Below are 57,671 nucleotides of genomic sequence, written 5' to 3'. Positions count from 1 at the left end.
AGCAACTAATTCATCGGTGTACTCACGAGTGTTTAAGCTTTGAAGTGATTTCCAAGAATCCCGCCTAATTCCAGTACCTATTTTCTCCTTATTGCCCGAAGTTCTGATGTAGATGCTGTTCGGAATCGGAAATTTGGATTTGACTTGGCTAAGCTCACTCTGTTGAAGAAGGCTCCGCATTACGAAACTAATGCGTTTTAATGCGCTAGCCTGACGTAATTCAATCTCTTCTCTATTTTGCAAACCTTCTACTACATAAAAGGATTTAGGAGGCAGTAAATACCAACTTGCCGGCACAACCTCTAGTATCCACCAGTCTAGCAGCTCACGTCTACCGCAAGAGCCAGGAAAAATCGCGTAACCTTCCAAGCAATCATCTAAAATCTCTAGAATTGCCTGTATCGAGTTCTTGTAATCGAGAACCAGAAGCGCATTATAAAAGACATCTAGAGCTTCATTTATTATCTGGAAGCTCGCTGGGGAGCGCTCGCAATTCAAATTATTCTCACTAAATATTTCATTTATAAACTTACTAGAATTAGGTACATTTTCACTTGTATCATAATTACTTAAATTTCGACTTGCTTTGAACAACCATAGCACTATCGAATTTATGAGCTTTTTGGGCAAGGAATTGAGTGGCTGATAGTATTCCACTGTCGGCTCTACCACTAAAACTAAAATTAGCGTCATCCAGGTATAACGAAGATGACATAGCGTAGGATCGCTGATACGAAATTCTTCTAGAATTTCATTTAAAGCATCTTGAAGAGAAGCTGATCCCTCTGCCTCAGGCTCATAGAGTTCTTCATAATGTTGCTGCCTGATTTTATTCAGCAATTCTTTGAGAGGATCGGGTATCGAAGGTAAAAAAGAAGAGTTTAAATCAAAAGAATAGCTCGATGCTAATACCATCAGGAATCTCTCCTTTACTATAATTAGGGCCAGGGGTAGTCCCAGAATACTTCTACCCTTATATTCGGAAATTTGTCTCTAAACTGTCTTAGGACATTATTACAGCTTTCACAGGGTTGTAGTTCAGTGTAAAGATAGAGGCTGCCCTTGACCTGTATCCCATAACACGTCTCTAGAGTGTCTGCAATGCTAGATAATACTTTATATTCAGCATCCGTATCCATAAGGCGCCCAGGACAAAAACGAGAGTCAATTGTAGGCTCAAATTGTCCTCCATTTGATTTTGGCTTGGGTAGAGGGGTTGGACTCCTTGCTCTAGATGTTCCTCCCGCACAAAAAACTACATTTTCCTGGAGATGTACTTCAGCAATTGCAACATTCCCTTTACCGACAGTTTTCTTAACGTATAGCTCTCGAATTTGGGCAGCATCTTCTCGCAAACGCTCCTTGCTCAGAGTTTCAGCTCCTTATAGAACCCATCTTGTATTATCCGGTGAGCCAGCACTCATCAGAGTCGTGTTAGATCCACAATAGCAATATAACAACGCTAAGCAGGCAGAGTGCAATGGTGCGATTAAAGCTGTGGCAATGGATTGTATTGGCAACGCCAATCGCAATGATCGTTGGTTTCTTGCTGGTAGCAGCCGGCAGACAAATCCACGAGTGGGGAATTAACTGGATCTGGGCTGTAGTTACCGTTCTATTAGTTGGCTGGCGGTGGCTACTGGTTAAATGGACGAAACCGGCTTTCGATCAGATGGAAGCCGTCATGGCGGAAGTTAACAAAGAATTGGCTTCTCCGATTGGAGATTCAACCGCGCAGTTAGCCGATAACGACACAATAAATCGAGCAGAAACTGCACTTCAAGAAATCGTAACAACAGCACAAAACGATCCGCCAATTTGGGAAGATTGGGCGATATTTTGGCAGCGATGTCAGGAACTTGTTGCCGCTGTCGCCCATGTTTATCATCCTGAAGTTAAGTATCCCCTACTTTCTATTTACGTTCCCCAGGCTTATGCCCTAATTCGGGGAACCGTGGATGACTTGGATCGGTGGATGCAAAAATTATCTCCTGCCCTCAATCAAGTTACGGTTGGGCAGGCTTACGAAGCTTACGAAGTCTATCGCAAACTAGAGCCATCCGCTCGCAAATTGATGCAAGTGTGGAACTGGGCACAATGGTTTTTAAACCCGGCAGTAGCGGTGGCAAAAGTGGCGAGTCAACGTTCCGGGAACCAGGCAACTCAGCAATTATTGGTAAATTTGGGTCAGTCGCTTCGGGAAGCTGCCTTGCGGAACCTCTGCCGGCAAGCAATCACCCTCTACGGCGGCAGTACGGTGCTTCCTGGGGAATTTGCCGTTGCCACACCGGCACTGCCGAAAGCCCAAACCCAAACTCTGCGAGAAATCCTCTCACAAGCTGAACCTGTGGAGGAAGTTGAGCAAAAACCCATCAGTATTTTGCTGGCAGGGCGCACCGGCGCTGGGAAAAGCAGTTTAATTAACACGCTGTTTCGGGCAGATAAAGCAGCGGTTGATGTATTACCAAGTACAGACAAAATACAGAATTATCGCTGGCAAAGTGAGGCCGGTGAAACGCTCATCCTTTGGGATACACCCGGTTACGAACAAGTCAACCGTGGGGATCTGCGGGATGAAGTGCTGGAGTTTGCCACCGGCGCGGATCTGCTGCTACTCGTCACACCGGCTTTAGATCCCGCCCTGCAAATGGATGTGGACTTTCTCAAAGACCTAAAAACGGCAGTTAAAGATTTGCCGGCAATTGTACTCGTTACCCAAGTGGATCGTCTGCGCCCGGTACGCGAATGGGAACCGCCCTATGATTGGCAATGGGGTGATCGCCCAAAAGAAAAAGCAATTCGGGAAGCGACGGAATACCGCGCTCAACTTCTGAGTGATTTCTGTAATTTAATTCTGCCCATTGTCGCCGGCGATCTCAAAACAGGTCGAACTGCTTGGAATGCAGAGGCGATATCGCAAGCATTGGTACAAGAAATCTCGCCGGCTAAACAACTTCGCCTTGCCCGCTTTTTGCGTAATTTGGAAGCCCGCACGGTTGCTGCCAGCAAAATTATCGACCGCTACACATTCCAAATGGCAACAACACAGGGACTCACCGCACTGTTGAAAAGTCCGGTTCTTCAGTTCATTTCCACCATGTCAACCGGCTCTCCAAATTTAGCGTATCTGCTAGCAGAGCAAATTCCTGTGGAGCAGTTGCCGGTTGTAATTGGGAAGCTGCAAATGGCTTATGATTTGTTCTCGCTGTTGAATGCCGGTGAGAGTAATTTGCTTAATTTTGACTTGCGATCGCTTTGGCCGGTGTTGCTAGAAAACACGGCTGCACCAGAGCGCAACGCTTGGGCTTTCGGTCATGCTTTGGTGGAATATTGGACTCAAAATCTGCCGGTGGAACAATTGCAGCAGCGGTTTGAATCTTATCTGCAACAAGTTTAAGCAGGCGGTACATCTGTCGTTAGTTTCTTTTAACAACTTGAGCAATTTGTCAATAGACTTGTTGCAAAAGTTGTTTTTTTTCGCGAATAAGGTTTACAGGGGTTTTCACCCATTTGTTCGTCGTGATTTAAACTCAAGGAAGTAGAATTTTAAAAGTATTTACTAAATTCATTAATTGTCTTGACTTCAGCGACGTTTTGCAGTTACAGGCAAATATTCAACTATAAAAAAATCTTAACCCGACCAATAATTGACGAGCGAATGCTGTACCATGTGTCAGAAAATTTTCGAGTGAAGACAAAATCAAGTATTTACGGATATTTGGTAACTTACGATACTTTTTTTAAATAAACTCATTGCTAATTTATGTACTAGAAAGTACAGGAGAGACTCTTAAAAGCACTCAGAAGTTATCCAAGGCGGTAGTTAATACAGTCAAAACTTCAACGACTTTGAGAGAACTCATAGATAGGAAGTAAAAATTTAATGGCCTCTAGGGTTCCGGTTTGAGCCGCGCAATACAAATCAAATTTCAAATTGCAGCTGCTTAAATGCTGGTCCGAGAGAGGTAAACTGGCTTCTCCAAAACTTATAGTTTTTTGTGAGGGATTAGCTAGTCACACGGCGGGATAAAAGCCCGGGAGGAACGTACCAGTCGCTGAGACTGAGCTTGTTCTCCTGGGCTTTCGGCGTTGACGAGCGCAAATTCCTCATTTTGTTGTTTTGAAAATTTCTAGGGCATCTAAATGACTGAAAATCCTTCAGAAAACCCCATGTTTCAAAGCCCATCACCAAATAACGGGCACACTGCATCGGAAGCGCAACGGGCTTTAGAATTGGAAGCGAGATTGCCCCTAACCGGCTGGCAGCAAGAGGTATCAAAAGGGCTGGAATACGGCTTGGAAGCAGCGTCAAGTATTCAAGATCGCAGTATTCCCACATTTTCTCGCGGTGAACTGCCTCATTATGCCGGTATCAACACCTTCCTCAAAGCACCTTATGTAGAAGATGTGCGGAAGGTTGGAGAATATGATGTTGCAATTGTCGGTGTTCCTCATGATTCGGGAACGACCTATCGTCCCGGTACAAGATTTGGCCCTCAAGGAATTCGGCGGATTTCTGCACTTTATACCCCCTACAACTTCGAGTTAGGCGTTGACCTGCGCGAACAAATTACGCTTTGCGATGTTGGGGATATTTTCACGATTCCCGCTAATAATGAAAAGTCATTTGATCAGATTTCTAAAGGTATCGCTCACATCTTTAGTTCCGGTGCATTTCCGATTATTTTAGGCGGCGATCATTCGATTGGTTTCCCAACAGTACGCGGGATTTGCCGGCATTTAGGGGATAAAAAAGTTGGCATTATTCATTTTGATCGCCACGCCGACACCCAAGAAACTGACCTCGACGAACGGATGCACACTTGCCCTTGGTTTCATGCCACCAACATGAAAAATGCCCCAGCGAAAAACTTGGTACAACTGGGAATTGGCGGCTGGCAGGTTCCTCGTCAGGGTGTAAAAGTTTGTCGGGAACGCGCTACCAACATTCTTACCGTTACCGACATCGTAGAAAAAGGAATTGATGCCGCAGTCGATTTCGCCTTAGAACGGGCATTAGACGGCACTGACTGCGTCTACATCAGCTTTGATATTGATTGCATTGATGCGGGATTTGTCCCTGGTACAGGTTGGCCAGAACCGGGTGGATTACTACCTCGTGAAGCCTTAGCTTTGTTAGCAAAAATTGTGCAACGTGCGCCGGTTTGCGGTTTGGAAGTTGTGGAAGTTTCTCCACCTTATGACATCAGCGATATTACTGCCCTCATGGCAACGCGCGTAATTTGTGACACAATGGCTCATTTAGTGCTGTCGGGACAACTGCCACGGAAGCAGAAACCGGCCTATATTTTTCCAGAGTCGCAACCAGAACTTGTTGAATGGGCGTAAAAGTTTAGAGGCGCGAGCAATTGCGTCTCTATAACTACAATATTTGCATTAGATTTGGGTATATCCATGCACGAAACTGATATGACCAAAGCGCTCATTGTAACGGTGCGGAAATGGTGGAAGGAACAACCAGAACGCCCCAAAATTTCCCAGGTTCATCTTACAGTTGGTCAATTTACTTGTGTTGAACCTGTGAGTTTGCAATTTGCCTTTGAAGTTCAAACCCGCAATACTTTTCTAGATGGCGCAGAGTTAGTCATTGAAGAAACGCCGTTGATTGCTTTCTGCCATCAATGCCGGCAGGAATATCGTCCTGAAATTGGCATTCAATATGCTTGCCCAACCTGTCAGTCTCCAATGGATGATATTCGTTCAGGACGAGAATTGAAAATCGAACGCATTGAATATTCGCAACCTGATGTGGTTATTTCCGCGAAATGCGAAGAGTAAGAGCGTTGCCATTTATCGCTATTCATTTAAACTCCAAATGCTGAATTATGCACCAAACTTTTGACGCTGCTTTAGGAATTAATTTGCTCCATGCTAACCAGGAAGGGGCTGATCATAATCGCGCCCATTTCGATGAGTGGGGAATTACTTGTTTGAATATTATGAGCAGTCCCGGTGCCGGCAAAACTGCACTGCTGGAAAAAACACTTGCGGTTTTAACTGAGGAGTGCAAAATAGCAGTCATTGAAGGCGATATGACGACAGAATTAGATGCGGATCGCCTGCGAAAATATAACGTGCCGGTGATTGCGATTAACACGGGCCGATCTTGCCATTTGGATTCTAAAATGGTTGCCGGCGGAATTCACCGGCTCTCCCATGAATATAATCCCTCAGAATTTGATTTAGTATTGGTAGAAAATGTGGGAAATCTCGTTTGTCCTGCTGAATTTGAAGTAGGCGAACACCTGAAAGTTGCCCTGTTAAGTGTGACAGAAGGTGAAGATAAACCGCTAAAATACCCGGTGATGTTTCAAGAAGCGGATTGTCTATTAATTACCAAGATGGATATAGCGCCCCATCTAGATGTTGATGTGGATCTGATTGTGGCAAATGTGCGACAAATGAATCCTCATGTCACCATTATTCCCGTTTCTGCAAAAACTGGAGAAGGGTTAGACGCCTGGTTTGATTGGGTGCGCTCTCAGCTTGCTCAATCATCAACCGCTCAACAGCAGCAACTTTCAGGCGTTTGCTGAAGAAAATACCAACCCCAGTGTTGTTGGGGTGGGCAAAATGCTCACCCAGTCCCTCACTAACAGCATTTATCACAAAACTTAAAGAGCAGAAAAGGTAAAAGCTTGAACGATATTGAGTTTCAACTTTTTCTAACTATCTGGAGGTTTTGTATCACAAGAAACAAAGCGGTGACGGCTTTACCTGCTACACATAGTTAACCGCTCTGTTAAAAATTATCTTTGCTAACAGCGAATAACAAACTGCTGAAAACTCCCAACCAATCTCTGCACTAGGAGATGCTATGAGAGTGCGATCACCTCTATCTTTCTGTATCCTTTTTCTTGTCACACTAACGTTCGTTGTCGGTTGCGTTAACCCGGCAATCTACATCAAAACAACCACCGAAACCGAGACGGCGGCCTCAGTAAGTGCCGGCAGCGTCCGTCTGGGATTCAGCGCATGGCCCGGTTGGTTTCCTTGGCAAGTTGCTCAAGAACAAGGAATTTTTCAGGCAAACAGTGTTCCAGTTGATTTGAAATGGTTTGATGGGTATTTGGAATCTATCAGCACACTGACAGCCGGCCAAATTGATGCCAACAGCCAAACGCTTGGAGATACGGTTAACTCTGTATCCGGTGGCGCGGATCAAGTAATTGTCCTGGTTAACGATAACTCCACCGGCAATGATAAGGTGATTGTCCGCGAGGGTATTAACTCAATCGCTGACTTAAAAGGAAAAAAAGTTGCCGCAGAAGAAGGCACAGTCGATCACTTCCTGCTGTTGTTGGGGCTAAAGAAAGCCGGTTTATCACCCCAAGACATTCAGTTTATTCCCCTAGAAACAGGTAAAGCAGCCGCAGCATTTGTGGCAAAACAAGTTGATGCAACAGCAGTGTTTGCTCCTTTTACCACGCAAGCATTGAAGCGTTCGGGAAGCAAAGAACTATTTAGTTCCAAAGATTTTACCGGCGCAATTTCCGATCATCTGGTATTCACCCGCAAATTTGTCGATGAACATCCTGATCGCGTTCAAGCATTAGTTGATTCTTGGTTTGCTACCTTGGAATATATGGAGGCAAATCTAGAGAAATCTTATGAAATTATGGCGCAACGAGCAGGGGTTTCTGTTGACGAATACCGGCAGTATGCAGACGGCACTCGGATCTTCACAATAGAGGAAAATTTGACCGCTTTTCAACCGGGTAACGATTTGACTTCCTTACAATTTGCTGCTCAAGAAATGAGCAAATTCCTCAGAGAAGTAGGGCTAGCCAATAATCAACCAGACACCAGCCGACTGTTTGATGATCGCTTTGTTAAAGCCTACGCTGAAAAATTTAGAAAATCCTAAAAGCATCCAATCCCATCCTTAACCTCCCACACATATATTATCTGCGTTTACCTGCGTGCATCTGCGGTTGAAAAAATCAACCTTTGCAAAAAATCGATATATTCCTTTCCTTGCCCTCGTAAAAATTAGTCATGAATCAAAATTCTGAATCGATTCGAGACTTTCTCCAATCAAAAAAACTAAATTCCACTGTTTTCTGGCAACTTGCTGAAGACATTCCCAAACCGCTCCATACAGCATTACTTTTTACCTCGATTGGGGTGCCCCTGCTGCTGTGGTGGTTGGTTACTACATTTGGGAATATAGATCCTAAATTTTTACCCTCGCCGGCTCAAGTTCTTGAAGCATTTGGCCGGCTGTGGAGGACTCGCGAACTCCTTAAGGATACTGTTGCAAGTCTGTGGCGCGTTGGTGTCGGGTTCATTTTAGCGGCAGTTTTTTCCATCCCCATAGGGGTATTGATGGGCAGTTTTGCCAGCATTCGTGCCTTACTAGAACCGCTGTTCGGGTTGATGCGCTATATGCCGGCCCCTGCCTTTATTCCGCTGTTAATTTTGTATCAAGGTATCGGAGAAGAACCAAAAATTACTCTTATTTTTATCGGTGCCTTTTTCTTTAACACCCTGATGGTCATGGATACTGTAAAATTCGTATCCAAAGATTTGATTGAAGCGACTTACATGTTAGGAGGAAACCGCTTACAAGCCTTACTTCAGGTCATTTTCCCCCATGTTTTGCCGGGAATTCTTGATGCGTGTCGCATTAACTTAGCAGCCGCTTGGCAGTTAGTCATTGTCTCTGAACTCATTGCGGCATCAGAAGGTCTAGGCCGGCGGATCAGCGTAGCCGGTCGATTTCTTAAAACCGATGAAATTTTTGTGGGATTGATTGTAATTGGAGTAATTGGGTTGACATTTGATTTGCTGTTTCAATACTTTTTGAAAGTTTCTTGTCGGTGGACAAGTCAACAACGATAGTTTCTGTTGCCGTCCTAATTTTATTAACAACTGCTCAAGTTTATCAATTGCAAAGTTTGTTCTAATTAAGGAGATTTCACTCATGTATTTGCAAGTTAAAAATCTGCACAAGCACTTTGATACCAAAAATGGCTCGTTAGTTGTCCTGAAGGACATTAATATGACGATTAAGCGGGGTGAATTTATCTGTGCGGTGGGCGCGTCGGGATCGGGTAAGTCTACTCTGCTGCGACAAATTGCCGGCCTTGATATGCCCACATCTGGAGAAGTTACAATTGATGGAGAAGCAGTTACTGGGCCTGGGCCTGATCGGGGTATGATATTTCAGCATTACACACTTTATCCGTGGATGACTGTGCAGGAAAATGCTGAGTTTGGACTCAAGCTGCAAGGTGTGCCGAAAAAGATGCGGCGTGAGCAGGCAAGCTATTACTTAAATGTCGTAGGATTGACTAATTTTGCGAAGACATTACCGAAAGAATTATCAGGTGGGATGAAGCAACGCGTGGCAATTGCGCGGGCGTTGGTTGCGGAACCCAAAGTGCTGTTAATGGATGAACCTTTTGGCGCGCTGGATATCCATACTAAGGAGTCGATGCACGAATTTATGTTAGACCTTTGGCAGCGCACAAATATCACAATCTTTATGATTACCCACGATGTGGAAGAAGCGGTTTTCCTTGCGAATCGCATCTATGCTTTGGGGACGCGTCCTGGGACAGTCAGAAAAGAAATGACGATCAAACTACCTGAACGCAGCTATAACGTTAAACGCCATTCTATATTCCACGACTACCGGGATGAACTCATGGATGTGTTACGCCGGCATGGACAAGAAGCTTTAGTTGCAGCTTAAGATTGCTATAATTGCATTTTTAACAAGGCTGTACCTCTTGATATGAATTCAGCAAGGTGTGAGGCACAGCCTAATCGATTGCATTGCAAATTTATAGCCTAATTGCAAGAAGTTTAAGCTTCAACCGGCTTTAGAGTTATTAGATTTAACAGTCGCTTCAACTGCTTTTAAATCAATCTCAAACTTGGAAGCAATGGTTTCCAGTAACTGCGCTTCTTCGGGGTTTATTGTGCCATCGTGTTGCGAAAGCGTGTAACATTTCACCAGCAAAGGCAAGGCAAAGTCTCGGTTGAGCTTTTCAACCAGCCGGTCTAACGGTTGGGGCGATTTCAGTTCAGCCGTCATCACTTCTAACGAAGTTGGGCTTACATTTAATGCCTTTAACTCAGGCAACATATTTTCCCAAGATTTGTTTGGGTTACTTGCCAAAATTGTCTGTGCCAAAATTTGATCCATAATGCTTTGCTGCGCCAGCGCCACGGTTAGATATTCTTCGCTTTGTTTCTGGATAGCTTGCGCGACTGCCGGCGAACTCATGGGATCGACTTTAGCTTCATAGAACCGGCACGCTGCAAACCCCAAGGTGTAAAGCATCACCGTATTGGTGCCGGCACCAATCGCCATACCGGCTAGGGGCACATTTCTCAGCACACCCAAGCCAAGTTTAATCGCTTGACTGCCACCGAGGGACAGCCCAAAAATCGCCATCACTTCGCCGCGACGCGCCGGTGCTTGTAGATCCATGCCATAGGCGGCGGCGATCTGATAAATCATTTCCGCTTGTAGTTGGGTTGTCGCTGCCAAATCGATTGCCAACAGCGCCAGTGCGACTCCAGGGACAAGACTGCTGACTAACCCAACACCGCCGGCTTGAATCGCTTTCTCTGACATAATCCGATGAGCGATTTCATTAGGAGTTTCGTTGGGATGCTCTTGTTGTAGCTTTCTGACTGCTTCCTGAGCTTTCACTGTATCAACTTGACCCACCATTCCCAGCAGCCATTCTGCCCGAAACACTTTCAAAACTTGTCGCAACACCGGGTTATCCCCAATGAAGCTAGCAGCGCGACCGGCTTCATGTGTCGCTTTCTCAAATATCTCTTGGCTTTGTTTCGCTGCGGTTTGTGCCGTCTCTGCCGCTGTTGTCAAAGCAGCTTGACCGGCTTGAGTTGCAACTGTGCCAATCGCCCCACCCACACCGGCTGCTGTCTGCATCACCGTTTGGCCGGTTTGCGCTGCGGCGTTAATTGCCTCCCCTACGCCGGCGGTTACTTGAGCGATTGAATCAAAAAGCGAGTGATTCTCAGAGTGACTGGTTGGGTTGTGGCTGCCGGTGTCGGGTGCGTGTGCCTTCTCAGATGCCGGTGCCGATGAATTTACAGGTTCGTTTTGCTCAAAGTTTTTATCTTGTTCGTTTGCCATAATTTTATTCCTCCTACCTGCCGGTATTTATCCTCAGCATAGCGCTCACAGTTGGGGGAGTGTTGAGTGCTGACTGCTGAGTGCTGAGGGCGAGAGTGGGAGAGAAATTAGAGTTTTAAGTTTTGAGTCCCCCATGCCCAATCCCCCATGCCCAATCCCCATGCCCAATACTAGGTAGCTTGAAGGCACAAAACTTCAGCAGTATTGTTAGGGTTGGAACACAGAAAGATGGAGAATTTGATGACGGGAGGTGTAGCCCTGACATGACCAATCGAAGTTATGCAATCCTCGGCACCGGCGCAGTAGGAGGGTTCTATGGTGCTCGCCTGCAAAAGGCCGGTTTAGATGTTCACTTCTTGCTGCACAGTGATTATGAACACGTTCGACAGCATGGGTTAGTGGTGGAGTCCCCAGAAGGCGATTTTACTCTTCCCCAAGTGAAGGCTTATTGCAATGCCGATGAAATGCCCCAATGTGATGTAGTCGTGATTGCATTAAAAAGCACTTACAATCACCTGCTGCCGAAACTGTTGCCGGCAGCACTCAAGGACAGCAGCGTAGTTCTGCTACTGCAAAATGGTTGGGGGATTGAAACAGAAGTTGCCAAAATTGTTGGCGCTGAACGTGTGATGGGAGGGTTATGTTTTGTTTGTTCTAATAAAGTCGGGCCTGGTTTGATCCGCCATTTAGATTACAGTGCGGTGGCCCTGGGAGAATATACTCCAGACTATCAACCGGCAGGCATTACAGAACGAATGCGTTTAATTGCCAGTGATTTTGAACGCGCCGGCATCCCCATCGAACAGGCAGAAGATTTAATGCTTGCTCGATGGAAAAAACTCGTTTGGAATATTCCTTACAACGGGCTTTCTGTAATTTTGAATGCCAGGACAGATGAGCTAATGGCAGATGCTCATATTCGCATTTTAGTCGAGCAATTGATGCAGGAAGTGGTTGCTGGCGCGGCAGCATACAATCGCGCAATTCCCGATAGTTTTATTCAAAAAATGGTGGATCACACTGCAAAGATGAAGCCTTATCGAACCAGCATGAAGATTGACTATGACGAAAAGCGTCCCTTAGAACTGGAGGCAATTGTAGGCAATCCTTGGCGTGCGGCGCAGAGTGCCGGTGTAGAATTGCCTCAAATTGCCATGCTTTACCGGCAGTTAAAGTTTCTCGATGCTCAGAATCGAGAGCAACGGGAAGACTCAGAAAATTAATGTGAGAAATGATAAGTGAGAATTTGAGATGTTTCAGGAATATAACAAACTTGTGCGAGATCGGATTCCAGAAATTATTCACAAAGCCGGCAATCAATGTGAAGTAGTAACGATGTCGCAGGATGAGTATCAACAAGCTTTGCGAGACAAACTGATAGAAGAAGCCAAAGAAGCTGCGGGTGCAAATTCTCAAGACTTGGTCAAAGAATTGGCTGATCTGTATGAAGTAATTGATGCCGTCATGTTAACCTGTGGAATTGAACGCGAAGCCGTCTTAGCAGAGCAAAGCCGCAGGCGGGAAGAAAGAGGCGGATTTGAGCAGCGAATTAAGTTGCTGTGGACGAAATCTCAATAAAATCGGCTATTTTGCATTGGTGTAAAATGAATCTTCTTGTTCTTACATTGCCTCTTTAACCGGCACAATTGCAGCGAATAAAATCACATGGATTGCCGGCACCCGTTATTAGATATCGCTCGATCTTATTTGCGTGAATTTGTCGCGCCGCAAGCTGCCCAAATTGACAGTGATGCGGCAGCATTACAAACCGCTTTAAAAGGACTTGGTGAACGTTCCTTACTAGCACTGCGAGTTCCCCAAAGCGAGAGTGCGCCAGAATTCAATGAAGAAAGTTTTCGCACCTTTCAAGAGATAGTAACTAGATACTCTGGTGCCTTGGCTTTCATGCAAACCCAGCACCAAAGCGCCGGCGGCTTTTTAGCCAAAAGTGAGAATGAAGCGCTTAAGGAAGAATATCTCCCCCATTTAGCCACCGGCAAGCGGTTAGTAGGCGTTGGCTTTTCGCAATTGCGGCGTCAGGGAGAACCGGCACTCGTCGCGCAGCCGGTTGCAGCCGGCTTCCTGCTCAATGGATACGTGCCTTGGATCACCGGCTTTGGCTGCTTTCAAGAATTTATTGCCGGCGCGACATTGCCGGATGGTGGCGCTGTCTTTGGCGTGGTGCCGTTTGTGGAAAGCTATCAAGATGCCGGTGGCAAAATTATATTTAGTGAGCCGATGGAGTTGGCAGCAATGGCATCGACTAACACCGTTACCGCCCAGTTAAATCAGTGGTTTTTACCAAAAGAGCGGGTGCTGTTTATCCAGCCGGCTGGTTGGATTCATGAAAATGATCGCAAGAATGTATTACAGCATAGTTTTTTTGCCTTGGGTTGCGCGCGTGCCGGCCTTGATATTGTAGAAGAGGTAGCAAAAACCAAGCAGTTACCTTTTATTAACGCGACTTTTGACGCCCTAGATCGGGAATTGCTCAACTGTCGTGCCGGCATACTTGAGGCTTACCGGCAACCTGACGCAGATCGGTTGAAATTGCGTGCGTGGGCGATAGAATTAGCGTGCCGGTGTGCGACGGCTGCGGTAACGGTTTCTAGTGGTGCTGCGAATTATAAACATCATGCCGCACAGCGAGTCTATCGGGAAGCCTTAGTTTTTACCGTTGCCGGTCAAACAACCGCAGTCATGGAAGCAACCTTGAGCCGGCTGATTCGCTGAAAGTCAGGGCAAGTACAAACAATCTTCAATCTACCAAAATATACCCCACTGCCTAGGGGCATAGCATCAGCGTAGAAAATATTCGCTCAGACTAATTTATACAATATACACCAAACTCAATATAAGATTCTCACAGATAACCCCTTGTGGAGGGGGTTTGGGGGACGCACCCGTCACCCAATGGGGGGTTTGGGGGGAACCCCCCAATGCCTTTCAGACTTTATCCAATACCCCTGTGCTGCTGTACTACGTCAAATTTTGCGTAAGTGTACCATTGGCGCAGGTAGCAGATAATTTTAAAGTGGATTAAGTCAAAGATCCGGCGAGAAAACTTGCAATTGCAGCAAAACAACCATCAAACTTCAGCACATAGCGGTTAAAACTGCTAGCAAATTCGCTACGATCTTCTACATCTGTTAACTATCAGCGTTGTTTCATCTCAAAGTCTTATGAATCCTGCCCTGACTCAATTCGGCGATCAAATGTCCCACCTGACAGGGGTGCGGGCGATTATGAAAGATATTATTGAAACCTTGCAAGCTGGAGAAGGGCAGGAGTTTATCAATTTAAGCGCCGGCAATCCAGTCATTCTGCCAGAGGTAGAGCAGTTATGGCGCGATTGCACAGCCGAACTTCTGGCAAGTTCAGATTATGGTGAAGTCGTTTGCCGGTATGGATCTTCTCAAGGATATCAGCCGCTGATTGATGCCGTGGTGACTGATTTCAACCGGCGCTATGGGTTGAATTTAACTGAGCGTAACATCTTGATTACCCCCGGCAGTCAGGCGCTTTATTTTTATGCTGCCAATGCCTTTGGCGGTTACACCACCGGCAAACAACTGAAGCAAATTGTCCTGCCCCTGAGTCCCGATTATACCGGCTATGGCGGTGTCAGCTTGATGCCAGAGGCGCTGTTTGCCTATAAGCCTTCACTGGATATTAATGCTGCCGGTCATAGTTTCAAATACCGGCCTGATTTTAGTCAATTGGAGATTAACGAAAACACCGGCTGCGTGCTGTTCTCGCGTCCCTGTAACCCCACCGGCAACGTTTTGACGGATGAAGAGGTGCGGAAAATTGCGGCGCTGGCTGCCCCCTACGACGTGCCGGTGATGGTAGACTCGGCTTATGGCCCTCCGTTCCCCGCCTTGAATTTTACAGAAATGACGCCGGTGTTTGGCGGCAATGTGATTCATGGCATGAGTTTATCAAAAGCCGGATTGCCGGGAGAACGGGTGGGCATTGCCGTTGGCGATGAGGGAGTGATTCAAATTCTGCAATCATTCCAGACAAATATGTGTATTCACTCCCCCCGTTACGGGCAAGCGATCGCAGCGCGGGCAATTGCCAGTGGTGCCCTTGCGGATGTGGCAGAAAACGTGATTCGCCCTTATTACCAAAGTAAGTTTACCGTTGTTGAAAGCACCTTAGATGCAGCGATGCCAAAGGATTTGCCGTGGTTCCTGCATCGCGGAGAAGGCGCAATTTTTGCATGGCTTTGGTTGGAGAATTTGCCGATGAGTGATTGGGATTTGTATCAAGAACTAAAGGAAGTGGGCGTGGTTGTCGTTCCCGGTAGTTCTTTCTTCCCTGGTTTACGCGAAGATTGGAGACACAAGAATGAGTGCATTCGCATTAGTTTGACGGCAACCGATGCAGAAATAGAAACCGGCATGAAGCGTTTAGCTCAAGTTGTGGAACGGATATATCAGCAGCAGCCGGTTAGTTGTTAATTGTTTGAGATAGAGAGGGGGGCGATTGCAGAGATCGTCCCTTTTTTTATGGGCGAGAATTGCGCCGGTGTAAATGGCAGATGTGAATGAATCCACACCAAAAAAATAGGACTAACATTAACAAACATAGGCTGGGATATCCTTGGAGAGGTGCGGGAGTCGAATTCAGTCCCGGCTGTGGTTGCACCACCATTTTTTGCAGTGGTTCGACAAAGTTACCGTGAAAGTCTTCGACGGCAACGCGTTGCTGGTGCTTTTGTTTTTGGTTATCAGTTTTGTGTTGCTGGTGCTTTTGTTCTTGGTTATCAGTACACATTGAATTCACCCCGTTTTGGGTTAACGAGGTAAATTCTTTTTTTGGGTTTTTCCTCAATCAACTTCCCCAAGGGCAGCCTGAAAAGCTTGTATAATGAGGCTTACACGTTTGGGGAAGCTTGCAGGTTAGGGGAATTACAGCTTTTTAATCTTTTCTTTAGATTTGATTTATGGTGAGAAACGTTGCCTGGAAAGAACCAGCTAAAAGCAACACATTTAAGCTTTTAGAAGCCTTGCTGTCTTTGGCAAATGGGTGGGAGTTAGACGATGCGGAGTTACAGTTAGCGGTTAAAGCTGAGTGGTGTGAAAAAGATCCAACCAAGCTGAGGGTAACGGGGAAGGATACGCAAAAACAGGGTAAACGGGAAATAATTGTTGAAACCGGCACCACAAAAAAGAGGTTATGGCAATTAGCGGAGAAAGCCGGTAAATGCTTAGAACTTCCCAAACGCCAGCAGGGAGAAGGCAGCAGCAGGGAAAAGAGGGAAGCAGAAGCAATTCAGACAGTTATCGACTGCTTGAAAGAGTTGGGCGTTTTTAACGATGAACGCCCAGAAGGTACAGAAAGAACGCGCTATTGGAAATTCACGTTGGCGCTGAAGTGGCACACGGCATCACCAGAAGAGAATCTTGCTGAGATTAAGCGGAAGTGGCAAGAGAAAAATCTAGAGGAAACAACCCCGGAACCAGCACCCCATGACAGCATTGATTGGCATCAAGTTTGTCGCGCCATGCTGGCACAGCAACGGGAAAGGCAGCTATTTCGCAAGCAAATTACCGGCAGGGGTTTGGGGCATGAGGTAAATGTTTATGTGCCTCTGGGTTTGGTGAAACCGAAGGCAACGCCTCGGCGAGGTGAGGAATTTTCGCCTTTGCCAAGCGAGGGAATGCGGCAATATCAGCTATCGCAAACAGAAATTATTGAGAAGCCGTATCAAAAGAATGAATTTCTCGAAAAAGTTATCGCAAAACCGGGTAAAAATATCACCATTGCCGGTGAACCGGGGGCAGGGAAAAGCACTTGGTTAGATAAGATCGCCCAGCATCTTGAAGAAGGGAAAAATTCCCCCTATTTTCCCATTGCAATTTCTTTGGCAAGTGTCGGTGAGAAAACTCTGGAAGAATTTTTGTTGCAAAATTGGCTAAAAAATGCGCTACCAGTGATTAATTCCGATGCGATGAAAGTGACAGCCGTACTTGAGGAGAAATTTAAAAAACTGTTCAGTGGCGGTAAAGTGTGGTTGTTATTAGATGGGGCGGATGAAATGCGGGCGGTAGCGCCTCTACAAAAAATTGCTGAATCTCTCACGGCTTGGGTGGCGCAGGCGCGAGTTGTACTGACTTGCCGACTGAATGTGTGGGAAGCAAACCCGAATATTTTGCCTAATTTTGCAACCTATCGCACCCTCTGCTTTGAAGAAAATCAAGTAGCAGACTTTATTAGGCAGTGGTTTGCCAAAAGTGATCAGCCAGAATTGGGAAAACAGTTACAAGCTAAATTAGAAGAGTCGGGAAAAGAGCGCATTCGGGATACAGTGAAAAATCCCTTACGCGTGGCGATGCTCTGCAAAACTTGGTATTTAAAACAAGGAAATTTGCCAGAAACAAAGGCGGGACTTTACGAACGATTTGTTAGGGATTACTATCACTGGAAACCGCACCCACTCCTGACAGAAAATGAAGAGAAGCAGGAGGAACTGCACAGCGCTTTAGGAAAATTGGCTCAGCAAGCACTCGATCAGAAGTGTTTCCTGGGAAAGAGATTCGCGCAAAAAATTATGGGGCACGCTTTATTTAAATTAGCTGATGAGGCAGGTTGGTTGAATTATGTTTACAACGATGCCCAAACTGATGAGCCGGTTTATGCCTTTTTTCACTTGACGTTTCAGGAATATTTTGCAGCTTTAGCGGTGGAGGATTGGCATTATTTTCTCACTGATGAGCCAAATGATCCAAAGCAGGGAATTTACCGCATTTTTGAACCGCAGTGGAAAGAGGTAATTTTGCTGTGGTTGGGGCGTGTCGAAGTGCCAGGGGAACAGAAAGAGGTGCTGAAGAAACAGAAAGAGGACTTTATTACTTCTCTAGTTGAGTTTGCGGATGAGTGCGGTGATTTCTATGAGGATCAAGCTTATTTTCTAGCAGCAGCCGGCATTACCGAATTTCGCCAGTGTTCCAGAAGTGAGGAAATTGTCAGGACAATCGTTAAATGGGGTTTTGGTTACTTCAACATTGAAAAACAAGAGTGGCGAACATTTCTCGATCCAATAGCAGAGGCATCGAGGGAAGTGCTGCCCCAAACACAGCGATCCAAAGCCATCAGGGCTTTAGTCGAGTTAACCCGCAACTCTAGGGATGAAAAAACCCGCTATTTGGCGGCAGAAAGCTTGGGGAATATCGGCACCGGCAACGAAACTGCCATCACGGCTTTAGTCGAGCTAATCGGCAACGCTGAGGATGAAAAAACCCGCGCGTGCGCGGCATATAGCTTGGGGAAAATCGGCACCGGCAACAGAGATGTTATCAATGCTTTAGTCGAGTTAATTGGCAACAGTCAGTATGAATGGACCCGCTGGATGGCGGCATATAGCTTGGGGGAAATCGACACCGACAACGAAACTGCCATCGATGCTGCTTTAGAGGAGTTCATTGGCAACACTCAGTCTGAATTTACCCGCTGGACGGCAGCAGAAAGCTTGGGGAAAATCGGCACCGGCAACAGAGATGCCATCAATGCTGCTTTAGTCGAGTTAATTGGCAACACTGAGGATGAAGATACCCGCACGAGGGCGGCATATAGCTTGGGGAAAATCGGCACCGGCAACAGAGATGCCATCAATACTTTAGTCGAGTTAATTGGCAACACTGGGGATGAATTTACCTGCAGGAGGGCGGCAGAAAGCTTGGGGGAAATCGACCCCGGCAACGAAACGGCCATCAATGCTTTAGTCGAGTTAACCCGCAACAGTGAGTATGAAAAAACCCGCAGGGAAGCGGCAGATAGCTTAGGGAAAATTGACCCCGGCAACAGAGATGCCATCAATGCTTTAGTCGAGTTAATTGGCAACACTGAGGATGAATTTACCTGCAGGAGGGCGGCAGAAAGCTTGGGGAAAATCGGCACCGGCAACAGAGATGCCATCAATGCTTTAGTCGAGTTAATTGGCAACACTTGGAGGTTCAACTTTATTGGCAACCTGGCGTATGAATGGACCCGCTGGACGGCGGCAGAAAGCTTGGGGAAAATCGGCACCGGCAACAGAGATGCCATCAATGCTTTAGTCGAGTTAATTGGCAACACTGAGGATGAAGATACCACGAGGGCAGCATATAGCTTGGGGAAAATCGACCCCGGCAACGAAACGGCCATCAATGCTTTAGTCGAGTTAACCCGCAACAGTGAGTATGAAAAAACCCGCAGGGAAGCGGCAGATAGCTTAGGGAAAATCGACCCCGGCAACGAAACGGCCATCAGTGCTTTAGTCGAATTAATCGGCAACAGTGAGTATGAATGGATCAACAGGGAAGCAGCAGAAAGCTTGGGGAAAATCGGCACCGGCAACGAAACGGCTATCAGGGCTTTAGTCGAGTTAATTAGCAACACTGAGGATGAATCTATCGGCAGTCAGGCGGCAGATAGCTTGAAAAAGATTTTGGTGAAAGATAAGCAAATGGCGGGGGTTGTCTCTGCCTTAAAAGATTACCTATCTAATGAAACTTACGAAAATGAGTTTGATCGATTCAAGAACTGCTACGAAGTCATCTGGCACTGCGCCCAAACTCTGCCCTATCCCACCTTCTATGAGGCATGGCATCATCCACCTCACACACCCCATCCCGAAGTCCCGGAAACAACAGGAGTAGGCTTCTCCGCCGGCACCCAACAGCGCAACTTAGCAGAATTACCACAACGACTGAAGGCTGCACTTGACATAGAATTAATCAATTCAGTCCAGCTTATTTGCATTGACGGCAGCAATTTTTTTGATAAGGATAACCCGATTCTGGAAATTTACGATGCCATGCTTGATAGTGGTTGTCCAGAGCGTTCTAATGGCGAGCCTACAAAAATAGCAGAGCTGAAGGTGTATTATAAATCTCTCTGTCGCAAAGGCAAAAAGCGACCGATTTTACTCTTTTATGAAAACCCTGCCGGCGCACCACCCCAAGGCTTTAGCGAAAGCTTCCTCAACGGTTTAAGCAAATTTGCTGGAGGCATTTGCGTCGTCAGTAATCAATCGAATATCCCCTTACAATCTTTCTCACCCAATCAGCCAAATTTAATAGAAGATATTGTTGGTTGGATTCGGCGAATTGTGATGGAAAGTTAAATACTTATGATTTTATCGCAATTCTTAATCATTGGTAAACTCGAATAAACTTAACATAAAGAAACCCGGCTTTTTAAAAAACCGAGTTTCTAAACATCGCAATTTTCTAAAGCAAATTCAGCGCAACCAAAGTAAACGCTCGCCTGAATTCTGGCAATTTTACTTTTAAACGTAAACTTGGTTGTAATAAGCTTGATACTCTTCAGAGAGTAGCGGTTTCCACCAATCTTCATGGGTTAAAAACCATTCAACCGTGCGCCGCAATCCCTCTTCAACCGTAACAGAAGGCGTCCAACCCAACTCAGTTTTAATCTTGGTTGCGTCTATCGCATACCGGCGATCATGTCCAGGCCGATCCTTTACAAACGTAATCAACTCCTCACAAGGACGCACCGGCAGCTCAGTTGCCATCTCATCCATTAACTTACACAACATCCGCACCAAGTCAATATTTTTCACTTCATTATTACCGCCAACATTGTAAGTTTCCCCCGGTTCACCGCGATGAATCACCACATCTAAGGCACTACAATGATCGCGAACATACAGCCAATCTCGCACATTTTGACCATCCCCATAAACCGGCAAAGGTTTGCCCAGCAGCATATTAATGCACATCAGGGGAATCAATTTTTCAGGGAAATGATAAGGGCCGTAATTGTTAGAACAATTGGTAATAATTGTCGGAACTTTGTAAGTGTGGAAATAAGCCCGCGCTAAATGATCGCTGCCGGCTTTCGAGGCAGAATAGGGACTATTCGGCGCATAAGGCGTTGTTTCGGTAAACGCTGGATCATCCGGGCCGAGACTGCCGTAAACTTCATCCGTAGAAACGTGGAGGAACCTGTAATCACTCGGTTGTCCCTTGCCATTCCAATGCTGCCGAAACGCTTCTAACAGCGTAAAAGTGCCCACCACATTCGTTTGCACAAAAGCACCGGGACCGAGAATTGAGCGATCAACGTGAGACTCTGCGGCAAAGTGGGCAACCGTATCAATCGCTTCCTCTTGCAATAGACTATCGACAGCCGCGCGATCGCAGATATCCCCCTGCACAAAGCGAAAATTCTCCCTTCCCTCCAACTGTGCCAGAGTTTGCCGGTTGCCGGCATACGTCAAGGCATCGAGAACCACCACGCGATCGCCCCCGTAAGATTCGCACCAGTGATGCACAAAATTTGAGCCAATAAAGCCGGCACCCCCCGTGATCAATATCCGGCGGGGTTGTCTATTTTCACCGTTGTTCCAGCTGTGGGTCATATCAATTTTGGATTTTGGATTAACTTGATGCGAACTTTCACGCCTTTACAGAAGGCTGCAAGCTATGTTTAGCAAGTATTTCAGATTTTTGCAAGCCGATTAAGTTTGAATTTCAGTTTCAAGTGGTGCCGGTTGCTATAAACCCCCAAGTAGGTTGGGTTGAGCAAAGCGAACCCTCCGTTTCACTTCACCCAACAACATCAATCCAACACAGCCGTTAACCCATCTGCGTTTATCTGCGTGCATCTGCGGTTAAATAAAAAATCTTTTATTCCTAACAACCCAATCTAAACTTCAAGCAACAACTGCAAAGCCTCCTTCATCTCCTCAATCGTTGTTGTAGCAGTCCCAAATTGACGCACAACAATACTCGCCGCTAAATTCCCCAAAACCGCAGATTCCCAGAAAGAACCACCGGCACACAAACCCAACGTCAGCGCCGCAACCACCGTATCACCGGCACCCGTCACGTCAAAAACATCCGTGCGGTTAAAAGCCGGGATATGATGCTCAACGCCGGCACCTTCAAACAGCGTCATCCCCTCTTCACCCCGCGTGATTAAAAATTGCTTCGCCTGAGTCAGTTCCAGCAAATCCTTTCCCGCCTGCGACACAGTTTGAGGGCTATTAATCCCATATCCCACCGCTTGTTCAGCTTCCGGTAAATTAGGCGTAAATATCGTCGCGCCGGCAAAGCGCTGCAAATCTTTCTGAGTATCCACAATTACCTGCCGGTGTCCTAGCGCTGCCTCAATTACCGGCGCAGTCAACACCCCATCCCCATAATCCGAGCACACCACCGCATCCACCGTTGGCAACTGCTGCCGGATATACTCCGCCAACTGCAACTGCAAATCCAAATCTGGCAAATCATCCGATTTGCGATCTACCCGCACGATTTGCTGAGTCACAGACTGCCGCGCATGACCAGAAATCCGGGTTTTCGTAACCGTTGGGCGATCTGCATCAATCAACATTCCTTGCGTATCAATGCCGGCAGCCTCAAAAATGTCCCGCAAAGCCTGTCCTTGGATATCCTTGCCCACGAAACCGGCAACCTTCACCTGTGCGCCCAACTTCGCCAAATTGTAAACCGCATTTGCCCCGCCTCCCGGCACTTGTCGGGTATTCTCATGGCGAATAATCAACACCGGCGCTTCGCGGGAAATACGCTCAACTTGCCCAGTGAGAAACTCATCCAGCGTCAGATCGCCCACAACTAAAATTCGCGCCTGGGAAAAGCGATCCATCCGCTCAAACAAGTTGTCAGTACAGGCACGCAGTTGCGATGAAAAAGTAGACGTTAAATCCATATCCGGTTGTGAAGCTTCCAAGTGTATTTTCCCCAATCCCCCAAAGCCGGTTCCCTCCCCGGAAAATTTACACTATCTCAGGGTTGCCGGCAACAACTTCTCAGCTTTCTCCTCAAGCCGGCAATTATTTCCCAGTCCAAATCGTTTCTCGGTAGCCGGTTTAAGCGCTCTAACTCTCGGCCTTTCTGGGCTTGTCTTACAATAGCCCTAGGCTCAGACACCCAAGGAGACTCCACTCATGCCACACCTAACGGTTAAAGACTTGGAACAACTGCAAGCCACACTTTCCGAAGCCGGTTTAGATTACCAATTAGAACTCGAAGATGGAAAAATTTCTGTTATGGGTCCATCAGATATCGAATCAAGCGAAATAGGCGTTTTATTCATCCGATTGTTGAGCAATTGGGTTTATCCGCGCCGGCTAGGACGCGTGTTTGATTCTAGCGGCGGTTTTATTATGCCGGATACCAATTTAAAAGCACCTGATGTTTGCTTTGTCCGCGCTGAACGTCTTAAGAAAAGTCAGCGTTATTTTGCCGAATTAGTTCCGGATTTAGTCGTAGAAATTAAGTCCCAAAGTGACCGAATTAAATCTTTGCAAGACAAGATTAAAATGTTTTTAGAAATGGGGGCTTTAGTCGGAATTCTTATCGCTCCAGATGAGCAAACCGTGACCGTTTATCGACCCGCCGACAGCCCAATTCTACTCAGAGATGGAGACATTTTGACCGTTCCCGAAATATTGGCCGGCTGGGAAGCTCCTGTTTCGGAATTGTGGCCCCCTGAGTTTGATTAATGTTGCACCGGCATCAGCAGCAGTGTTCGCTTTATTTCTGCTTGCCTGTTTATCAGCAATAGCATTACATACCCAAGGAGACTCTACTCATGCCACTGCTAACGGTTAAAGACTTGGAACAACTGCAAGCCACACTTTCCGAAGCCGGTTTCGATTACCAATTAGAACTCGAAGATGGAAAAATTTCTGTTATGGGTCCATCAGATATCGAATCTAGCGAAATAGGGGCTGAGTTCATCCGACTGCTTGGCAACTGGGTTAAACCCCGCCGGCTTGGACGCGTGTTTGATTCCAGCGGCGGTTTTATTATGCCGGATACTAACTTAAAAGCACCGGACGTTTCCTATGTCAGTGCGGAACGTCTCAAGAAAAGCCAGCGTTATTTTGCCGAACTCGTTCCCGATTTAGTCGTAGAAATTAAATCACAAAGTGACCGAATTAAATCTTTGCAAGACAAGATTAAGATGTTTTTAGAAATGGGGGCTTTAATCGGAATTCTTATCGATCCAGATGAGCAAACTGTCACCGTTTATCGCCCTACGGGCAGCCCAATTCTACTCAGAGATGGAGACATTTTGACCGTTCCCGAATTATTGGCCGGCTGGGAAGCCCCAGTTTCTGAATTGTGGCCGCCTGAGTTTGACTAATGTTGCATAGGCTTTATAAGCAGTGTTCGCTTTATTTCTGCTTGCCTGTTGATCACGAACTACCTTCGCGATACCCGTCTGGGCGAACCGTCGTGCTATCGAGATAAGCGTCTGAGAAATCTACCATTCGGGCGCGGTAAAAATTGCAACCGGCTAGCCTTGCCTGTGTCAGCCTTGCGCCTTCTAAATTGGCGCGGCTTAAATCTGCATCGATCAAATTAGCCGAACCCAGATCCGCATTGTACAGGTTCGCTCCTTGCAAATTCGCTCCTGAAAGGTCAGCACCTTGCAAATTTGCATAACGCAGATTCGCTCTACACAAATTCGCCCCCCGCAGGTTGGCTTCAGATAAATCAGCCTGATAAAGCTTAACGTCACTCAGTTCAGCCGCGCTGATTTGAGCAGCGTGCAGGTTGGCTTGGCTAAGATTGGCGTAAGGCAAATAGGTGCTTGTGAGATTGCTGCCGTTAAGGTTAATTTCTCGGAAGTCGGCTTCAAATAGATTCACCTCGCTTAAATCTATCCCGCCAAAGTCTCGTTTCCCTTCGGCGTACTGCTCTTTTAACTCCTTTGCGTTTAGCTTTTGCATATTAACGGTTTGTTGTTATGGGGTGCCGGCATAAAGGCGCAGAACTTGACCGTGAAAATCTGCGTATTTATACTTAACCTTTTTACAATTGTTAAGGATTTGTAACGAAAAAGCGCTAGATTTAATGTTTTCTTAAATGTTTGGGCACGTAACCATCGGCATTGACGAGGGGTGCCGGCCATAACTTCACCTGCCGGCCTGACACGTTTCAAGCTGAGAATGTCAAGATCGAAGGCAAAGGAGAAAAATTTTAAAGTATCTATGCCCGAACTTAAAGTCTCTATCGCTCAGCATTACCACGAACGCACAAAATATGACCCGCAAACCCTAGCCGGCAAAAATCATCAATTAGACTGGGAAAAACAGCCGGTGCCCTTCAAGGAGTACAAGATTGGTACATCCTTCGACCTGAAACCCTACTTCAAAGCAGAGGTCAGCGATCCAGAGGCCAAGTGGTGGCAGCGTTTGTCTCGATTATTATTTTGCAGTTACGGCCTCACCGCTAAGATCCCGACGATGGCCGGCAGCCCCTTGTATCTGAGGGCCGCCCCTTCTGCCGGCGGCTTGTACCCAGCAGAAGTTTATCTCGTTTCTCGCGGCACTGGCCTGTTACCTGCCGGTCTTTACAACTACCAAACCCAGAGCCATTCCCTCGTACATTTTTGGGATAACCACGTTTGGTCAGCCCTGCAAGCCGCTTGTTTCTGGCATCCATCCTTAGAAAGCACCCATCTAGCGATCATCACCACAGCAATTTTTGAGCGCTCAGCTTGGCGCTATCAAGATCGGGCTTACCGGCGAATTTATTTAGACACCGGCCATCTTCTCGGCAACATAGAACTCGCCAGCGCCCTCAGCGACTATCGCCCACACTTGATCGGGGGATTTAACGATGAAGCGCTTAACCAACTCCTCTACCTCGATCCAGACCAAGAAGGCGCGATCTCTGTTCTTCCCCTCGCCGACTTGCTAGACATTCAACAAAACCTGCCGGCAGCCCGAACAGCCCTACCCTCCGGCACCCAAACCAGCTATCCCAACATCCCAGACGGAGCACTGCTGAACTATTTTCACGCCTGCACCGAGATCGCAGCAGATACCACCGGCCCCCAAGGCTGGAAATTCAACTCCGATGAAGCTCGAGACCAAGACAAATACAACTTCCCCTTCTGCACCAAAGTTTCCACCGTCACCCCATCCCTTGTTTGGGGACACAACCTCGAAGGACTTGAAAGCACCATCCTGCGGCGGCGTTCTACCCGCACTTACACAGGTTCCGAACTCACCCTAGAAGAACTCAAGGCGCTATTAGATTTTACTTACCAGCCCCAGCATTACATCGATCAAGGATTAGAGGGTCATCCAGACTATTTTGATCTGAACTTAATCGAGACATTTATTGCGGTTTCTGGAGTTGAAGGTTTAGAAGAAGGCTGTTACTATTACGCGCCAAAAATTCAAGAACTGCGTCAAGTTCGCTTTAAAAACTTCCGGCGAGAGTTGCATTTTCTCTGCTTAGGACAAAACTTAGGAAGAGATGCGGGGGCCGTCGTATTTCACACCGCCGACTTGAAGAATGCGATTGCTCAGTATGGAGATCGTGTTTATCGCTATTTGCACATGGATGCCGGTCATTTGGGGCAAAGGCTAAATTTAGCCGCCATTCACCTCGGTTTAGGCGTCAGCGGCATTGGTGGCTTTTTTGATGATCAAGTCAATGAAGTGTTAGGTATTCCAGCCGATGAAGCCGTTATTTATATCACCACATTGGGGCGACCGAGTTAAGCTGTAGTAAGAGGAATTAGGGACTAGGGGCTAGTGGGAGATAAAGACAGGTGGCTTTTTGATTGTTTAAGCGGATAAAGCGGGGCTTGATTTGAGTAGCAGAAATGACAGGCATTTTAAGTTTTTGCAGCCTGATAAAATCTTTTTTCCCACAAGAGTCCAGTCGTAATTGCCACTTGTGAAAGAAAGAATAAGGCCGCTAAAAATGGCAGAGAATGCTGCGATGCTTGGGAAAATGGATAAGTAAGCAAGTTGCGATAAAAAGAGAGGGGTTGCCGGCTTTTTTCTCCCATATCCCGTTGAGAAGAACGTTGATGAAAACAGAATGCGCCCCGCCCGTAGTTGAATTGCTGCCGCCAAAATTTGCTGAGAGTTAGGTCATGGGCGTGATAAACTTTGACCTCTGAAGCATAAAGGGTGGGGTAGCCACAGTCCAACCAGCGAGCACAAAATTCGCGATCCTCACCGGCAGCGAGGGGGAAGGTGGTGTCAAAACCACCTAGGGCGTGAAAAGAATCTGCCGGCAGGGCAAAATTATTTGAAGTAAAAAAGCGTGCTTGCTCAGGGTTCGCGTTGTAATAACTATATAGATAATCAATCAGTAATTGACTGGCTGTTGAATACAAATTATCGGGAAGCGCGTTAAGCGTTTGACCCCCAATTAAACAGTTTGGCATTGTAGCAAATCTAGCTTCTAAAGTTTGCAGCCAATCTGGGGTGGCTGTGCAATCATCATCGGTGAAGACTAAAAACTTTCCTTTTGCCGCCATAGCGCCGGTATTACGGGCAGTTGCCGGCCCTGCGTGGGGTTGTGTGTGGGAGATGATATTCAGGCGGTTTTGCAAGGGTGCAACCACCGTTTCTAAGGGGATTTCGCTGCCATCATTCACCACAATCACCTCAAAGCGATCGCGGGAATAATCAAGCTGAGCAAAGGATTCAAGGCAGTTTGCCAATCTTTCTGGACGGGCATAGGTGGGAACAATAATTGAGAATAAAGGCTGCTTTTGTTCCATTAGATATCTCGTTACTAATTAATTGATAAGAAAATAAATAACTCAGTTTAGACGATAAATTGCCGGCCCTAAATTCAGCTGTGTGCCGAATCCCCGGATTAATGATTTTTCCGAGCTTTTTAACCAGGCGATTGCTTGCTTATCCGCCATATCTTCTTTTTGCAAGGGTCCAACTCCTAGAAAACTTATTTCTCGCTGCCGCAGATCATCTATAACTTGAGAAGATTGTTTAGGATCGAAGGGAATATGCCAAACTGTTCGCTCAAGGTTCCTTCCATAAAAAAGATAACTGCGCCGGCTCAACATATAGGCAAATTTTTCATGGGTATCTATATGGGTTTCCATATATTCATAAATGCCATTATACATTTCTGTTCGGGCATCATCTCGTTTTTCTCGGGCTACCCATGTAGCGCCAATGATTAAACATAGACAGAGTGCCACAAAACTCCGACTATTGAGCAGTTTAAATAATTTAATAAATCTGGATAATAATAATGGTTTAAATGAATTCAATTTTAGTAGTAAATAAATGATTATGGGAAGTAGAATAACATAAATTATTACATTCAAAATTTCAGATTTTAGTGCTGATACAGCAATAGTAGCTGTTTGGATCGGATAAATTTTAAAGTTATCCAGTAGCTGGTTGGCTGAACCCACAAGAACTTCGCTAAAAAATGCGTTCCTGATTGTGTCAAATAGGGTACTGCTAAGGATGCCGGCAATCCCGCTAATTATAACGATTGCGACAATAACTTTATGCCGGCTTTGCCTGAGAGTTGTGCTAACGGCTGCAGCGACACCTAGCAGACTGAAAAATGGAAAGCCATATCTTAAGTTATAACCTAGCAAAGCGCTTAATTGCCCTGGCTCTTCCCCACTGGTTCCAGAACTGTAGGGAGTATTGAAAAAAAGTAATCCTGTCCCGATGAGTAAAGCAATTAAATAGATAAAATTTTTGTTTGTTATTTTATTTTTACCCTTGATAAAACCATAGGGCAGCAAAAGAGCCTGCCACGACATCGCTATAAATGGAATCTGCAATCTTACAATTAGTTGTATCCCTAGGGTTTGCCAATGAGAGATATTGGTTGGATTGAACTGGAAAGCTAAAGAACTTTTTTGGACTTCAGATAAATTGATCAATCTTGGTAAAATTGTAAGATTGGCACTAGCAACTTTGATTTCCTCAATTTCATTTGCATGATTTTGGCTATACAAGAAGTTTTTTAAGTACCAAAAGCCACCTAAAAAAGCTAAACAGAAAATTCCTGTCGCCAATATAAAACGTGAAAAATAATCTGATTTTATGTTTTTTAGGTGAAAACTTCTTATTTCCAAACTTAAAAATACAATTACTAAAATAGCTGCGTAAATAGGGCCGACAAGTTTCATTCCCAAAAGCAACCCTATAGATGCTAAAAATAAGGAAATCTCAGCAATAGACCGGCTTTGATGATAAGAAAATCCTAAATATAATCCCACCATAAAAACCGAAGTAAAAGGCATATCTACATGGCTGGTGTTAAGATGATTGAGAATAATGGGAAATGTCAAGATAAGGGATGAAGCTGCCATTGCATAAATTCTTACTGCCCCAAGTTTAATACTTAGGAGATATACTGAAAGTCCCAGAAGCACCCAAGCGATCAGCATGGGAAAAGCAACCAAAAAATCCTCTCGAAATGGCATTAAAAATGTCGTAGAGAGAAGATGCCAATTATAAGGGTAGACTCTGGCTTGTTCATGATCGAAAATCCAATTGCCGGCAGGATCAAGAAGCGTTAGTGAGCCGGTTTGATACCATCGAGCGATTAGGGGAAGATGGAACCATAAAGAATCATAATCTGTAATCGGGATGGTTGCCAGCCTTTCCAGAGCAATCAATCCCACAAAAGAAAGTGTACCGATGATGAGAAGTTCTGATTTGTGTAAAGGTCGGCTAAATTTTAGTAGTTCTTTTAATGAAGTAGAGAAAGGATATCTTCTCAGATATAAAACGAGAATCAATCCGGCTATAAAAATTACCCCATCTAAAAAGATAACAGAACCAAGTGTTAATTTCTCTAAAATACCCAATAAGAGAGCAAGGCTAATTTTTATAATAATCCAGCTGGTGATAGCAACCAATAAAAAATGAGAAAATGAAGATTGATTTCTTTCTCTTTGATTAAGGAGAGCAAAGGATAAACATAAAGGAATTGGCGATCCTAGAATAATCAAGAACAAAATCAAATCCCACAGATGTTGTGCTATTAGCATAACCGCCAAAACCGTTGAAAATTCTTACAAGCTAGTTTAACATTCTAGATAGCTGGTTGTTCTAAGTAGATATGCTGAAAGTCGGCTTATAAAGGAAAACTAAGTATTAAGAAAAACACTAAAAGCTGTGTCGAAAGATAGATTGAGTTAGGTAATGAATGGGTATAAATCGGCAAGCCATCTAAACCCTAATATGTAAATTTATCCGCTTTTGTGAAAAGCTATTTTTTCTGAATAAAGCCGGCTTCAATTCCCCTAGCTGGGTCGCGAAGCTTTACAGTTTCTTCTAGTTGGAAAGCACAAGGTAAATCGGTTGCCCAGCACAATTGACCCGGTTGTTTAGGAGATAAATATAAGATATCGTTCGTTTGCTTTTGGACAAATTCAACTTTCGCTATCTGAGGCGGCAAAAGCAGTCTTTCCAACCCTCCCCGATGAATTGATAAAACAAGCGCAAAAGCAGATAAAAATAAAGCAAATATCGGCTTAATTTTCGGTAAATTGCTTAAGTGATGGCCGAACTTAAAACGTTTTTTAATGCGAAACAACCGATCACCCAGGAAATTGTTGTAACAGGCAGCTATTGTGAATGCCGGCAAAAGGATTAAATACCCTAAACCAAATCTGAAAAAAGGAGCTGTCATCATCAAAAAGACAATTCCCGATGCCGCCAATGCCAATATCCAAAATTGCCGGGTAATTTGATTCTTTCTGATTAGATTTACCCCGATTACGAAAGCACAGAAAGCCGAAATCGCAATTAAAAACCCCATGACTGCATTGAGCTTGTTAGATGTTAACCACTGCGACAACAACCACAGCCAAGAAGGGGCAGCCTGCGGAGGTTCCCCATACCAATTTGTCCAACCATGAGTGCTTTCTGCTATCCGCTTAACTGCTTGTGCTGAGGGCGACCAAGGTAAATCTAAACAAAGAAAAGTTGATGGGTAAAGCGGGCATCCTGAAGTGATAATTCCATAAAGCAACATTGGTGATGACAGCAACAAGCTGGCTCCAACACCAATGAAAACTCGCCATAAAATTAAACCTCTGCCAAAAATATAAAAAAGGCCGGCTATAAACAGCATAGGGAGAGCAGTTAGCTTGATAGTCACCGCGCCGGCAGATAAAATTAAAGGAATCAGTTTATCATCCAAAATCGAAGCTTGCCCGTCCTCTAAAGACGGCGTTTTTTGCCGATACACGACTAAAATAGCCCAAGCAATCACCGGCACGAGGAAAACCACCGGCAGATCGGGGGAAGGTGAGATCAAAATCACCGACATCAAATTATTTGTCGCGACAATCGGCAGGAGAATTAATGAAGAAACTATCACTAACCAGTCACTTATCTGTGCCTTATTTTTGAACCCCTGTCCCAGACAGATCAAAAACTGCAATAAAGCGATGAGATACACAAAACCATTCGTAACCGCACTCGCTCGTGACTGTAAAATTTCAGCATTAAAAGGTGCAGCCAGCGCAAACCAAGAGGAAGCAAAACCCAACTGCTTTATTAGCAGCGCGATACCTGGAACTACGCCAAACTTAGATAACCATTGAATAGAATTGTAATGATAAAGACCTGTATCGATCCACCTCATCTCTCTAGCAGTTAGTGCGGCGACGAGTACCGCTAAAGTCAAAAATCCTAAAATTAAATCTAAAGATAACTTAAAACACAAAACACCCATTTCATTTCGGGTGGGCTTTGACAAAAGAGACAGGTAGCAAATGCCGGCAGTAACAATAGCACCTGTTAGGGGAGATAGTGGAAAAACAAAAGCAGTTGCCAGCAGAGAAATTGAAAGAACAATCACTCCTAACCATAGGGCAGCTAAGACACGATCACCCATTCGCCCGAAACAATCTGCTTTCAACAGATTGAGCAAAGCGGTGCCGATCACGCAGCAAGTAATCAGGAGAAAAGTCCAGACAAGAATGAAGTAGAGCATCAGGCAAACTCATCAAGTGAACGGACATTTCCTGACGGCAGTTGTTTCTAATTTTTTAGAGAAAACTGCAGAAGGATTACAAACTGAGTTTAGCGACAAATTCTCGTAAATTATCGGACCCCGTCACCTCAACTCGTGGCAGATCGAGGAGTGAGTCGCCAAACCGGCTTAAACCTGATCGGCAAGATAAACCAAACACATAGCCGCAGGCACCCATTAAGTGCCGCACAACCCGATCAGTGTCACCGTGTGGATAAGCAATTGTGTTAATTGCTTTCCCCAATTCTCGTTGCAGAATTGCTCGCGATCTCGCCCCTTCCCGAACAATTTCTTCTGGTTTTAGTGTTGTCAAAAGTTGATGAGTTGCGGAATGAGAGGCAAACTCAACCCCATTTCCTGAAGCCGGCGAATCTCTTCCCATCCCAGCAGGGGCAACTCCTCACCATAAATGCTATCCCAGCTATTGGTGCCGCCAACCCGCTCTGCCACCAAAAAGACGATTGCTGAGAAACCATACTGTTTTAAGAGGGGGCACGCATAGGTTAAAAAGTCAACATAGCCGTCATCAAATGTAATGATAATTCCTCGACCGGCAAGCGGTTTTTTCGCCGCCATTGCCTTGCGCCACTCCTCTAACGTGACGCTGTAGAACCCAGCATCTCGCAAGTAACGCAACTGTTCTTCAAATGCTTCCGGCGTGACTCGGTAGCGGGCATTAGCAGCAGAGCCGGTGGGCGGGGCTGAAAACAATTGTGCCGGCAATGGGCGATCTTTTATTAAAAAAAGGCTTTAAGGCACCTTTGCCAGAACTTCCGAAACATTTGGTAGAAAAGACGCCGCCAGATTTTCACGAGTTGATGGCATTAGAGCGACCTTTTGTTAAGCTAGAAGCGTGCTTTTCACAGCCGAGTGAGGCTTCGGTTTCAATTGTAATTTGCACGCGAGAACGACCGGCTCAACTGATCCAATGTTTAAAATCGCTGCAAAATTTATCCCAAACCCCCCAGGAAATTGTTGTTGTCGATAATGCCCCAACTTCTGAGGCAACTCGCGAAGCCGTCGCGCAAATCCCGAATGTTAAATATGTACGGGAACCCCGACCGGGTTTGAGTGTGGCGCGAAACACCGGCATCCTTCACAGTACGGGCGATATTATCGCATTTACGGATGATGATGTGATGCTTCATCCAGAGTGGCTGACTCGATTGTTACAAGGTTTTTATCAACCGAATGTTATGAGTGTAACGGGTTTAGTTTTGCCGGCAGAACTTGAAACTGAAGCGCAGTTTATCTTTGAAAAAGGGTTAGGATATCTGAATAAAGGATATTTTACAAAAACCTTTGACAGCCAATTTTTTTAACAGATGAAATCTAAAGGTGTTCCGGCTTGGGAGGTGGGTGCCGGCGCGAATATGGCAATTCGTCGTAAAGCGTTTGATTTAGTCGGAAACTTTGACGAACGATTAGGTGCCGGTGCTGCCGGCTGTAGTGAAGACTCGGAATTTTGGTATCGCCTGCTTGCAGAAGGTTGGGTGTGCCGGTATGAGTCGGCTTCTGTCGTTTACCATTACCATCGCAGCGATTCAGAGACGTTAAAACACCAGATGTATCACTATTGGCGCGGCTACGTTACTGCTCTTTTAGTGCAGTTTGCCAGATACAAACACTGGGGAAACTTGCGCCGCTTATTTGTCAATTTGCCGATGTATTACGCCAGCCGGTTTGTCTACGGAACATTAAAAGGATTGCAATCTTTTAACCGGCTGCTCGTTTCCGGACTTTTCGGCGCTTTTGCTGGAGTTATTTTCTACTTTAAAAATCGCCAATTGCCTTGATAAACTATCCTAAATTTAGGTAATAAATATGCAAACAGTTTCTTCTCAAACTCTACCTGCTTCTAAGGCCCAGCTCGGCAAGTTTCTCTCCGGCAATCCTTTTGGCCGGCCTTTAACTCAGGGATTTTTTTATTGGGAAAAAATGCGGGCGATTCACAGAATTGCACCCGAACAACCGATGCGAGATATTTTAGAAGTAGGCGGTGGCGGCAGCGGTTTGACGGCCTGTTTATACCCTCAAGCATAAATTATTAATTTAGACCTTGATCCCAGCTATGCAGAATCGCCCCGTAACCAGCAAGAACGGGTGCGGTTTTCATGTGGGGATGCAACAAATCTTCCCTTTGAAGATGGCTCTTTTGATGCCGTGACTATGTTCGATGTTTTAGAACACATACCTGATCATAAAAAGGCAGTGTTAGAGGCACTACGGGTACTGCGTCCAGGTGGGTTTCTCCTGATTAGCACTCCTAACGAAAACTGGCGGTTTCCCTACTATAAATTTATGCAACCTATCTGCCCTAAAGATACTGACGTCATGGCAGAATGGGGTCATGTCCGGCGAGGCTACACACTCGAAGAACTCAAATATCTAATCGAGTTACCTTGTTTGGGTTCTGCAACATTTATCAATCCGCTGACAGTGCTTTGCCATGATGTTTCCTTTTCCCATTTATCGCCTCGTCAGCGGGAATTCTTTTGTTTGTTACTCAGTCCGCTGACTTGGGCAAGTTACTTCCTGCACAAGCCTGAAAGTGCCGGCACAGAAACGGCATCTGTTTGGCAAAAACCAGAAATGTAAATCGAAAATTTCAGCAATACTTTGACGTTTATTGGCTAAAGCTCGAATAAGCCACAACGAATCGCTGATAATTTTAAGGGATGATTTTTGATTTTTCTTGGCTAATTGAAAATTTAATAATACTATTTCCAAAATTGAACGTAGTTACATAAAAGGAGACTTTGTGAGTATATTTGTGCCCTGGAAAGTTTTAAATATAGAATTAAGTGAAGGCATCCCATTACTGCCGACAACGCCTAATTATCAAGGTTTATATACAGTGTTTTGGTGGCGTGGCATTCCCTTGGGACATCAGGAAATTTTAGGAGATCAACTGCCAATGCAGGCAACTCAACTAAAAAACATTATTCTGGAAAAAATTGCGCCGGCATTGGGTGATCGCTTGTTGGAACAAGGGTTTAAAGCAGCTTTGCCCGATGTCTCGCCAAATCCTTTTCAAAATCAGTGTTCAAACCTTGAGGATTTGATTGCATTAGAACGCCCTCTCGAACAGTTAGAAAAACGCTTTTCTCAACCGCTATGTAGCTCAGTCTCGGTGATCATCTGCACCAGAGATCGGGCTGATCAATTAGTAAAATGCTTATTCGCCCTGCAAAATTTATCCACACCTCCAAAGGAAATCATTGTTGTTGATAATGCGCCGAGTTCAGACGCAACCCGCCAACTGGTTTCAGAGATGCCGGCAGTTCGGTATGTGTTAGAACCCAAACCGGGTTTGAGTGTGGCGCGAAACACCGGCATCCGTCACAGTACGGGCGAGATTATCGCATTTACTGATGATGATGTTGAAGTTCATCCCGACTGGATCGCCCGGTTGCAGCAAGGTTTTTCTGATCCAAAAGTCATGGCAGTTACAGGTTTAGTATTGCCGGCAGAACTCGAAACCGAAGCACAATTTATCTTTGAAAAAAACAACAGTTTTAGCCAGGGATACCGCGTCTTAACCTTTGATAGCGAGTTTTTTGAAACCATGAAGCCTCTAGGCGTTCCCGTTTGGCGCATTGGTGCTGGCGCTAACATGGCATTGCGAAAAAAAGCCTTTGAACTCGTGGGAGACTTCGATGAACGCTTAGGCGCAGGGGCATCTGGATGCAGTGAAGATTCGGAATTCTGGTATCGCTTGCTTGCCGAAGGTTGGGTTTGCCGGTATGAGCCGGCAGCCGTCGTTTACCATTACCATCGCAGCGATTTAAAAGGGCTTAAACACCAAATGTTTCAATATATGCGGGGTCATGTGGCAGCCCTTTTAGTTCAATTTGCAAAATACAAACACTGGGGGAATTTGTATCGCCTATTTGTGATATTGCCGAAGTACTATGCCAAATTCTTTCTATCAGCTGTGTTGAAAGCTTCTATTCCTAAAATTAGGCAAGTAGTGGGAGAAATTTCTGCCTGTTTTTCCGGGATCGTTTTTTACTTGCAAAACAGGTCTTTGATTAAAAGTTTAAAACCCTGATAAATGGCATCTAAAACCATCGCTTTGCTACATTGAGGCGACCTGTCAAAGACTTTTTATACAGCATCGGCGTGTCCTTTGAAGGATTCTGCAACGGAATGATCGGCGGCTGGATGTTCGGCTACATTGATGCGCTCAAGCTGGCTGGGGTGCAGACGGTGCTGTTTTGCATTTCGGCGCGTGTAACTGAGCCGGTGCGCTACACCCACAAGGCGACAGGTGCCACCATTTGCGTGCTGCCGGCACCTAAAATTTATAACCGAGTTCGGTGTCCGATGCTGAAGCCTTATGGATGGACGCTTAAGGATGTATTTGGCGATGTGGGCGGGGTTCGTTATCCCCTGTTTGCCCTCCTCAAAGATGCCGCGCCTTACCTGGCGACGCCGCTGGGTTCGCTTGCCCGTGAGCTAAAACGTAAGGGGTGTAGCGCCATTCTGTGCCAAGAGTACGAGTACGCCCGCTTTGATGCTTGTGTGCTGTTGGGGCAGTGGCTGCGGTTGCCGGTGTTTGCCACATTTCAAGGGGGAAATTTTCAGATGAGCCGGTTTGAGAAACCGCTGCGCCCCTTGACGTTGCGGGCTTGTGCCGGCTTGATTGTTGCAACGCAAACCGAGCGAGAGCGGGTTTTGAGTCGTTATGGTATCTCGCCGGCAAAGGTGGTGCAAATTTTCAACCCCTTGGATTTGGGAATGTGGGAGGCGATGGATCGCACGGAAGCGAGGGCGGCGCTTGGTATCCCCAGCGATGCTCAGGTGGTGGTGTGGCATGGGCGCGTCGATATCCACCGCAAGGGGTTGGATATTTTGCTGGAGGCGTGGCAAAAAGTTTGTCGGGATCGCGCTGATAGGGATTTGCGGCTGTTGCTGGTGGGCACCGGCAGCGATGCCAGCCGGCTGCGTGATCGCATTGCGGCGATGCAGTTGCGGGGGGTTATGCGGGTGGAAGAGTATGTGCTGGATCGCACGGCGATTCGGCGCTATCTCTCGGCTGCTGATGTTTATACGTTGCCATCACGCCATGAAGGGTTTCCGGTTGCGCCGCTTGAGGCGATGGCTTGCAGTCTGCCGGTGGTTGCTGCGGATGCGCCCGGAGTGCCTAATATTTTTGAAGGCGGTGAGGCTGCCGGGGGGCTGGTGGTAGCGCGTGAGGATGCAAAGGCGCTGGCTATTGCTTTGGCTAAGGTTTTGGATCGCCCTGATTGGGGACGTGAGTTGGGCAAGCGTGCTCGGTGTCGGGTGGAAACTTGTTTTTCGCTTGAGGCTGTTGGCCGGCAGTTATATGATGTTTTTTTTAGCTAGGATTTTTAACCGCAGATGCACGCAGATTAACGCAGATGAATTTTAGGTTTGGATGCGATTAATGGTTCGTTTTTAGGACTTTGGGTATTTAAGGTTTGGTTTGTTCTTTTAGTCGTAAGACGCTGAATATATTGGAAAATTCATCTGTCCATAATGGCACGTCTTTAGATTTGGGCATGGATTGCCAGCGCGGATCGTTGTTGAGTTTACCGAAGTCTTGCCGGTTCTGAGCGAGTAAAACCCAGTGAGAGGCAGATTTACCGGCTGCTTTTTCTGCCGGTGAAATATCTCTGTCTAATTGTTTTAGTGTTGCTAAATTCAAATTCTCTGCTAATGTACCTAACACCGGCTCTAGGTTTATGTAACGATTGGAAATGTTAATGACTAACAATCCCTGTGAGGTTAATTTACTAAAATAAAGCTGAATTGCTTCTCGTGTAACTAAATGAACAGGTATTGAATCGGAGCTGAAGGCATCCATGACAATGATATCGTAATAATTGTTGGGAGCTTCTAAAAATCGCAGTCTCGCGTCTCCTAAAACAACTGAGAAAGGCGCTTTTGAATCGGTTAAGAATGTAAAATAATCAGCATTGCGAGCAAGCATTTCTACGGCAGGATCTATTTCATAAAAAGTCCATTCTTGACCTGGTTCTGAGTAAGCGGCAAGCGTGCCAATTCCTAGCCCTAAGACAGCAACTTTAGAAAGACGTTGTGCTGAATTTAAGGAGTTGAAGACTTGCCCCACCGGCCCGGATGGATGAAAATAAGTTAAAGGTTGTTTTTTGCGTTCTGGATCGAGGCTTTGTTTACCATGCAACGTTGTGCCGTGCAAAAGACTGTGATATTTACTATGTCTGTCTTGCACGACTCGGTTTACTCCAAAGAAACTGCGTTCAGTGTAGAGAACACCTCCTAAACTTCCTAGGGAAAACTGGCTTAACATAAGAATTAAGGCGAAACCGGCACCCAGGCGGGTTTTGCCAATATTAAATGCGTCATAAATAACAAATAACAGGATACAACTCAAAAAAATTCCCAATAAATTAGCTGGGAAATTTTGGAAATCAAGACCAATTAGCAAAGCGCCGGTTAAAAGCCCGATGCTAATTAAGAAAATGTTTCGTCGGCTTGAATTAGAAACCGATGAATTTTTAATTTCAGCTTCTGGTTGCTGTTTGAGGGCTTCAAAACCGGCATTCGGCAGCAGCAAGAGACTTAGCAGTAACAGGAGGGGATATTCTAGAACAGTTGGAAATAGCACAGGGGCGGCAATTGCGTTAAATAATCCCCCTAAAACACCGCCGAAGGATATCCAAAAATAAAAGCCGGTGAGATATTTGGCACTTGGGCGAGTTCTGGCTAAGTTGCCATGAAATACACACGTTATCAGAAAAAATACCAGCAAATGTAAAGGCAGCAATAACCAAAGCGGCTGAATTAATTTGAGTAAAGATAAGATAATTAAAGGCGCTAGCAATAAAGGTAAAAGCGTTACCAAAGTATTGTGAGGTAATACCGGCTTCCGGGCAAATGTAAAAATAAATGTCAATAAATAAAGGGCTAAAGGAACTGCCCATAACAGCGGAATTGCGGCTAAATCAGTTGTTAAATAAGTAGTGACGCCTAAAAGTAAGCTAGAAGGGATAAAAGATAGCAATATCCATTGAATTTGTAGCTTTCTCGTCAAGGTTTCGCCGGCAGTTTTAGCAGCAGATACAGATCCTTCTATTTCTAGTTCACCTTTTTTCGACTTCCACAGATAAACTGCACAGCTAACTGTAAGTAAAAGCAGAATTACATAGCCGGCAGCCCATAACCAGCTTTGACGAGTTAAAGAGAAGTTCGGTTCAATAAAAATTGGATAGCTTAACAGCCCTAACATACTGCCTAAATTACTCGCAGTATAAAGAAAATAAGGGTCTGAACCGGCAGGATTGTCGGTGCCGGCAAACCACTTTTGAATTAAAGGCGCACTGGTAGAAACAACAAAAAAGGGCACTCCTACCGAGAAACCTAACAAAGCGAGTAACCAAGGAATCGGATTAGCTTCATGAGGTGGTAGCCAACCCTTTGCTAAAGTTATGGGTAAAAAAACTATTGGCAGTAACAGCAGAATTATGTGAAAAATGGATTGCCGGCGCACTCCAAACCATTTTGTTGTTAAATGGGAATATCCGTAGCCGACTAATAAAGTTGCTTGAAAAAAAAACTGGCAGGTATTCCAAACGGAGGGAGAACCGCCTAACAGTGGCAAAATCATTTTAGCCACCATTAGTTGTACGCAGAAAAGCAGAAAAGCGCTAACAAACAGCGTTAAAGAAAAAAGAATTAACATAAAAATTTTTATTTGTATTTTTTCCAATCCGAGTAGGATTGGCTGTCAAGCGCTGCATAAACTTTAATAGGGCGCTATCACAATTGCAGGGGGATGGGAAGTCATGTCACGCCGGCTTTCTCCCCGATGAGAATCTACGTCATCGCCACCGCTCATTGGATCGAGCAACAACAAAACTATCACAACCGCCGGCAAAAATCGCATCTCGTTTTACCTCACCCCAATGGGAATGCTAGATTGCCAACTGTAATCGTTAATTGCGAATCTAGCTTTTTTGGATAATCCTTTCTTAAGGATCAAGATGCCCCAAAACCTGAACATATTAACGATAGGAGACTTCAAACCGGGGTAATCATTGACTGAAGTGCCCTGTAATGTCTATTACCGGCATCGGCAGCAAACCGGCAATACAACCCTAGGAAGGCTATAAAATTAAAGCCATAATGTTTGTGATCGGTTGCGCTTTCCTGCCGGCATTAGCAATTGCAGGCGGGTGAAACAGTGATCAGCAGGCACCGGCAGTGGGTGACAAGGAAGCAATATGGCTAAAAATACCAAAAAAATTGAGAGCAGCGCGGGAGGATATCTGACTCTCGTGATCCCTATCGCCTTCGGCGTCGCTGCGATCCTGGCTGCGGCGCGCATTTTTGTGCCTCTGGCGTTGGTAACCGGCATTGGCTGGGCGTTAAAGCGCTATTGGCTACTACAACAAAACAAACTTGCTCAGCTCAACGCGGTTTTTTACCGGCTGATTCAAGAAAATCAGGGACGCATTACCACCCTGGATTTGGCGATGAAGGCAAATGTCTCTGGCGCAGAAGCCCAAAGTTATTTAGATGGGCGATCCAAAGAATTTTCTGCTCATTTTGAAGTCACCGATCAGGGGGGAATGCTGTATTTCTTTGAAACGGCGTTTCCCGCCGTGGCTGGGGAACCTCACACGTTGGTTGAACGCAAACCGCAGGTTCCAACTGTGCCGGCACAGCCCAAAATTTATTCCTCTAGCCCCACTCAGTCTTTCATTGCACAGTCTCAAAGCCTGCTTTCCTTGTCCGCGCCGATGACGCAAGCAGAACTCGCCCGACGCTTCAATGTTCACGCCAATACTGTCAGTAAATGGAAAAGCAAGCCGGAATTTTCTGACTGGAGTCGCGGCAAAGATCCTGCCGGCATCGCTTGGAAATATGAGCCAGAACAAAAACGGTTTTGTCCTTTGAGTTGAGCCGGCAATCTGAAATCTCTGTTGATTTTGGTGTCGCGAAACTGTATTGAGTTTTGGGATTGTCACTTTCATCCTTAAACTCAAGAATCAATACAACTTACGGCATGACAATTAATCGCCGCTTTTTTCTCAAAACGTTTGGCTTGGCCATGCTGGCTTCACAGGTGCCGGCAGCCGCCCAAGATAACCCGCCCCCACCCGCCATCCTCAAACCCCCCCGCTTAAAAGCTGGTGATACGGTGGGATTGATTAACCCCGCCAGTTTCCTTGATCCCGAAGATATCGATTTTGTTAAAAAAGAGCTTGCAAAATTTGGGTTAAAAGTCAAGCCTGCCGCTCATGTGCGGGATCGGTATGGCTATTTGGGCGGCAAAGATGTGGATCGCGCCGCTGATGTGAATGCGATGTTTGCCGATACCTCGGTGAAAGCGTTGATTGCGATGCGGGGAGGTTGGGGAGGCAGTCGGATTTTGCCGTTACTCGATTACGAACTCATCCGCCGGCATCCAAAAATTATTATTGGTTACAGCGATATCACCTCCTTGCTGCTGGCCATTTACGCCCGCAGTGGCCTTGTGACGTTTCACGGGCCGGTGGGTACGTCGAGTTGGAATCCTTTTTCTGTCAATTGCTTCAAGCGCATTTTGTTTAATGGGGAAGCGATGATGCTGCGAAATGCCCCCAACACCGGCAGCCGAGGTAACCCACAAGCTCAAGTCCGCGTAACAACCCTGACTGCCGGTAAAGCAAGGGGTCAACTTGTGGGTGGTAATTTATCTGTCCTGACGGCGATGGTGGGTTCTCCTTACCTGCCAGACTGGAAGCAGAAAATTCTCTTTGTCGAAGAAATCGGCGAAGAAGTTTATCGCATCGACCGAATGCTGACTCAATTAAAATTGGCAGGGATTCTTAACCAAATTTCTGGGTTTATCTTTGGTCAATGTACCGATTGTGACCCAGAAGAACCCGATAAATCCCTGACATTGGGGCAAGTGTTGTCGGAACACATCAAACCCCTGCGAATACCCGCGTGGTACGGTTCGATGATTGGTCACATTCCGAATAAATTCACCTTGCCGATTGGTGGGGAAGTGGAAATTGATGCCGGCACTGGTACGATTCAGCTACTAGAGCCGGCAGTTGGGTAATTCGGTGCAATGTGTTGAACTTGCCGATGGCGCAGACTTCGTTAACTGCTGCCACCGTATGCAAACAATCAACTTTCGGTTAGTGTCGTAACGATTTGATATTTTGGCAAGCCTGAGATACTCGAATTGTTAGTCGCTAGCACACAATAAATATGACACTGACTAGAGGCAAGCCATGAGCGAAGAGCAAAACGAAGTTCAGGAAGAGAGCGCCAATTTACCTGAAGCGAGTTCTAATCAAGCAGAAGAAAGATTTTGGGGCAAAGTCACCGTTTTAGAAGAAGGCCCACGATATCGGATTAATCAAATTGAGATTAAACCAGGTCATACGATGACGGCGCAAATTCACTATCATCGCAGCGAACACTGGATCGTTGTTTCCGGTACAGCCAAGGTGATCTGTGGTGATGAGGAAGTATTAGTGACTCAATACCGTTCTACCTACGTTCCTCAATGCACACCTCACCGTGTGGAAAATCCAGGTGCGATTCCTGTGGTGATCATTGAAGTCCAAAACGGCGAATATCTGGGCGAGGATGACACAATTCGCCTTGCTAGTGATGAGGCTGTTTCTGCTGGGGCATAAGCTTGTTTGCGCTTAGCTAATCCATCGGCTCTCCAGCCTGTAATGCTTGTATAAGAACAAGGAGAGCGTTTAAAGGACTCTCGTAAAACATAGAGTAGGAGCCGTATTCGAGCCGGCTCCTACTTCTAAATTCTTGATTTTTTTGATGCTCACTCTTGATGACCGTTGACCGAGCTTACGGAAGATTCTGCCGGCTTACCATCGGGCATTGTTGTATTTTGCAGCAAAGCATTTCTCAGATCGACATTCCCCAAATTTGCACCGACAAGGTTTGCGCCGGATAAATCGGAACCTCTCAAATTTGCGTCGGCTAAGTTCGCCCCAGTCAAATCGGCATCTCGCAGATTGACGCCACTGACATCCATTGCGTATACGCTGCCACCCATCAGATTTGTGTTCCCCAGGTTGGCAACAGACTGATGAGCCTTATTGAGGTTAGCACCGGCAAGCTTGGCGCTTTCTAAATTTGCGCCAATCAGATTCGTTTGTGTGAGGTTGGTATTCTTGAGGCTGGCAATCACCATGCCGGCCATACTGAGGTTAGCATTGCTCAAATCCGCATCATCTAGATTGGCTCCATGTAGTTTCGAGCCAACCAATGTTGTTCCCTGCAGTTGCGCCCCCGCCAAGTTCGCCTGATTCAAATTGGCTTCATTCAGGTTCGCACCGTTAAGGATCGTTCCCCTGAGATTGGCTTCTTTCAAATTCGCGCCGCGCAAGTCAACCCCTGCTAGCTGAATTCCGCTCAGATCGCACCTTTCGCACTCATTAGTTTCAAGCAATTGTTTCAGGTGTGCCGCATTCTCAGCGTTAGCCGGCATCACGGTGCCGGTTGCGATCAGTAATATTGCGGTTGCCAAGATCCCAGGCTTCATCTTCACTCCCTCCACAAACTCACAATTAATACTATGAGTCATTTTGCGGTCGCGCCTGGTGATTGAAATCTCAGATCGATTGTGATGAAAACACATACCGATAGTGATTTAAAACACTTTCAAAATATTTTTTATGTGCGTTGACCTTTTCAACGCTCCTGCGCTCATCCTTACCTTAACTTTTGTGCAGGGCTGTGACAACGATATCTCAACACTTCTCAATGTCGGCAGCCAGCAATCCATCAGGAAACAGCAGGGATATGGCACAATATCTACATATTAGTCTATTTGTGTCAATGATATTTTGCAAAAGTTAATAAAGAGGCAAACGCCGTCACCTTGCGCTTTTATAAATTTTTTAGCAAATAAATCAAACCCTATCCATCAATTTGCCAAAAAGTCCCCTGAGAAGTTCCCCACCTATTCCGCACTGCTAGGTTGAACGATAATACTGAGATACTCGCGATAAGCACAAATTTGGTTGCCGCGAACATCTAAAGATACTGCCGCCTTGTTGCTGTAAGATTTCCCCCTAAGACTTCCCTGCGAGTGAATCTCGAAAACAACCGTTGTGTCGTTACTCGTAACACGTTCCACTGTAACAGTAAGTCCTTCGCTAAACGCCTCAGAAACGTACTGGAAGAAAGCAGCCGCCCGATCTTTGCCGGTGTTCACTCCCTTATACAATCCCACCGGAAACCAAAAGGTAAAGTCTTCTGTGAGCGTAGCTAAGAAGGGTTCCCAGTTGCCGGTTGCTAGTCCTTGAGAAAAGTATTGAAATGCCAGATGAGCAACTTCTAAAGTTTCTGGTTTTGCTGATGCCATGTTTCCTGCATTCGAGAATTTTATAATTTTTTACTCTAACTAAATCTTAGCGGTTAAACTCACTCATAGCGTAAAGATCGCGATTTCTCACAAAGCCTGTTAAAACAAGTGTGATAACAATTACAAATTATTAACGCTTTTATGATAAAATTCTGCCTACTAAACAACCGTTTATTGAAACAATCATGCCAATGAACTGGAATCTTAAGAATTGGGAAAATTGTTGTAAATTTCAAGCCGACATCTGGCACGGAACTTGGACAACCTATTCACCAAGTTTGGAAATTTTAAAAGTGGTTAACGTCATTACCAGTTTAGAACTGAATTCAGAACAAACTGAAATTCATCATGTTAATTACAATAGCTATGCGGATGGAACGAAGGAAGAACAAGACTATGGCCGGTATACAAAAGACAATTGCCTGTCGTCACTTTTTTTAGAAAATACATTTTCGTGGGGTGGACAACAGCTAGAGGCTGGCTCAGGGCTTTTCATGCAAATAGGGTTCAGGCATGAAAACCAGCGAACTCGTTTTGTAACACAATATGATGAGAGCTACGCTTTGCAAACAATGAAAGTCATTCGGGAACAGCTATCGGTTCCTCCGAGTGAGCCGGCGCAGCCTTCTGTGGAAAACTTGAGCGGGGTTTGGCAAGGCAACAGCGTGAGTATGACGCCTGATTTACAAGTTTCTGAAGCGATTGCGATTCAATGGCAAGGATTCGATTCTCTGGGAGAACAAAATCGAGTGTTCTTTTTTCCAGATGGAATTTCTTTAAGCTGTCCTCTTCAGCTAGCAATCGGCGAAGCATTTACGATTGCAGTTGGATGGCTGCTGAATTCCACTCAACATCAACGGGTAATTCGCCAGTTTGACGATCAGGGTAATTTTACAAGTCTTACGCTGGAAACATTGAGGCGCGTCTCCTGATGTGAATCATTAGTTCTTCCAGCTCAAAAACAGTACATCTAACGTGCAGAGGAAGAATTAGGAGAGGGGGCCACTTTTTTCTTCAATGCGTTCGCGTAGAATTTCTCGCACTTCTACTAGAATCTTTCCGAGCATATTTTTGCCACTGCCATCAGCACCGCAACCCCAGTAATAGTCAATCGGAGAATTCTCGACAATTTCTTCATCGCCGGTTGCTAAAAGAATTTCGCGGATGCCGGCATGAGTTTCAAATTTTTTTAAAACGGCTTTTCGCATAATATCGTCTTTCACGTCTTCCCAATCCGGACGTAGGGGACGTTTGCGTTCGCGTCCCATTTTGGCAGCATCTTTGGGTGCTTTTACCTGTCGAATTTCGTCAGCGTGGGGGGTGCCGACAAATTTTTGGGCTTGAAAGTAATGCTCACTGGTTGGCCAATAAGCACCGTCTAATTCAAAGCCGTGGGGCGAAAAATTGGAGAAGCAACCGTATTGATCATGGGTACTGTAAAAGTAGATTGTCATTGAAAAAGAATTCCTAATTACTGAGTTTTGAATTGCTGTCTGGTGGGCTGGTTTTTACTGACAGTATTTATTGAGTATATTTTTTAAATTTCAATTATTGTAGCCTAATTTAAAGGCAGTGATAAAGCCGGTATTTATAACCTGTCACTTTTGGCTTGGATTTAGAATCAAGCACACAGTTTTGTGATTCCGCGCCAATGGGGGCGTTAAAATTGACAGCCCATAAATCCAAAGGGCGTGGCATTTGACTCAAGGTTCTGCTGAGGGTATCAGTAGCCGGCTGAGAATCATCGTCTTTGTGAGTTAGAAGAAATTGAGGAGAATTCTTTGCAGTTTTTAATAAACCCTTGTTGCGTTTGAATTCCAAAGCTAATACCATCAGCGCTCTCGTTTCAGCGTGAGTTTTATGAACCATCGCGATTAAAACCGGCACCTGAGAGGTTTGTTGAATGATAGGAACCAAAAGATCGGCGCGTTTAGATTTTTGAAACCCTAAATTGGAAACAACTGTTAGACTCCCGATCAAACCCATCAGTAAAATTATACTTACCGTTTTCTTTCCACCCATAAATGAGAAAGGTATCAGCGAAAATGTCCCTATTCCCCGCCCTTCCGTCGGGGAATGATCCCAATAAACGGCAAGACTCGCTGCCAGGAAAACTATCACAGCAGGAAAGTAGAAAAAATGATAACGAGCGGCTAGGGTTACATCAGCACCCACAATATAAGTGACACATAAAATTATGAAAATTGCTGCTAAAATAAATCCACCTAAGACTTGGAGGCTTAAACGAATCGCCGGCTGCTGCATTTGCCTTCTGGTTCCCCGAATAAAAATTGTCACCGCCCAGAGGATAAAAATTCCCAGTAATAAACTAGAAGCAACAGTAATGGGTAAACTTTGCCCTTCCACCGGCAACAATGAAAGCATCGTGATCAACCAAGCCACAAGCCGAGCAATCGGTGCGAAGAAGTCACTCAAGGGATTCCCTTCATAAATCCATTTTGTCAGTTCACTATCAGAAGCACCTTTCAAAGCCGGCAGCCAAACTAAGCATCCGATGAGAGTGCCGGCGGCAGTGCCATAAATTCGCCACCAGGATTTAGAGAGGAAAGGAGAAGGAGAATTTTCGCCTTCTGATTTCTTCTTTGCGAATTGCCAATCTGCAAGCCAAAATTTTAGCAAGACTAAAGCTTCCGCAGCGAGGGTAAGCACGAAGAAGTAATGAACAGCAATTCCCAAACTATTAACGACTACCCAAATTAATACTATCGGAGCCGGCAGAACAATTTTATTTTGAATGATTCGGGTAGCAACGACCAAGCAACATAAAGATGCTATGATTAATAAAATTGTTAAAGTGTAATGTCGAGCTTCTTGAGCCAAATAAATGCCGTAGGGAGAAACTGCCATCATGGCAGCGGCAATTTGTCCAACTAAGCGAGAACGAAAAGCCAGCCATCCAAAGCCAAACATGGCAGGAATTGAGACGACCCCAAAAAGGGCACTCAGCGCTCGTCCTGCCCATAATGAAACCAATCCATCATTTGCAGGAAATAGTTTTAACCACCAGTGACTTAACGCAAAATAAATTGGGGGATGGGTACTTTCTGTCATCAGGTTGTGAATCACTTCACGGATGCCCAAGATCGGTGCCGGTTGTAAGGGTTGCAGAAGCTTATCAAGCGTGATTGCTTGCTCCACCGGCACGGTTTGCACACTGTTGCCCAAGCTAAAAATTAGGGTTGCTAGCTCAATGGTTGAAGGATTTTTCGAGGCTAAATGGGTAAAGCGTAAACCGGCACCGATAGCAATCCACAGCAAGAGCAGTAGAAGATGCAGCCAGAAATCTCTATTTTTTTTTAATTTTAAACTTTCGTTTTGAATGCTCATTGATTAATGGTTATTATTTGACCGCATATCAGGATGAACCGATGATTTTCTCACTGGTTGCTTTCTTTCCTCCATAAACTCGACTTGCACATTTAAGTTTTTTAGGTAAAAACGCATATAATCCAGTAACCCGTGGATGAACACAACAATTCCTGCCATTTCAAGAAATTCTTCCAAGCAGGTAATTAGGGCATAAGTTAAATTATTTTTTCCATATAAATCCGTGTAATATCCCCCAATCATTTCCATACCCAATGCACCGCCGATATAAATTCCCCCGGCAAGCAGAAATAAAATCGTTGTTTGTTTGGGAAGATGTTTGATAAATTTATAGTAAGCGAGTCCAACAAGTCCGACAAATACAAGGGCGGGAATAACCCAAACATAATAAAAGATTCCCCCAAGATGCAGAAACCGACGCAAATCGGGAATAATCAAGATTTCATGAAGACTAATAGCTTCATCGAGAGAAAAAATTAGAAAAATGATAGATAAAGCTTTCCAATGCCGAAAGTAGCGATCACCCTCTATCTTCTTTGCTGAAGCAATGGTGGTGAGCAGAAGAGAACAAAAGATTAAGGTAAAAGAAGCGTACCAGGAAGGATAATTTAGTTCTCTATCGAGGTTAAATATCTTTAACCAATCTTCCCGATAGTTAAAGCCGTATTTAGCAACTTGTACAGCAACACCGGCAGCCGTAAAAAAAATGACGGCGGCAGTCAGAACTTTGGCGATTTTCCTCGGAGAAACAGAGAGTGTGAATTGCACGGAGAGTCACCTCGCACCCGATAAAAATTTAAAATGAGAATTTTTCAATTTATCATTTTTAATCGCGTGCCGGCTCAACCTGTAATTTTATTTAGGTTGCCCTTAACAAGATGGCGCAACCGTGACCCTTGTTCTGGCCGAGCTTGCAGGCGTTCTCGCGCTTGTTGCGCCATATATGGCCCGGAAGCGAGTCTCTCCACACACCCTCGCTTGCCGTATAAACAAACAGGGCCAGTTGGATCAACCACGGTATGGCCAATCTTGCCGGCCATGCCATCAGCACCGCGCCAAGGCTGTCCATTGAGAATCTAACCGCCGCCAATGCAGGTGCTGACGGTGATGTAAAATCCCGTAGCCAGCTTTGTGAACCCAACATCAAGCGCTAGAAGTCCCACAGAATTTCATTCTTTTTTGATAGCCAACCACTCAAGTCTAAAACGAACGGAACGCGACAAAAGCGAAGTCAGTGATTACGATAGATTTAGATCAAAATTTATTTTTTCAAACACTTGGGGCGCATTAATTTAAATGAATCAAGCTATTTTCCGGTTTGATGCAGAATTGAATGATTTTTTGCCGGCAAACAAACGCCAGCAGAGTTTTGTTTATGAATTTACTGGACGCGGGGCGATTAAAGATACCATTGAATCCTTGGGCATTCCTCACTGTGAAGTTGGGCGCATTTTGGTAAATCGTGAGCCGGTTGACTTCTCCTATATTCTGCAATCAGGGGACGAGTGCAGCGTTTATCCCATCTCCCCATTTAACGATAGAATCCAGTACCCGTCTCGCTTTGTTTTGGATGTTCACCTGGGAAAGCTGGCGGGTTTTCTGCGAATGCTGGGATTTGATACGCTGTATCGCAATGATTATGAAGATGAAGCGTTGGCGAAGATTTCCAGCAGTGAAGAACGAATTTTGCTCAGCAGAGATATTGGTTTGCTGAAGCGCAGTCTAGTGACTTATGGCTATTTTGTCAGGGAAACAAACCCCAACCGGCAGTTAATTGAGGTGTTGCGACGCTTTGATTTATTTAAAGCGGTCGCCCCTCATTGCCGATGTTTGCATTGCAATGGATTATTAGAGTCGGTTGCTAAGGAAATGATTGTAGATAGGCTGCCGGCGAAAACACGGCAAAAATATCATGAGTTTCGCCAATGTTCCTCCTGCGGCCAAATTTTCTGGAAGGGAACCCACTACCAGCGAATGCAAGAATTCATTGCGAGTGTCCTTCAGGAAGCGTAGCAGAATGAGGGGCTAGGGAAGGGACACACACAGCTTGATGGTGCAAATCAATATTAAAAAAGTAGATTGTTGATTTTAACCGGCACACTTATTCGTATATTGGGCGTACATCCACCCTGGCAACGAAGGTTGGGACTATCTTTGTAATGACCCAAGCTTGTGTCACGCCACACACCACCAGTGCAGAGATAATGAGCAAAGTGTTGGAGAACCGAGTTATAGTTTTCATCACGACCACCTCTATATTTTATTTTTTCAAGTAATTGATTGCGGGATTTGCGGACATTTACCCGATGTAAAGAGGATAACCGCGTCAAATCCCTACGTGCATCTACTGAAAGGAATAAATCGAGGTGAAATTGCCAGCTGATCCCTTGCCCAGTGCCGGCATCTCTAGGTTTTTATTACTGAATAACGAATGGGTTAATTTAACTTCAAATTGTTAAGTTATATGAAGCGTCTTTTCGTGAGAGCGCAGACAGATTTGGGTGAACCACACGCAAAAGCTGATTGCCGCCGCGCTGAAACTCATAAGCAACGGGCTGAATTTCTAAATGGTATCCTTGGGTTTTGAGTTCACTCATTGCCGGCTCTAGCAGCGGGGAAACTTCCCCTGATAGATTTAAAATCGGAAAAATTCGCACTTCTGAAGCAACTCTGCACAATTGGGTAATGGCTTCAATATGAAACGTTTGAGAAAGATGATCCGAGTAAGTAAATAGCAAATGAGAACACAACGCTAAATCAAATTCACCCGTTTTAAATGGCAAAATCGGCAATTCCCCAAACACATAGCGTCCTGTCTGCAAACCGGCAGAAAAATCTAACAAAAACTGCTGCATTGCCGCCATTCTCACCTGAGCCAAATGTGACGGCGAGTGGATATCTTGCCAAACGTAGCTATCTCGATTTGCCTCAACTCCAGCCATAATCGCTGGATAAGTTTCCTCAATGCGCCGAGAAATTTCTTCGCCGGTAAATTGATAAATTGGGTCACAGGAAATCACGCTGTATCCTTTGCCGGTCATTTCAGCATTAAAACTCGCAGGGCCGGCAGCACAATCGAGAATTTTTAATCGCAGATCATCAGGAGTTAGGTTAAACATCCTGATGTATTCATCGAGTGATCGTCCCCAAGGAACAACTTTTTCCAGCTTTAATCCCATACCCTTCTCCGGTTGAATAAATCGGGCGAAAACTTGTCTTGATTTTCTTACAAGATTCGCCCCTACAAAGAAATTGCTACGCCACAGATAATTGCCGATGACTTTTGGCAGTCGGTACGCGCCGGCCTACCGCTGCAGCAACCGGCCTTAAACCGTGAACTAAATCCACCATGTCTTGCAAAGAAAGCGCCTGTCTGGCATCGGAAACCGACTCTTCCGGTTGCGGGTGACACTCGATCATCAAGCCATCTGCACCTGCGGCAACTGCTGCTTTTGCCAACGCTGCAACCAATTCCCGCTTGCCGGCGGCATGAGACGGATCAACGATCACCGGCAAATGCGTGATCTGCTTCAGCGCCACCACTGCTCCCAAATCCAGCACATTTCTGGTGTAATTGTCGAAGCTGCGAATCCCGCGTTCGCACAACACCACATCTGGGTTGCCGTGACTGAGGATATATTCTGCCGCCATCACGAACTCTTCAATGGTTGCCGCCAACCCGCGCTTGAGGATCACCGGCTTGCCGGCACTTCCCACGGCTTTCAGCAAATCGAAGTTTTGCATATTGCGGCTACCAATTTGCAACATATCCGCGTGTTCCACAATGCCTTCAATTTGGCTGATAGACATCACCTCAGTCACCACCGGCACACCATAACGCTGGCTAACTGCCGATAAAATATTTAACCCCGCATCTCCCATGCCTTGGAAAGCGTAAGGGGAGGTGCGGGGTTTGTAGACGCCACCGCGCAAAACCTGAACCGGCGCGTCGGCTAAATGACTGGCCACTTGCTCCATCTGTTCTAAACTCTCGACAGCGCAAGGGCCACCAATAATTAACAGGTCGTGGCCGCCAACGGTGGCGTTTTCTGAGATGCGGATAGCGGTTTGGTGTTCGGTGTGAGACTTGGATGCGAGTTTGGCGCTTAACATGGGGTGCGTTCCTTAGAAAAAAATGAGGTTAACAAAAAACCCGGAACCTTTTGAGAGTTCCGGGTTGAGGCGACAAGTGACATGGCCATACTTACCCAGAACTCTGACTGAGCCAAAAGTAAAAACCAAAAAACCAGCTATAGCCTTGATAAGTCACTTGTTTTGCCTTTTCCTGAATAGTATTGAAAACAAAAAAACCGCAGCGTTTGTTCTGCGGTTCACCTGGTAGCCATTACGAAACTGGCCTCACTCCAAGTGAACCTGCGTAAACCACCAAAAATAAAAATAAGAGGTGTCGGTGAACATTTTTAAGACCCGCTGGGGTTGAAGATTGCTTATATGCCTATGTCTCCTGAGACTAACAAAGGGTTCCCGCCATGTCAACCCCCCAAATTTGAACGAGAGAGAAGAACGACAGCAATTACCAGACAGGGTCTATATTTGAAGGTTTCAACGTCCCGGTTATTTTGGATACATCAGAGATATCGCACCCTCCTCAACCCAACCTGCGGCTGTCGGTTGTTGATACAAGTGCAATATCTCTGATAAATGCCACAGCCGCAGAATGTGACACTTGCTTACTGGGATAACTTGCCATCTGGCATCGTCGCACCACTGAAGTTGACAGCACTCAAAACCGTTCCCGTGAAATTTGCACCCGTCAAATTCGCACCACTTAAGTTAGCCGCACTCATATCTGCATTCGTCAAATTGGCATTACTCAAGTCGCTACTCACCATATTCGCCACCATCAACAAGGCTTTTTGCAGATCCGCACCAGTCAGATTGGCATTCGTCAAATTCGTCGCATTTAAATCGGCACCTGTTAAGTTAGCACCGCTCAAATTTGCAGCATTCAATTTAGCTGCAAACAAGCCGGCACCGCTCAAGTTAGCACCACTCAAATTCGCAGCACTTAGCTTTGCGGCACGCAAATCCGCACCGCTCAAGTCGGCACCCCTCAAGTCAGCATTACTCAAGTCGCACTTTGCACATTGCTTCGTTTTGAGTAATGTTTTAACATCCTCTGGGTTAGCCGCTTGGGATGGAGTTGCGAATAAGAGGGAAAGCAGACTGACAGCCAGCGTTAAAATCCTGAGTTTCATCTTCACACCTTTAGACTTTTCTTAATTACCAGGAAATAGCGATTCTTGATTTTCGCGATTGAGTGCTAACGTCGTGTAAAACTCAAGCGATGTTCCTGTGCCAACTCCTTTCCTGAATTAGAATGAAATAACTTTATCTCTCGCTTAAGTCGGAATTGTTGGACGCCAGCCATTTTGAAAACGTAGCCAATCTTCTTTTAAAGCTTTTGGTGCTGGATTATTGGTATCGTAAACCACAATAACATTGGTGAGATTTCGTCCTGCCGGCAGCAAAATTTCTCCATTATAAGCTAAAGCTTCCGATGCGCCTCCATCCAAATTCATCGCTTCGCTACAGCCAATCGCTTTCATAATTTCCGCTTCTTGTTTTAAAGAAAGACTAGCTAAGAAACTAATTAAAAATAACGTTTGCCGGCTCTCAGAAAACCCGACTGCTGTGCGGTATCCCATATCTAAAACATGAGGATCTGTGAAGCCTTCTAACTTCGGTGATAGCCAGACTTTCCCCTGCTTGAGCAATCTTGGCCCACAAGTTAGAGAAAACCAGTGCTGATTCCACTCTGGTTTACCTTCTGCACGTGCGGTAATCATTTCGGGTTCATTGTTAGCTTTAATCCCCAAAGTGGTGCCAAAATTTTCCCACCGACTGTATTTGACAAACTTGCCGCCGGCTACCATATTCCCCATCACTCGCTTCTGAGCATCTTTACTAAAAAAAGTGCCATTGACGATCACAGCCGCCTTATGCCGGCTCACAAACTTCTCAAATGCTTCATCGCCGGTTGAAAGCGCTGCCGTGTTAGCGGCTTTCGCATCATTTGCTAAACCAATCGTTAAGAAGGTTTCAGGATCATTCAAATCAATGGTTGTTTGATAAAAAGAGACGCCGTTAATCGTATTCTGCTTAACTTCTACAGGTTTTCCTTTCTTAGTTGAAGCCGTAAATTTAGGACTGGGAGAAGGTTTTCCCGGCTTTTGAGTCGGACTTGCTTTAGGAACAGGTGCATTTGGTAAAGGCTTCTGAGTCGGACTTGTTTGAGAAATGGGTGCATTTGGTAAAGGCTTTTCTCCAACATTTTCTTGGTACGCCTCAACAGCTTTTTCCTTTAAATAACCCAGAAATGTGATAAAGTTAGAACGATTTTGAGATACTGAAAAATACTGATGTAAAAATCTAGCCGCTGCGATTCCGAGAATAAACAAAAAGGAACGGCGCATCAAAGTCGCGCACCCATCAGGTTCTTTTGTTTTAGACATTGTTAGTTCTTCTCTGTTAAAAATTTATATCTGAGCAAATTTCAGCCTTTTTAAGCTTTGGGAAAGGTAACTTTTACTAAGGTTTCCCAAAACTCAGCGTTTATATAACATTTAAATAAAACTTCGCAAAGATTTTAAATCGACATTGCCGCCGCTAATAATTACACCGATTTTGGCATCTGTAGCGCTAACCACACCTTCAAGCAAAGCAGCTGCTGCTAAAGTGCCGGTGGGTTCTACGACTATTTTCATCCGTTCCCACAAAAAAAACATCGTGCTGAGAATTGCCGCTTCGGAAACCGTTACCATATCGTGAACATAATGCAACACTAACGGAAACGTTAGCTCGCCAAGATAAGGTGTGCGCGCACCATCCGCAATCGTATTGGGATTATGGACTGTTTGCAAAGTTTTGCTGTGAAATGAGCGGGTGGCATCATCTGCAACTGCCGGCTCCACTCCAATTATCCGACAATTTGAAGAAAGATGATTTGCCGCAATCGCGCAACCCGAAAGCAACCCACCCCCACCACAGCAAACTAACAGCAAATCTAACTCTCCCACTTCCTCAATTAGCTCTTTGGCTACCGTTCCTTGTCCCGCAATCACATCAGCATAATCGTAAGGGGGAATAATCGTTAAACTTCGCTCACCGGCTATTTTTTCAGCGAGTTCTTCCCGCTTTGTTTCCTGCCGGCAATATAAAATCACCTCCGCACCATAGTCACGAGTTGCGATTTGTTTAACTGCCGGCGCATCATCTGGCATGACAATCGTTGTAGCAATTCCTAACAGTTGACCGCTAAGTGCAATCGCTTGAGCATGATTTCCCGATGAAAAGGCTAGCACACCTTTTTGCTTTTGTTCCTTTGACAAATTCGCTAAAGCATTGTAAGCGCCGCGAAATTTAAAAGAGCCGGTGCGCTGGAAATTTTCACACTTAAAAAACACTTGGCTTTGAATGCGCCGGTTAATCGTTGTGGAAGTTATCACCGGCGTCCGATGAGCGGTGCCGGCTAATCGCATTGCCGCCGCATCCACATCCGCATAACAAACCGGCAACCTAGTAGCATTATTTATCTGAAAATTCCTCATATCAATTTAAAATTTGTCACGTGTAATCGCTAAAAGCGTAGAGAAAATGCCAGCAAATTTTCCATCTCTCCTCAACTTCCAGAAATGGGTGCTTGCAATTGCTCAAAAGCCTCGATTAACACAGTAGGAATTGCTTTCGGACGCATCGTTTTTGCATCTACCCAAACCCACAGCACCTCTGCCGTTACGAGCAAATCTGATTCCCCCTGCTTACGGATTTCATAATGCCGGTGACATCGCGGGCCACGCATATTTTCTAACCAAGTCGTCACCACTAAAATATCACCTGCAGCTGCCGGCCTGAGATATTCCATTGTAATGCGCCGCATCACAAAAACGCCGCCTAATTCGCTATAACGAGCGACCCCATAGCCAATATGTTCTGAATGTTCAATCGCGGCTTGTTCCAGATAATGCTGATAAATCGCATTATTAACATGACCGAGTGCATCCATTTCGTAATATCGCACCCGAATTTCTGTCTGGAATCGTTGCATAATTTTCTCTCCAATTGAAAATAGATTTCCCCACGCTCAGGGTAAAAACTCACAGTCGAGGCAAAATGGAGAGATGGGGAGAGCGGGGAGGAACGTTAGGCGCAGCCAACCTCAAGGAACAGGAAACGCCTTGACAGACACAAATGGCTGCCGGTGTTTCCCAGAACAAGCTTAGCGTGAAATATAAAAACGCCATCCCCACCACATCACCGGCATAGTACCGCAGGAAAACCCACCCAACGCCTCTGTAAAGCAAGATAGCCAAGCCGGCAAAGGAAAACACCAGCCAAGCGATAACCAACCGCTTGTGGTACCACCGGCACCTTCTTTGCCTCACCGCACACTGTCAGTTCCTAAACCAGCCACTAGAATAGTGCCTGTGGGGAAGTATTGCCAGACAAATAAGTTTTTCAAAAATTGGGGAGGCTTCATCGTGAAGGCACTCATAACAGATGATATTCCCTACAACAGGTTAGAATTTTTTTGCTTGAGGCAACTGACGTGACTTCCCCCCACAGCATTTATTTAAGGAAAATCGGGAGACAGCCTAGACTGCCTGATAACTGTAGGATTTTAAACTTTTTGTTAGATTATCCTTGGAATCAATCAACCTTAGTTAAATTCCCCCTCTCATCCGCGTCACATCTGGGAAGCAAGCAGGCGCGATCTTAAAGGGGAATCGAAAAAATGCTCAAATTCACAACCGGCTATCAATTTAGAGGAGATAAAAATATGGCGAACAGCCTAGGGTTTGAAGCCATTCTTTATGAGATGTGGCATGAAGTTACCCTAAAAACCGGAAAGTTACTCAATGCAGATCGGGCAATCGTATTTTTATTAGATCGAAAAAATAACGAACTTTGGTCGATTGTCGCCAGCGCCGATCATGGGAGATTTGTAGAAATTCGGATGCCTGCCGGTGTGGAAATTCTGGGTGAAGTCGTCGCTTCTAACAGAATTGTGAATATTCCCTTCGATTTCTATGACGATCCGCAATCGAGTGCCATCAAAGAGCAAGATTTAAAAACCGGCTACCGCACCTATACCGTGATGGCTTTACCGCTGTTTAGTGAGGAAGGCGATCTCATGGCAGTTGTTCAACTCTTTAATAAGTTGAAAGCAACCGATGATATAGCAGCACCTTTGTCTAAAAGAGTTGACACTGCCGGTTTTACAAAATCAGATGAAGATTTGTTTACAGACTTTGTCCCCTTAATGCGACCGATTTTAGAAAAATGTCAAACGGCTGACGCACAGGCGATAGAATTAGCCACTCCCAACACTGAAAGTTTTTTACCCTCAACCGCCGATTTAAATCAAGCAAGAACAGAAGAAATTGTTAAAGATTTAGGAGAAGATGCTTGGGAAAGTTCGGATTCTAATCAACTGCTTTTGAACACCCAAAACAATTTGTTAGGTATAGAATCAATTCTTGAACAACAGCAGATATCTACTGTACTCATGTCTGCTATTCGCTCCCTCTCTCAAAGCAGTTTAGATTTAGATGAAACCATTCAGGGGGTAATGAATGAAGCAAAAAATCTCATGGGTGCAGATCGGGGAACCGTGTGGCTAGTTGAGCGCGAGAAAAATGAGCTATGGACAAAAATCCCGATGGGCGGGACTTTAAAAGAAATTCGCATCCCAATGTGGGTAGGATTTGTGGGCGAAGTTGTTCAATCTGGCGAACCTTTGGTGATTGGTTTTGACTTGTATGAGCATCCAGATACTGAAACTGTAAAACAAACAGATCGCAAAGTTGGTTATCGCACTTGTAGTTTATTGTGCGTGCCAATTTTTAATGCGAATGGGGTTTTAATTGGTGTTACGCAATTAGTCAATAAGCAGCAACCGGGTGATTTTCCAGACTACGATCCCGATGACTGGCCTAATGCCCCTGATTGTTGGCAAGCAAGTTATAATCGCAGTGACCAAGAGGTATTGCAGGCGTTTAACATTAAAGCCGGCATCGTTCTGCAAAATGCGATG

The 57,671-nt window shown here is 45.4% G+C and carries 54 protein-coding genes and 1 pseudogene (2 of these 55 cut by a window edge); 28 read left to right on the top strand and 27 right to left on the bottom strand.

The window, feature by feature from the left end:
- Together H6F56_RS04400 and H6F56_RS27260 are read right to left on the bottom strand one after the other, a co-directional pair.
- On the bottom strand, positions 1 to 915 hold the 5' portion of the coding sequence (locus tag H6F56_RS04400) for a hypothetical protein (RefSeq protein ID WP_190665631.1). Its footprint begins 9 nt before the window's first position; 915 of the gene's 924 nt are visible here — the first part of the coding sequence; its start codon is at positions 913 to 915; its stop codon lies beyond the left edge, outside the window.
- Between the two features lie 23 nt (positions 916 to 938).
- Entirely contained in the window at positions 939 to 1,139 is a 201-nt protein-coding gene (locus H6F56_RS27260; protein ID WP_242031867.1) for a deaminase domain-containing protein, read from the bottom strand.
- Positions 1,140 to 1,480: 341 nt separating this feature from the next.
- On the opposite strand from H6F56_RS27260, the gene H6F56_RS04390 reads away from it, so the two are divergent.
- From H6F56_RS04390 to H6F56_RS04360, 7 genes are all read left to right on the top strand, one after another.
- On the top strand, positions 1,481 to 3,397 hold the full coding sequence (locus tag H6F56_RS04390; RefSeq protein WP_190665630.1) for a GTPase family protein: 1,917 nt from the start codon (positions 1,481 to 1,483) through the stop codon (positions 3,395 to 3,397).
- Positions 3,398 to 4,143: 746 nt separating this feature from the next.
- A complete protein-coding gene (speB, locus tag H6F56_RS04385; RefSeq protein ID WP_190665629.1) occupies positions 4,144 to 5,349 on the top strand; it encodes an agmatinase in 1,206 nt (401 codons plus the stop codon).
- A gap of 66 nt (positions 5,350 to 5,415) precedes the next feature.
- On the top strand, positions 5,416 to 5,799 hold the full coding sequence (hypA, locus tag H6F56_RS04380) for a hydrogenase maturation nickel metallochaperone HypA (RefSeq protein ID WP_190665628.1): 384 nt from the start codon (positions 5,416 to 5,418) through the stop codon (positions 5,797 to 5,799).
- A 47-nt stretch (positions 5,800 to 5,846) separates the two neighbouring features.
- Positions 5,847 to 6,557 (top strand): hydrogenase nickel incorporation protein HypB, encoded by a 711-nt coding sequence (gene hypB, locus H6F56_RS04375; protein WP_190665627.1) that lies wholly within the window; start codon positions 5,847 to 5,849, stop codon positions 6,555 to 6,557.
- Positions 6,558 to 6,838: 281 nt separating this feature from the next.
- Complete coding sequence (locus H6F56_RS04370) at positions 6,839 to 7,888, top strand: ABC transporter substrate-binding protein (RefSeq protein WP_190665626.1); 1,050 nt, start codon at positions 6,839 to 6,841, stop codon at positions 7,886 to 7,888.
- Between the two features lie 131 nt (positions 7,889 to 8,019).
- Positions 8,020 to 8,865 (top strand): ABC transporter permease, encoded by an 846-nt coding sequence (locus tag H6F56_RS04365; RefSeq protein WP_190665625.1) that lies wholly within the window; start codon positions 8,020 to 8,022, stop codon positions 8,863 to 8,865.
- An 82-nt stretch (positions 8,866 to 8,947) separates the two neighbouring features.
- Entirely contained in the window at positions 8,948 to 9,721 is a 774-nt protein-coding gene (locus tag H6F56_RS04360; protein ID WP_190665624.1) for an ABC transporter ATP-binding protein, read from the top strand.
- 120 nt (positions 9,722 to 9,841) lie between these two features.
- Here the strand turns inward: H6F56_RS04360 and H6F56_RS04355 are convergent, their stop codons facing one another.
- A complete protein-coding gene (locus H6F56_RS04355; RefSeq protein WP_190665623.1) occupies positions 9,842 to 11,143 on the bottom strand; it encodes a hypothetical protein in 1,302 nt (433 codons plus the stop codon).
- A gap of 263 nt (positions 11,144 to 11,406) precedes the next feature.
- Here H6F56_RS04355 and H6F56_RS04350 point away from each other — a divergent pair, with 263 nt between their 5' ends.
- The 4 genes from H6F56_RS04350 to H6F56_RS04335 all read left to right on the top strand — a co-directional run bounded on the left by H6F56_RS04350 (position 11,407) and on the right by H6F56_RS04335 (position 15,609).
- Entirely contained in the window at positions 11,407 to 12,366 is a 960-nt protein-coding gene (locus H6F56_RS04350) for a putative 2-dehydropantoate 2-reductase (RefSeq protein ID WP_190665622.1), read from the top strand.
- 28 nt (positions 12,367 to 12,394) lie between these two features.
- Positions 12,395 to 12,721, top strand: a complete 327-nt coding sequence (locus tag H6F56_RS04345) for a nucleoside triphosphate pyrophosphohydrolase (RefSeq protein WP_190665621.1) — start codon at positions 12,395 to 12,397, stop codon at positions 12,719 to 12,721.
- Positions 12,722 to 12,808: 87 nt separating this feature from the next.
- Positions 12,809 to 13,876 (top strand): acyl-CoA dehydrogenase family protein, encoded by a 1,068-nt coding sequence (locus H6F56_RS04340; RefSeq protein ID WP_190665620.1) that lies wholly within the window; start codon positions 12,809 to 12,811, stop codon positions 13,874 to 13,876.
- Positions 13,877 to 14,325: 449 nt separating this feature from the next.
- A complete protein-coding gene (locus H6F56_RS04335) occupies positions 14,326 to 15,609 on the top strand; it encodes a valine--pyruvate transaminase (RefSeq protein ID WP_190665619.1) in 1,284 nt (427 codons plus the stop codon).
- 46 nt (positions 15,610 to 15,655) lie between these two features.
- On the opposite strand, the gene H6F56_RS04330 is transcribed toward H6F56_RS04335, so the two are convergent.
- Positions 15,656 to 15,925, bottom strand: a complete 270-nt coding sequence (locus H6F56_RS04330; protein ID WP_190665618.1) for a hypothetical protein — start codon at positions 15,923 to 15,925, stop codon at positions 15,656 to 15,658.
- Between the two features lie 169 nt (positions 15,926 to 16,094).
- Here H6F56_RS04330 and H6F56_RS04325 point away from each other — a divergent pair, with 169 nt between their 5' ends.
- Positions 16,095 to 20,255, top strand: coding sequence for a HEAT repeat domain-containing protein (locus H6F56_RS04325; RefSeq protein ID WP_190665617.1), 4,161 nt, complete (start codon positions 16,095 to 16,097; stop codon positions 20,253 to 20,255).
- Between the two features lie 165 nt (positions 20,256 to 20,420).
- Here the strand turns inward: H6F56_RS04325 and rfbB are convergent, their stop codons facing one another.
- Both rfbB and rfaE1 read right to left on the bottom strand, forming a co-directional pair.
- A complete protein-coding gene (gene rfbB / locus H6F56_RS04320; protein ID WP_190665616.1) occupies positions 20,421 to 21,515 on the bottom strand; it encodes a dTDP-glucose 4,6-dehydratase in 1,095 nt (364 codons plus the stop codon).
- A gap of 287 nt (positions 21,516 to 21,802) precedes the next feature.
- The gene (gene rfaE1 / locus H6F56_RS04315; RefSeq protein ID WP_190665615.1) at positions 21,803 to 22,828 is read right to left on the bottom strand and encodes a D-glycero-beta-D-manno-heptose-7-phosphate kinase; all 1,026 of its coding nucleotides are present in this window, start codon (positions 22,826 to 22,828) and stop codon (positions 21,803 to 21,805) included.
- A gap of 21 nt (positions 22,829 to 22,849) precedes the next feature.
- Between rfaE1 and H6F56_RS04310 the strand changes: the two genes are divergently transcribed.
- From H6F56_RS04310 to H6F56_RS04300, 3 genes are all read left to right on the top strand, one after another.
- Positions 22,850 to 23,086 carry a hypothetical protein gene (locus H6F56_RS04310; RefSeq protein ID WP_190665614.1) on the top strand — a complete coding sequence of 79 codons (237 nt, stop codon included), beginning with the start codon at positions 22,850 to 22,852 and terminating at the stop codon, positions 23,084 to 23,086.
- On the top strand, positions 23,067 to 23,624 hold the full coding sequence (locus tag H6F56_RS04305; protein ID WP_190665613.1) for a Uma2 family endonuclease: 558 nt from the start codon (positions 23,067 to 23,069) through the stop codon (positions 23,622 to 23,624). The genes H6F56_RS04310 and H6F56_RS04305 overlap by 20 nt, the downstream gene beginning before the upstream one ends.
- 89 nt (positions 23,625 to 23,713) lie before the next feature.
- Positions 23,714 to 24,271: a Uma2 family endonuclease gene (locus tag H6F56_RS04300; protein ID WP_190665612.1), complete on the top strand. Its 558-nt coding sequence runs from the start codon at positions 23,714 to 23,716 to the stop codon at positions 24,269 to 24,271.
- Positions 24,272 to 24,323: 52 nt separating this feature from the next.
- Here H6F56_RS04300 and H6F56_RS04295 read toward each other — a convergent pair whose 3' ends face one another.
- Complete coding sequence (locus tag H6F56_RS04295; protein WP_190665611.1) at positions 24,324 to 24,860, bottom strand: pentapeptide repeat-containing protein; 537 nt, start codon at positions 24,858 to 24,860, stop codon at positions 24,324 to 24,326.
- Between the two features lie 261 nt (positions 24,861 to 25,121).
- Between H6F56_RS04295 and H6F56_RS04290 the strand changes: the two genes are divergently transcribed.
- Positions 25,122 to 26,645, top strand: coding sequence for a SagB/ThcOx family dehydrogenase (locus H6F56_RS04290; protein WP_190665610.1), 1,524 nt, complete (start codon positions 25,122 to 25,124; stop codon positions 26,643 to 26,645).
- A 116-nt stretch (positions 26,646 to 26,761) separates the two neighbouring features.
- Here the strand turns inward: H6F56_RS04290 and H6F56_RS04285 are convergent, their stop codons facing one another.
- The 4 genes and pseudogenes from H6F56_RS04285 to H6F56_RS26090 form a co-directional block, all read right to left on the bottom strand.
- Positions 26,762 to 27,661, bottom strand: a complete 900-nt coding sequence (locus H6F56_RS04285) for a glycosyltransferase family 2 protein (RefSeq protein WP_190665609.1) — start codon at positions 27,659 to 27,661, stop codon at positions 26,762 to 26,764.
- A gap of 42 nt (positions 27,662 to 27,703) precedes the next feature.
- Positions 27,704 to 29,926 carry a hypothetical protein gene (locus H6F56_RS04280; RefSeq protein WP_190665608.1) on the bottom strand — a complete coding sequence of 741 codons (2,223 nt, stop codon included), beginning with the start codon at positions 29,924 to 29,926 and terminating at the stop codon, positions 27,704 to 27,706.
- Positions 29,927 to 30,147: 221 nt separating this feature from the next.
- On the bottom strand, positions 30,148 to 31,881 hold the full coding sequence (locus H6F56_RS04275) for an LIC_10190 family membrane protein (RefSeq protein ID WP_190665607.1): 1,734 nt from the start codon (positions 31,879 to 31,881) through the stop codon (positions 30,148 to 30,150).
- A 76-nt stretch (positions 31,882 to 31,957) separates the two neighbouring features.
- Positions 31,958 to 32,496, bottom strand: a pseudogene (locus tag H6F56_RS26090) (polysaccharide deacetylase family protein).
- A gap of 146 nt (positions 32,497 to 32,642) precedes the next feature.
- On the opposite strand from H6F56_RS26090, the gene H6F56_RS25705 reads away from it, so the two are divergent.
- The 6 genes from H6F56_RS25705 (at position 32,643) to H6F56_RS04250 (ending at position 37,272) form a co-directional block, all read left to right on the top strand.
- Positions 32,643 to 33,242, top strand: a complete 600-nt coding sequence (locus H6F56_RS25705; RefSeq protein WP_199312573.1) for a glycosyltransferase family 2 protein — start codon at positions 32,643 to 32,645, stop codon at positions 33,240 to 33,242.
- 3 nt (positions 33,243 to 33,245) lie between these two features.
- A complete protein-coding gene (locus H6F56_RS25700) occupies positions 33,246 to 33,716 on the top strand; it encodes a glycosyltransferase family 2 protein (protein ID WP_199312572.1) in 471 nt (156 codons plus the stop codon).
- Between the two features lie 28 nt (positions 33,717 to 33,744).
- Positions 33,745 to 33,963, top strand: coding sequence for a hypothetical protein (locus H6F56_RS26085; RefSeq protein WP_242031859.1), 219 nt, complete (start codon positions 33,745 to 33,747; stop codon positions 33,961 to 33,963).
- Positions 33,964 to 34,518 carry a class I SAM-dependent methyltransferase gene (locus H6F56_RS26080; RefSeq protein WP_309236446.1) on the top strand — a complete coding sequence of 185 codons (555 nt, stop codon included), beginning with the start codon at positions 33,964 to 33,966 and terminating at the stop codon, positions 34,516 to 34,518.
- A gap of 163 nt (positions 34,519 to 34,681) precedes the next feature.
- On the top strand, positions 34,682 to 35,974 hold the full coding sequence (locus H6F56_RS04255) for a glycosyltransferase family 2 protein (protein ID WP_309236431.1): 1,293 nt from the start codon (positions 34,682 to 34,684) through the stop codon (positions 35,972 to 35,974).
- Positions 35,975 to 36,006: 32 nt separating this feature from the next.
- Positions 36,007 to 37,272 carry a glycosyltransferase family 4 protein gene (locus H6F56_RS04250; RefSeq protein WP_242031858.1) on the top strand — a complete coding sequence of 422 codons (1,266 nt, stop codon included), beginning with the start codon at positions 36,007 to 36,009 and terminating at the stop codon, positions 37,270 to 37,272.
- A gap of 88 nt (positions 37,273 to 37,360) precedes the next feature.
- Here H6F56_RS04250 and H6F56_RS04245 read toward each other — a convergent pair whose 3' ends face one another.
- The gene (locus H6F56_RS04245; RefSeq protein WP_190665606.1) at positions 37,361 to 39,610 is read right to left on the bottom strand and encodes a fused MFS/spermidine synthase; all 2,250 of its coding nucleotides are present in this window, start codon (positions 39,608 to 39,610) and stop codon (positions 37,361 to 37,363) included.
- Between the two features lie 63 nt (positions 39,611 to 39,673).
- Positions 39,674 to 39,814 carry a hypothetical protein gene (locus H6F56_RS04240; protein WP_190665605.1) on the bottom strand — a complete coding sequence of 47 codons (141 nt, stop codon included), beginning with the start codon at positions 39,812 to 39,814 and terminating at the stop codon, positions 39,674 to 39,676.
- 337 nt (positions 39,815 to 40,151) lie between these two features.
- Here H6F56_RS04240 and H6F56_RS04235 point away from each other — a divergent pair, with 337 nt between their 5' ends.
- The 3 genes from H6F56_RS04235 to H6F56_RS04225 all read left to right on the top strand — a co-directional run bounded on the left by H6F56_RS04235 (position 40,152) and on the right by H6F56_RS04225 (position 42,566).
- Complete coding sequence (locus H6F56_RS04235) at positions 40,152 to 40,832, top strand: hypothetical protein (RefSeq protein WP_190665604.1); 681 nt, start codon at positions 40,152 to 40,154, stop codon at positions 40,830 to 40,832.
- Positions 40,833 to 40,936: 104 nt separating this feature from the next.
- Positions 40,937 to 41,980, top strand: coding sequence for a S66 peptidase family protein (locus H6F56_RS04230; protein WP_190665603.1), 1,044 nt, complete (start codon positions 40,937 to 40,939; stop codon positions 41,978 to 41,980).
- Between the two features lie 175 nt (positions 41,981 to 42,155).
- A complete protein-coding gene (locus H6F56_RS04225; RefSeq protein WP_190665602.1) occupies positions 42,156 to 42,566 on the top strand; it encodes a phosphomannose isomerase type II C-terminal cupin domain in 411 nt (136 codons plus the stop codon).
- A gap of 149 nt (positions 42,567 to 42,715) precedes the next feature.
- On the opposite strand, the gene H6F56_RS04220 is transcribed toward H6F56_RS04225, so the two are convergent.
- Both H6F56_RS04220 and H6F56_RS04215 read right to left on the bottom strand, forming a co-directional pair.
- Positions 42,716 to 43,441, bottom strand: coding sequence for a pentapeptide repeat-containing protein (locus H6F56_RS04220; protein WP_190665601.1), 726 nt, complete (start codon positions 43,439 to 43,441; stop codon positions 42,716 to 42,718).
- A gap of 420 nt (positions 43,442 to 43,861) precedes the next feature.
- Complete coding sequence (locus H6F56_RS04215; protein WP_190665600.1) at positions 43,862 to 44,266, bottom strand: nuclear transport factor 2 family protein; 405 nt, start codon at positions 44,264 to 44,266, stop codon at positions 43,862 to 43,864.
- Between the two features lie 185 nt (positions 44,267 to 44,451).
- On the opposite strand from H6F56_RS04215, the gene H6F56_RS04210 reads away from it, so the two are divergent.
- On the top strand, positions 44,452 to 45,198 hold the full coding sequence (locus H6F56_RS04210) for a DUF3598 family protein (RefSeq protein ID WP_190665599.1): 747 nt from the start codon (positions 44,452 to 44,454) through the stop codon (positions 45,196 to 45,198).
- A 57-nt stretch (positions 45,199 to 45,255) separates the two neighbouring features.
- On the opposite strand, the gene H6F56_RS04205 is transcribed toward H6F56_RS04210, so the two are convergent.
- The 4 genes from H6F56_RS04205 to H6F56_RS04190 form a co-directional block, all read right to left on the bottom strand.
- Positions 45,256 to 45,720, bottom strand: coding sequence for an NADAR family protein (locus H6F56_RS04205; RefSeq protein ID WP_190665598.1), 465 nt, complete (start codon positions 45,718 to 45,720; stop codon positions 45,256 to 45,258).
- 109 nt (positions 45,721 to 45,829) lie between these two features.
- Positions 45,830 to 47,614, bottom strand: a complete 1,785-nt coding sequence (locus H6F56_RS04200; protein WP_190665597.1) for a glycosyltransferase family 39 protein — start codon at positions 47,612 to 47,614, stop codon at positions 45,830 to 45,832.
- A 3-nt stretch (positions 47,615 to 47,617) separates the two neighbouring features.
- A complete protein-coding gene (locus H6F56_RS04195; protein ID WP_190665596.1) occupies positions 47,618 to 48,382 on the bottom strand; it encodes a hypothetical protein in 765 nt (254 codons plus the stop codon).
- A 74-nt stretch (positions 48,383 to 48,456) separates the two neighbouring features.
- Positions 48,457 to 48,690 carry an ROK family protein gene (locus H6F56_RS04190; RefSeq protein WP_309236445.1) on the bottom strand — a complete coding sequence of 78 codons (234 nt, stop codon included), beginning with the start codon at positions 48,688 to 48,690 and terminating at the stop codon, positions 48,457 to 48,459.
- Positions 48,691 to 48,910: 220 nt separating this feature from the next.
- Between H6F56_RS04190 and H6F56_RS04185 the strand changes: the two genes are divergently transcribed.
- Positions 48,911 to 49,627, top strand: a complete 717-nt coding sequence (locus tag H6F56_RS04185; protein WP_190665594.1) for a Mut7-C RNAse domain-containing protein — start codon at positions 48,911 to 48,913, stop codon at positions 49,625 to 49,627.
- Positions 49,628 to 49,715: 88 nt separating this feature from the next.
- Here the strand turns inward: H6F56_RS04185 and H6F56_RS04180 are convergent, their stop codons facing one another.
- The 8 genes from H6F56_RS04180 to H6F56_RS04145 all read right to left on the bottom strand — a co-directional run bounded on the left by H6F56_RS04180 (position 49,716) and on the right by H6F56_RS04145 (position 56,019).
- Entirely contained in the window at positions 49,716 to 49,856 is a 141-nt protein-coding gene (locus H6F56_RS04180) for a hypothetical protein (protein ID WP_190665593.1), read from the bottom strand.
- A gap of 205 nt (positions 49,857 to 50,061) precedes the next feature.
- Positions 50,062 to 50,793: an SAM-dependent methyltransferase gene (locus H6F56_RS04175; protein ID WP_190665592.1), complete on the bottom strand. Its 732-nt coding sequence runs from the start codon at positions 50,791 to 50,793 to the stop codon at positions 50,062 to 50,064.
- Positions 50,794 to 50,869: 76 nt separating this feature from the next.
- Positions 50,870 to 51,727 carry a 3-deoxy-7-phosphoheptulonate synthase gene (aroF, locus tag H6F56_RS04170; RefSeq protein WP_190665591.1) on the bottom strand — a complete coding sequence of 286 codons (858 nt, stop codon included), beginning with the start codon at positions 51,725 to 51,727 and terminating at the stop codon, positions 50,870 to 50,872.
- 578 nt (positions 51,728 to 52,305) lie between these two features.
- A complete protein-coding gene (locus H6F56_RS04165) occupies positions 52,306 to 52,833 on the bottom strand; it encodes a pentapeptide repeat-containing protein (protein ID WP_190665590.1) in 528 nt (175 codons plus the stop codon).
- Positions 52,834 to 52,977: 144 nt separating this feature from the next.
- Complete coding sequence (locus H6F56_RS04160) at positions 52,978 to 54,090, bottom strand: phosphodiester glycosidase family protein (protein ID WP_190665589.1); 1,113 nt, start codon at positions 54,088 to 54,090, stop codon at positions 52,978 to 52,980.
- Positions 54,091 to 54,201: 111 nt separating this feature from the next.
- Entirely contained in the window at positions 54,202 to 55,185 is a 984-nt protein-coding gene (locus H6F56_RS04155; RefSeq protein WP_190665588.1) for a threo-3-hydroxy-L-aspartate ammonia-lyase, read from the bottom strand.
- Positions 55,186 to 55,256: 71 nt separating this feature from the next.
- Positions 55,257 to 55,682 carry an acyl-CoA thioesterase gene (locus H6F56_RS04150; RefSeq protein WP_190665587.1) on the bottom strand — a complete coding sequence of 142 codons (426 nt, stop codon included), beginning with the start codon at positions 55,680 to 55,682 and terminating at the stop codon, positions 55,257 to 55,259.
- A 49-nt stretch (positions 55,683 to 55,731) separates the two neighbouring features.
- Positions 55,732 to 56,019, bottom strand: a complete 288-nt coding sequence (locus tag H6F56_RS04145; RefSeq protein WP_206753388.1) for a hypothetical protein — start codon at positions 56,017 to 56,019, stop codon at positions 55,732 to 55,734.
- Between the two features lie 350 nt (positions 56,020 to 56,369).
- On the opposite strand from H6F56_RS04145, the gene H6F56_RS04140 reads away from it, so the two are divergent.
- A protein-coding gene (locus tag H6F56_RS04140; RefSeq protein ID WP_190665585.1) for a GAF domain-containing protein crosses the window boundary here: on the top strand, positions 56,370 to 57,671 show its 5' portion. The gene runs 1,347 nt beyond the window's last position; the window shows 1,302 of its 2,649 coding nt (coding positions 1-1,302); the start codon lies at positions 56,370 to 56,372; the stop codon falls past the right edge of the window.

The organism is Microcoleus sp. FACHB-672, from assembly GCF_014695725.1.
Lineage (GTDB): Bacteria > Cyanobacteriota > Cyanobacteriia > Cyanobacteriales > Oscillatoriaceae > FACHB-68.
Note: the sequence above shows the minus strand (reverse complement) of the source record. Positions and strands in the feature narration are given on the sequence as shown.

Coding starts and splice junctions, on each gene's coding strand:
- H6F56_RS04390 (WP_190665630.1), top strand. CDS start 1,481: ATGGTGCGATTAAAGCTGTGGCAATGGATTGTATTGGCAACGCCAATC.
- H6F56_RS04235 (WP_190665604.1), top strand. CDS start 40,152: ATGGCTAAAAATACCAAAAAAATTGAGAGCAGCGCGGGAGGATATCTG.
- speB (WP_190665629.1), top strand. CDS start 4,144: ATGACTGAAAATCCTTCAGAAAACCCCATGTTTCAAAGCCCATCACCA.
- H6F56_RS04230 (WP_190665603.1), top strand. CDS start 40,937: ATGACAATTAATCGCCGCTTTTTTCTCAAAACGTTTGGCTTGGCCATG.
- H6F56_RS04215 (WP_190665600.1), bottom strand. CDS start 44,266: ATGGCATCAGCAAAACCAGAAACTTTAGAAGTTGCTCATCTGGCATTT.
- H6F56_RS04185 (WP_190665594.1), top strand. CDS start 48,911: ATGAATCAAGCTATTTTCCGGTTTGATGCAGAATTGAATGATTTTTTG.
- H6F56_RS04335 (WP_190665619.1), top strand. CDS start 14,326: ATGAATCCTGCCCTGACTCAATTCGGCGATCAAATGTCCCACCTGACA.
- H6F56_RS04160 (WP_190665589.1), bottom strand. CDS start 54,090: ATGTCTAAAACAAAAGAACCTGATGGGTGCGCGACTTTGATGCGCCGT.
- H6F56_RS04340 (WP_190665620.1), top strand. CDS start 12,809: ATGGATTGCCGGCACCCGTTATTAGATATCGCTCGATCTTATTTGCGT.
- H6F56_RS04225 (WP_190665602.1), top strand. CDS start 42,156: ATGAGCGAAGAGCAAAACGAAGTTCAGGAAGAGAGCGCCAATTTACCT.
- H6F56_RS04240 (WP_190665605.1), bottom strand. CDS start 39,814: ATGCGATTTTTGCCGGCGGTTGTGATAGTTTTGTTGTTGCTCGATCCA.
- H6F56_RS04245 (WP_190665606.1), bottom strand. CDS start 39,610: ATGTTAATTCTTTTTTCTTTAACGCTGTTTGTTAGCGCTTTTCTGCTT.
- H6F56_RS04280 (WP_190665608.1), bottom strand. CDS start 29,926: ATGCTAATAGCACAACATCTGTGGGATTTGATTTTGTTCTTGATTATT.
- H6F56_RS25705 (WP_199312573.1), top strand. CDS start 32,643: ATGGGCGATCTTTTATTAAAAAAAGGCTTTAAGGCACCTTTGCCAGAA.
- H6F56_RS04200 (WP_190665597.1), bottom strand. CDS start 47,614: ATGAGCATTCAAAACGAAAGTTTAAAATTAAAAAAAAATAGAGATTTC.
- H6F56_RS04150 (WP_190665587.1), bottom strand. CDS start 55,682: ATGCAACGATTCCAGACAGAAATTCGGGTGCGATATTACGAAATGGAT.
- H6F56_RS04205 (WP_190665598.1), bottom strand. CDS start 45,720: ATGACAATCTACTTTTACAGTACCCATGATCAATACGGTTGCTTCTCC.
- hypB (WP_190665627.1), top strand. CDS start 5,847: ATGCACCAAACTTTTGACGCTGCTTTAGGAATTAATTTGCTCCATGCT.
- H6F56_RS04355 (WP_190665623.1), bottom strand. CDS start 11,143: ATGGCAAACGAACAAGATAAAAACTTTGAGCAAAACGAACCTGTAAAT.
- H6F56_RS04155 (WP_190665588.1), bottom strand. CDS start 55,185: ATGAGGAATTTTCAGATAAATAATGCTACTAGGTTGCCGGTTTGTTAT.
- H6F56_RS04165 (WP_190665590.1), bottom strand. CDS start 52,833: ATGAAACTCAGGATTTTAACGCTGGCTGTCAGTCTGCTTTCCCTCTTA.
- rfaE1 (WP_190665615.1), bottom strand. CDS start 22,828: ATGGATTTAACGTCTACTTTTTCATCGCAACTGCGTGCCTGTACTGAC.
- H6F56_RS04275 (WP_190665607.1), bottom strand. CDS start 31,881: ATGCTCTACTTCATTCTTGTCTGGACTTTTCTCCTGATTACTTGCTGC.
- H6F56_RS04365 (WP_190665625.1), top strand. CDS start 8,020: ATGAATCAAAATTCTGAATCGATTCGAGACTTTCTCCAATCAAAAAAA.
- H6F56_RS04370 (WP_190665626.1), top strand. CDS start 6,839: ATGAGAGTGCGATCACCTCTATCTTTCTGTATCCTTTTTCTTGTCACA.
- H6F56_RS04220 (WP_190665601.1), bottom strand. CDS start 43,441: ATGAAGCCTGGGATCTTGGCAACCGCAATATTACTGATCGCAACCGGC.
- H6F56_RS25700 (WP_199312572.1), top strand. CDS start 33,246: ATGAAATCTAAAGGTGTTCCGGCTTGGGAGGTGGGTGCCGGCGCGAAT.
- H6F56_RS04300 (WP_190665612.1), top strand. CDS start 23,714: ATGCCACTGCTAACGGTTAAAGACTTGGAACAACTGCAAGCCACACTT.
- H6F56_RS04305 (WP_190665613.1), top strand. CDS start 23,067: ATGCCACACCTAACGGTTAAAGACTTGGAACAACTGCAAGCCACACTT.
- H6F56_RS27260 (WP_242031867.1), bottom strand. CDS start 1,139: ATGGATACGGATGCTGAATATAAAGTATTATCTAGCATTGCAGACACT.
- H6F56_RS04350 (WP_190665622.1), top strand. CDS start 11,407: ATGACCAATCGAAGTTATGCAATCCTCGGCACCGGCGCAGTAGGAGGG.
- H6F56_RS04330 (WP_190665618.1), bottom strand. CDS start 15,925: ATGTGTACTGATAACCAAGAACAAAAGCACCAGCAACACAAAACTGAT.
- H6F56_RS04295 (WP_190665611.1), bottom strand. CDS start 24,860: ATGCAAAAGCTAAACGCAAAGGAGTTAAAAGAGCAGTACGCCGAAGGG.
- H6F56_RS04180 (WP_190665593.1), bottom strand. CDS start 49,856: ATGAAAACTATAACTCGGTTCTCCAACACTTTGCTCATTATCTCTGCA.
- H6F56_RS04290 (WP_190665610.1), top strand. CDS start 25,122: ATGCCCGAACTTAAAGTCTCTATCGCTCAGCATTACCACGAACGCACA.
- H6F56_RS04210 (WP_190665599.1), top strand. CDS start 44,452: ATGCCAATGAACTGGAATCTTAAGAATTGGGAAAATTGTTGTAAATTT.
- H6F56_RS04345 (WP_190665621.1), top strand. CDS start 12,395: ATGTTTCAGGAATATAACAAACTTGTGCGAGATCGGATTCCAGAAATT.
- H6F56_RS26085 (WP_242031859.1), top strand. CDS start 33,745: ATGCAAACAGTTTCTTCTCAAACTCTACCTGCTTCTAAGGCCCAGCTC.
- hypA (WP_190665628.1), top strand. CDS start 5,416: ATGCACGAAACTGATATGACCAAAGCGCTCATTGTAACGGTGCGGAAA.
- H6F56_RS04360 (WP_190665624.1), top strand. CDS start 8,948: ATGTATTTGCAAGTTAAAAATCTGCACAAGCACTTTGATACCAAAAAT.
- H6F56_RS04285 (WP_190665609.1), bottom strand. CDS start 27,661: ATGGAACAAAAGCAGCCTTTATTCTCAATTATTGTTCCCACCTATGCC.
- H6F56_RS04325 (WP_190665617.1), top strand. CDS start 16,095: ATGGTGAGAAACGTTGCCTGGAAAGAACCAGCTAAAAGCAACACATTT.
- aroF (WP_190665591.1), bottom strand. CDS start 51,727: ATGTTAAGCGCCAAACTCGCATCCAAGTCTCACACCGAACACCAAACC.
- H6F56_RS04175 (WP_190665592.1), bottom strand. CDS start 50,793: ATGGGATTAAAGCTGGAAAAAGTTGTTCCTTGGGGACGATCACTCGAT.
- rfbB (WP_190665616.1), bottom strand. CDS start 21,515: ATGACCCACAGCTGGAACAACGGTGAAAATAGACAACCCCGCCGGATA.